Annotated in this window: 53 protein-coding genes and 1 tRNA gene (1 of these 54 cut by a window edge); 13 read left to right on the plus strand and 41 right to left on the minus strand. The window is 34.8% G+C overall.

Annotation, left to right across the window (positions count from 1 at the left end; genetic code table 11):
• Nucleotides 1-27 precede the first annotated feature (27 nt).
• From RT250_RS03130 to flxA, 25 genes are all read right to left on the minus strand, one after another.
• The gene (locus RT250_RS03130) at nt 28-393 is read right to left on the minus strand and encodes an ApeI family dehydratase (RefSeq protein WP_313112033.1); all 366 of its coding nucleotides are present in this window, start codon (nt 391-393) and stop codon (nt 28-30) included.
• A 1-nt stretch (nt 394) separates the two neighbouring features.
• A complete protein-coding gene (lolB2, locus tag RT250_RS03135) occupies nt 395-1,036 on the minus strand; it encodes a flexirubin biosynthesis protein LolB2 (RefSeq protein WP_313112035.1) in 642 nt (213 codons plus the stop codon).
• Nucleotides 1,014-1,643 (minus strand): flexirubin biosynthesis/transport protein LolA2, encoded by a 630-nt coding sequence (gene lolA2, locus RT250_RS03140; RefSeq protein ID WP_313112036.1) that lies wholly within the window; start codon nt 1,641-1,643, stop codon nt 1,014-1,016. The genes lolB2 and lolA2 overlap by 23 nt, the downstream gene beginning before the upstream one ends.
• On the minus strand, nt 1,636-2,412 hold the full coding sequence (locus tag RT250_RS03145) for a polysaccharide deacetylase family protein (protein ID WP_313112038.1): 777 nt from the start codon (nt 2,410-2,412) through the stop codon (nt 1,636-1,638). Before RT250_RS03145 ends, lolA2 begins: the two co-directional genes overlap by 8 nt.
• Nucleotides 2,406-3,470 carry a beta-ketoacyl synthase N-terminal-like domain-containing protein gene (locus tag RT250_RS03150; RefSeq protein ID WP_313112040.1) on the minus strand — a complete coding sequence of 355 codons (1,065 nt, stop codon included), beginning with the start codon at nt 3,468-3,470 and terminating at the stop codon, nt 2,406-2,408. The genes RT250_RS03145 and RT250_RS03150 overlap by 7 nt, the downstream gene beginning before the upstream one ends.
• Nucleotides 3,470-4,672, minus strand: a complete 1,203-nt coding sequence (locus RT250_RS03155) for a beta-ketoacyl-[acyl-carrier-protein] synthase family protein (RefSeq protein WP_313112042.1) — start codon at nt 4,670-4,672, stop codon at nt 3,470-3,472. Before RT250_RS03155 ends, RT250_RS03150 begins: the two co-directional genes overlap by 1 nt.
• Before the next feature lie 66 nt (nt 4,673-4,738).
• Nucleotides 4,739-4,996: a phosphopantetheine-binding protein gene (locus RT250_RS03160; RefSeq protein ID WP_139855597.1), complete on the minus strand. Its 258-nt coding sequence runs from the start codon at nt 4,994-4,996 to the stop codon at nt 4,739-4,741.
• Entirely contained in the window at nt 4,993-5,610 is a 618-nt protein-coding gene (locus RT250_RS03165; RefSeq protein ID WP_313112044.1) for a 3-oxoacyl-ACP synthase, read from the minus strand. Before RT250_RS03165 ends, RT250_RS03160 begins: the two co-directional genes overlap by 4 nt.
• A gap of 52 nt (nt 5,611-5,662) precedes the next feature.
• Nucleotides 5,663-6,736 carry a methyltransferase gene (locus RT250_RS03170; protein ID WP_313112047.1) on the minus strand — a complete coding sequence of 358 codons (1,074 nt, stop codon included), beginning with the start codon at nt 6,734-6,736 and terminating at the stop codon, nt 5,663-5,665.
• Between the two features lie 9 nt (nt 6,737-6,745).
• Nucleotides 6,746-7,894 carry a beta-ketoacyl synthase N-terminal-like domain-containing protein gene (locus RT250_RS03175; RefSeq protein ID WP_313112049.1) on the minus strand — a complete coding sequence of 383 codons (1,149 nt, stop codon included), beginning with the start codon at nt 7,892-7,894 and terminating at the stop codon, nt 6,746-6,748.
• Between the two features lie 2 nt (nt 7,895-7,896).
• On the minus strand, nt 7,897-8,325 hold the full coding sequence (locus tag RT250_RS03180) for an acyl-CoA thioesterase (RefSeq protein ID WP_313112051.1): 429 nt from the start codon (nt 8,323-8,325) through the stop codon (nt 7,897-7,899).
• The gene (locus tag RT250_RS03185) at nt 8,315-9,583 is read right to left on the minus strand and encodes an ABC transporter permease (RefSeq protein WP_313112052.1); all 1,269 of its coding nucleotides are present in this window, start codon (nt 9,581-9,583) and stop codon (nt 8,315-8,317) included. The genes RT250_RS03180 and RT250_RS03185 overlap by 11 nt, the downstream gene beginning before the upstream one ends.
• Nucleotides 9,576-10,319 (minus strand): ABC transporter ATP-binding protein, encoded by a 744-nt coding sequence (locus RT250_RS03190; RefSeq protein WP_313112053.1) that lies wholly within the window; start codon nt 10,317-10,319, stop codon nt 9,576-9,578. Before RT250_RS03190 ends, RT250_RS03185 begins: the two co-directional genes overlap by 8 nt.
• Before the next feature lie 39 nt (nt 10,320-10,358).
• Entirely contained in the window at nt 10,359-11,378 is a 1,020-nt protein-coding gene (gene darH / locus RT250_RS03195) for a BtrH-related acyltransferase DarH (protein ID WP_313112055.1), read from the minus strand.
• Nucleotides 11,379-11,518: 140 nt separating this feature from the next.
• Nucleotides 11,519-11,917 (minus strand): flexirubin biosynthesis protein DarG, encoded by a 399-nt coding sequence (gene DarG, locus RT250_RS03200; protein ID WP_313112058.1) that lies wholly within the window; start codon nt 11,915-11,917, stop codon nt 11,519-11,521.
• Nucleotides 11,918-11,919: 2 nt separating this feature from the next.
• A complete protein-coding gene (locus RT250_RS03205) occupies nt 11,920-12,378 on the minus strand; it encodes a hotdog family protein (RefSeq protein WP_313112062.1) in 459 nt (152 codons plus the stop codon).
• The gene (locus RT250_RS03210; protein WP_313112064.1) at nt 12,378-12,815 is read right to left on the minus strand and encodes a hotdog family protein; all 438 of its coding nucleotides are present in this window, start codon (nt 12,813-12,815) and stop codon (nt 12,378-12,380) included. Before RT250_RS03210 ends, RT250_RS03205 begins: the two co-directional genes overlap by 1 nt.
• Complete coding sequence (gene darB, locus RT250_RS03215; RefSeq protein ID WP_313112066.1) at nt 12,816-13,949, minus strand: dialkylresorcinol biosynthesis protein DarB; 1,134 nt, start codon at nt 13,947-13,949, stop codon at nt 12,816-12,818.
• On the minus strand, nt 13,949-14,866 hold the full coding sequence (locus tag RT250_RS03220; RefSeq protein WP_313112068.1) for a dialkylrecorsinol condensing enzyme DarA: 918 nt from the start codon (nt 14,864-14,866) through the stop codon (nt 13,949-13,951). Before RT250_RS03220 ends, darB begins: the two co-directional genes overlap by 1 nt.
• Before the next feature lie 138 nt (nt 14,867-15,004).
• Entirely contained in the window at nt 15,005-15,886 is an 882-nt protein-coding gene (locus RT250_RS03225; protein WP_313112070.1) for a lysophospholipid acyltransferase family protein, read from the minus strand.
• A 16-nt stretch (nt 15,887-15,902) separates the two neighbouring features.
• Nucleotides 15,903-16,145 (minus strand): acyl carrier protein, encoded by a 243-nt coding sequence (locus RT250_RS03230; RefSeq protein ID WP_313112183.1) that lies wholly within the window; start codon nt 16,143-16,145, stop codon nt 15,903-15,905.
• Nucleotides 16,146-16,147: 2 nt separating this feature from the next.
• Nucleotides 16,148-17,368 (minus strand): beta-ketoacyl-[acyl-carrier-protein] synthase family protein, encoded by a 1,221-nt coding sequence (locus tag RT250_RS03235; RefSeq protein WP_313112072.1) that lies wholly within the window; start codon nt 17,366-17,368, stop codon nt 16,148-16,150.
• 12 nt (nt 17,369-17,380) lie between these two features.
• Nucleotides 17,381-18,133, minus strand: coding sequence for a flexirubin biosynthesis SDR family reductase FlxB (gene flxB / locus RT250_RS03240; protein WP_313112074.1), 753 nt, complete (start codon nt 18,131-18,133; stop codon nt 17,381-17,383).
• A gap of 611 nt (nt 18,134-18,744) precedes the next feature.
• Complete coding sequence (locus tag RT250_RS03245) at nt 18,745-19,878, minus strand: WG repeat-containing protein (protein WP_313112076.1); 1,134 nt, start codon at nt 19,876-19,878, stop codon at nt 18,745-18,747.
• A gap of 61 nt (nt 19,879-19,939) precedes the next feature.
• Entirely contained in the window at nt 19,940-21,466 is a 1,527-nt protein-coding gene (gene flxA / locus RT250_RS03250) for a flexirubin biosynthesis tyrosine ammonia-lyase FlxA (RefSeq protein WP_313112078.1), read from the minus strand.
• A gap of 101 nt (nt 21,467-21,567) precedes the next feature.
• Here flxA and RT250_RS03255 point away from each other — a divergent pair, with 101 nt between their 5' ends.
• Nucleotides 21,568-22,842 (plus strand): NAD(P)/FAD-dependent oxidoreductase, encoded by a 1,275-nt coding sequence (locus RT250_RS03255; RefSeq protein ID WP_313112080.1) that lies wholly within the window; start codon nt 21,568-21,570, stop codon nt 22,840-22,842.
• Between the two features lie 6 nt (nt 22,843-22,848).
• Here the strand turns inward: RT250_RS03255 and RT250_RS03260 are convergent, their stop codons facing one another.
• The 8 genes from RT250_RS03260 to RT250_RS03295 form a co-directional block, all read right to left on the minus strand.
• Nucleotides 22,849-23,448 carry a hypothetical protein gene (locus RT250_RS03260; protein WP_313112082.1) on the minus strand — a complete coding sequence of 200 codons (600 nt, stop codon included), beginning with the start codon at nt 23,446-23,448 and terminating at the stop codon, nt 22,849-22,851.
• A gap of 196 nt (nt 23,449-23,644) precedes the next feature.
• A complete protein-coding gene (locus RT250_RS03265; protein ID WP_313112085.1) occupies nt 23,645-25,960 on the minus strand; it encodes a GEVED domain-containing protein in 2,316 nt (771 codons plus the stop codon).
• Between the two features lie 1,067 nt (nt 25,961-27,027).
• The gene (locus RT250_RS03270) at nt 27,028-29,886 is read right to left on the minus strand and encodes a type I restriction endonuclease subunit R (RefSeq protein ID WP_313112087.1); all 2,859 of its coding nucleotides are present in this window, start codon (nt 29,884-29,886) and stop codon (nt 27,028-27,030) included.
• Nucleotides 29,886-31,088 carry a PDDEXK-like family protein gene (locus tag RT250_RS03275; RefSeq protein WP_313112089.1) on the minus strand — a complete coding sequence of 401 codons (1,203 nt, stop codon included), beginning with the start codon at nt 31,086-31,088 and terminating at the stop codon, nt 29,886-29,888. Before RT250_RS03275 ends, RT250_RS03270 begins: the two co-directional genes overlap by 1 nt.
• A 1-nt stretch (nt 31,089) precedes the next feature.
• On the minus strand, nt 31,090-32,310 hold the full coding sequence (locus RT250_RS03280) for a restriction endonuclease subunit S (RefSeq protein WP_313112091.1): 1,221 nt from the start codon (nt 32,308-32,310) through the stop codon (nt 31,090-31,092).
• Nucleotide 32,311: 1 nt separating this feature from the next.
• Nucleotides 32,312-33,925, minus strand: coding sequence for a type I restriction-modification system subunit M (locus RT250_RS03285; RefSeq protein WP_313112093.1), 1,614 nt, complete (start codon nt 33,923-33,925; stop codon nt 32,312-32,314).
• A 254-nt stretch (nt 33,926-34,179) separates the two neighbouring features.
• Nucleotides 34,180-34,869: a nucleotidyl transferase AbiEii/AbiGii toxin family protein gene (locus RT250_RS03290; RefSeq protein WP_313112095.1), complete on the minus strand. Its 690-nt coding sequence runs from the start codon at nt 34,867-34,869 to the stop codon at nt 34,180-34,182.
• Between the two features lies 1 nt (nt 34,870).
• Nucleotides 34,871-35,383 carry an ATP-binding protein gene (locus RT250_RS03295; RefSeq protein WP_185097942.1) on the minus strand — a complete coding sequence of 171 codons (513 nt, stop codon included), beginning with the start codon at nt 35,381-35,383 and terminating at the stop codon, nt 34,871-34,873.
• A 233-nt stretch (nt 35,384-35,616) separates the two neighbouring features.
• Here RT250_RS03295 and RT250_RS03300 point away from each other — a divergent pair, with 233 nt between their 5' ends.
• The gene (locus RT250_RS03300; protein ID WP_313112098.1) at nt 35,617-35,781 is read left to right on the plus strand and encodes a hypothetical protein; all 165 of its coding nucleotides are present in this window, start codon (nt 35,617-35,619) and stop codon (nt 35,779-35,781) included.
• A gap of 65 nt (nt 35,782-35,846) precedes the next feature.
• On the opposite strand, the gene RT250_RS03305 is transcribed toward RT250_RS03300, so the two are convergent.
• Nucleotides 35,847-35,919, minus strand: a tRNA-Gln gene (locus tag RT250_RS03305).
• Between the two features lie 196 nt (nt 35,920-36,115).
• Between RT250_RS03305 and RT250_RS03310 the strand changes: the two genes are divergently transcribed.
• Nucleotides 36,116-39,439 (plus strand): protein O-mannosyl-transferase family, encoded by a 3,324-nt coding sequence (locus RT250_RS03310; RefSeq protein ID WP_313112100.1) that lies wholly within the window; start codon nt 36,116-36,118, stop codon nt 39,437-39,439.
• A 123-nt stretch (nt 39,440-39,562) separates the two neighbouring features.
• Nucleotides 39,563-40,213, plus strand: coding sequence for a polysaccharide deacetylase family protein (locus RT250_RS03315; RefSeq protein ID WP_313112102.1), 651 nt, complete (start codon nt 39,563-39,565; stop codon nt 40,211-40,213).
• Nucleotides 40,214-40,237: 24 nt separating this feature from the next.
• Here RT250_RS03315 and RT250_RS03320 read toward each other — a convergent pair whose 3' ends face one another.
• Nucleotides 40,238-40,534: a thioredoxin family protein gene (locus tag RT250_RS03320; protein ID WP_313112104.1), complete on the minus strand. Its 297-nt coding sequence runs from the start codon at nt 40,532-40,534 to the stop codon at nt 40,238-40,240.
• Nucleotides 40,535-40,673: 139 nt separating this feature from the next.
• The gene (locus RT250_RS03325; protein WP_313112106.1) at nt 40,674-41,927 is read right to left on the minus strand and encodes a metallophosphoesterase; all 1,254 of its coding nucleotides are present in this window, start codon (nt 41,925-41,927) and stop codon (nt 40,674-40,676) included.
• 210 nt (nt 41,928-42,137) lie between these two features.
• Between RT250_RS03325 and RT250_RS03330 the strand changes: the two genes are divergently transcribed.
• Nucleotides 42,138-44,087: a tetratricopeptide repeat-containing sensor histidine kinase gene (locus tag RT250_RS03330; RefSeq protein WP_313112108.1), complete on the plus strand. Its 1,950-nt coding sequence runs from the start codon at nt 42,138-42,140 to the stop codon at nt 44,085-44,087.
• A 19-nt stretch (nt 44,088-44,106) separates the two neighbouring features.
• A complete protein-coding gene (locus tag RT250_RS03335) occupies nt 44,107-44,790 on the plus strand; it encodes a LytR/AlgR family response regulator transcription factor (protein ID WP_313112110.1) in 684 nt (227 codons plus the stop codon).
• Between the two features lie 432 nt (nt 44,791-45,222).
• Here the strand turns inward: RT250_RS03335 and RT250_RS03340 are convergent, their stop codons facing one another.
• Nucleotides 45,223-46,608: a T9SS type A sorting domain-containing protein gene (locus RT250_RS03340; protein ID WP_313112112.1), complete on the minus strand. Its 1,386-nt coding sequence runs from the start codon at nt 46,606-46,608 to the stop codon at nt 45,223-45,225.
• Between the two features lie 181 nt (nt 46,609-46,789).
• Here RT250_RS03340 and pyrH point away from each other — a divergent pair, with 181 nt between their 5' ends.
• The 3 genes from pyrH (at nt 46,790) to RT250_RS03355 (ending at nt 49,566) form a co-directional block, all read left to right on the plus strand.
• Nucleotides 46,790-47,497 (plus strand): UMP kinase, encoded by a 708-nt coding sequence (pyrH, locus tag RT250_RS03345; protein ID WP_313112113.1) that lies wholly within the window; start codon nt 46,790-46,792, stop codon nt 47,495-47,497.
• Nucleotides 47,498-47,639: 142 nt separating this feature from the next.
• Nucleotides 47,640-48,194 carry a ribosome recycling factor gene (gene frr / locus RT250_RS03350; RefSeq protein WP_313112114.1) on the plus strand — a complete coding sequence of 185 codons (555 nt, stop codon included), beginning with the start codon at nt 47,640-47,642 and terminating at the stop codon, nt 48,192-48,194.
• A gap of 88 nt (nt 48,195-48,282) precedes the next feature.
• A complete protein-coding gene (locus tag RT250_RS03355; RefSeq protein WP_313112116.1) occupies nt 48,283-49,566 on the plus strand; it encodes a DUF5686 family C-terminal domain-containing protein in 1,284 nt (427 codons plus the stop codon).
• 30 nt (nt 49,567-49,596) lie between these two features.
• On the opposite strand, the gene RT250_RS03360 is transcribed toward RT250_RS03355, so the two are convergent.
• The gene (locus RT250_RS03360) at nt 49,597-49,929 is read right to left on the minus strand and encodes a hypothetical protein (protein WP_313112118.1); all 333 of its coding nucleotides are present in this window, start codon (nt 49,927-49,929) and stop codon (nt 49,597-49,599) included.
• 181 nt (nt 49,930-50,110) lie between these two features.
• Between RT250_RS03360 and RT250_RS03365 the strand changes: the two genes are divergently transcribed.
• The 4 genes from RT250_RS03365 (at nt 50,111) to RT250_RS03380 (ending at nt 56,212) form a co-directional block, all read left to right on the plus strand.
• Nucleotides 50,111-52,516 carry an efflux RND transporter permease subunit gene (locus RT250_RS03365; protein WP_313112120.1) on the plus strand — a complete coding sequence of 802 codons (2,406 nt, stop codon included), beginning with the start codon at nt 50,111-50,113 and terminating at the stop codon, nt 52,514-52,516.
• A gap of 107 nt (nt 52,517-52,623) precedes the next feature.
• A complete protein-coding gene (gene asnS / locus RT250_RS03370) occupies nt 52,624-54,066 on the plus strand; it encodes an asparagine--tRNA ligase (RefSeq protein WP_313112122.1) in 1,443 nt (480 codons plus the stop codon).
• Nucleotides 54,067-54,155: 89 nt separating this feature from the next.
• Nucleotides 54,156-55,607, plus strand: coding sequence for an RNA polymerase factor sigma-54 (rpoN, locus tag RT250_RS03375; RefSeq protein ID WP_313112123.1), 1,452 nt, complete (start codon nt 54,156-54,158; stop codon nt 55,605-55,607).
• On the plus strand, nt 55,607-56,212 hold the full coding sequence (locus RT250_RS03380; protein WP_313112125.1) for a hypothetical protein: 606 nt from the start codon (nt 55,607-55,609) through the stop codon (nt 56,210-56,212). Before rpoN ends, RT250_RS03380 begins: the two co-directional genes overlap by 1 nt.
• Here the strand turns inward: RT250_RS03380 and RT250_RS03385 are convergent.
• The 3 genes from RT250_RS03385 to RT250_RS03395 form a co-directional block, all read right to left on the minus strand.
• Nucleotides 56,207-56,899 (minus strand): porin family protein, encoded by a 693-nt coding sequence (locus RT250_RS03385; RefSeq protein WP_313112127.1) that lies wholly within the window; start codon nt 56,897-56,899, stop codon nt 56,207-56,209. The two genes, RT250_RS03380 and RT250_RS03385, sit on opposite strands and share 6 nt — an antisense overlap.
• Nucleotides 56,900-56,989: 90 nt before the next feature.
• Nucleotides 56,990-57,460 (minus strand): ExbD/TolR family protein, encoded by a 471-nt coding sequence (locus tag RT250_RS03390; RefSeq protein WP_139856151.1) that lies wholly within the window; start codon nt 57,458-57,460, stop codon nt 56,990-56,992.
• Nucleotides 57,461-57,470: 10 nt separating this feature from the next.
• On the minus strand, nt 57,471-57,671 hold the end of the coding sequence (locus RT250_RS03395; RefSeq protein ID WP_313112131.1) for an ExbD/TolR family protein. It continues 429 nt past the right edge of the window; only the last 201 of its 630 coding nucleotides appear in the window; its start codon lies beyond the right edge, outside the window; the stop codon is at nt 57,471-57,473.

The following is a 57,671-nucleotide window of genomic DNA, read 5'->3' on the forward strand; positions in this document are numbered from 1 at the left end:
TAATCCCTTGTTAGGCTTCGATAAATATTAAATAATTTTAAACGTAGCACTTAACTTAAGAGCTATAGTGTCTTCGAAAGACGTAGTATTTTTAACCTTTACCTCTCCATTTTCTTCAGTAATATCTATAGCAAGCTTCAATTCTGAATTCTTTTCGGGATTGATAATTGCCATAAACTTTATATTGGAAGAAACCGCCAAAAACAATTCCTTGTCTACTGTTTTTTCAGTGAGCTCCTTTATAATCTGAATCATACAAACTCCTGGCATAACTGGATTGCCAGGAAAGTGTCCTTTAAAAATATCGTGATTTTTGTTTAAGTGAACTTTTGCTAAGATGCCTTTTTCGGTCTCCTCGACAGCAATTACTTTGTATAAACCTTCTATGAGCATATTATTCTTTTTTGAATTTTTCCAAGTCTATCGTTAACTTGAAGTTGTTGTGTTTAATGCTTATAATATCTGCAATTTCTTGTTCAGTTGAAGAAAAATTAACCTCAACCTTTTCTTTTCTTTTAGTTGTATTTATAATTTTTTGAAGCTTTCCAGTTTCTTTTTCAAAAAAGTAATAATTGAAACGTTCCTCGGACTGTGCTTTATAAACATAATGCGATTCAGAACTAAAAGCTTCCAAAACACCAGATTTTTCGGTTATCAATAATTTGAAATCGTCTCTCAAAATATTAATTATAAATTCTTTATCTAAATCTTCAACAATAAAATTCTTGGTAAACTTATCTCCATCAAACTGAAAGTCTAATAATTTACTTCCAAATTCAGTTGTAAAAACTACTCTGTGATTTATTGGGCCGATTTTTTTTACAATTAATATTCCGCCGAAATTTTTATTGTAAACCTTGATTTTCGCTTTATAAACATAGTCTATTTCTGGATTGGAAAAATATTGATTTTCGACCACTTTATTTAACTTGGCAACCTCATTCAAATCTATTGGTCGCAATCCTTCTGTGGTTTTTAACGAGCAGGAAGTTAAAGAGAAAACAAGGGATAGACTAATTACTAAAAACCGAATCATTAATCTTACTGTTTAAAACTCGATTGCTAAATATAATTCTTGTAAAGTCTTTTGAAGGCTCAATCATTTTTACCTCGTGAACCTGTGTGTCGTCTTTATTGAAAAGCAATTCGAAAGAAGCTATATAATTAGCTATTTTTTCGTCCTTAGGTACAAAAACTGCTTTGAAATATTTTGACGTTTTATAAAATGAAACTGTAAAATCGGCGTCGTCAAACATATTGCCTTTTACGCTATTTACGATAAGTTCATTTAACTTCTTAAAGAGATTGCTATTTCCAATATCAACTTTACTTTTAGTACCTCCATCATTAATAAGCAGCTTATCTTCTTTAAAAATTACGCTGTATTGATAAGGATTTGTATACTCCCATTTTACCAAATTTGGAGCTTTAAACACCATTTTCCCTGAAGTTTTTACATCGTTCGCTAAAAAGTCTAGGTGCTTGAATTGCACAAAATCAGCTTTAATTGAATTGGTGCTTTTTGCAGTAGTGATAACTTTTTGTTTGAAAGCAGAAATTTCAGAGGCACTCATCCCAATTTCTTGTGCTGCCACGCCACTACCGATTAAAACAAAAACTAGTAAAAAAAGATAATTACGCATATGGTTCTATTTCTAGCAAACGGTCTACCGAAACCGACTGCAATTCGTGCGGAGTCAAAGTTAACAATAACTGTTCCAATACGGCAACGGATTTTGAACTGCTATCGTGAAGTAATACAATATCACCTTTTCTAAGGTTAGGAATAATTCGGTTTAATATCTTTTCTTCCGAAAGATTCGTAGTATCCAAACTGCGTTTACTCCAACCAATAGAGTGATGACCAGTTTTTTTCAGTGCTTTCTTGATATTCGGATTTGTTACACCAAATGGAGGACGAAATAATTTAATTTTCTTTCCTGTGATTTCTTTCAGAACGGAATCAGATTTTTTTAAATCGGCTATAATTTTTTCAGAAGAAAAAAAGCCAAATGAATTGGAGTGCGAAAATGAATGATTTCCTATAGTATGTCCATCTGCTATTATTTCACGGACTAAGGCTGGATGCTTTTCAGCGTTTTTTCCAATTATGAAAAAAGTAGCTTTTGCGTTATGTGCCTTTAAAAGCGAAAGAACTTTTGGTGTATATTCTGGGTTTGGTCCATCGTCGAAAGTGATGGAAATATAGTTTTTTGTAGTTTTATAATTGTGGTTTAATGACTCTAAATGATAATTCCATTTTATTTGAAAAGACCCAATAGCGGTAATTACTATCCAAATAATTACAAATAATACGTAAAGCCAAACCGGAACATCACCAAAAAAACCTGTTAGCAGCAATCCAAAAAAGATCACTAAAGCTAAGGCGTTTATGGTGTAGAATTTCAACATTTTTTCAGGAGTACAAGACTGTGGTTTTCACCGCGATATTGATTGTAACACAAAACAATATTAGTTTCTGTTGATTCAATATTGTTCAAATTCACTATAGCTGGAATTTGTTGTGTTTTAACAATTTTTGAAGCCAACCAAACTCCAAATGCCGACACCGTATTATTTTCTCCAACTAGGTGTTTATAGTAAACCTGTTTAGTGTTTTTAAAGATTTTTTTTGATAGTTGATTGTAATATCCATCAAAATCTACATCACCATTATTACCGAGCACCACAAGGTCTAAGTCTTCTATTTTTAGGTTATTTTCTTCTAAAAAGTTTTTTATTGTTTCAGAAACTTTGTCATTTTTAAGAGTATTGTATGTTTCAACAGCAAGTAACTCAGCATAACTGCTTTCTTTCTTATCGTTAGAAACCACGAAAAAATTAGCACCTTCACTAAACACAGCACCTTCAGTATCCGATTTTAAAACTTCTGAAGTTGTTACTGGCTCAGGTTTAATGTGATTGATAACTCGATGAACATTGGTAGTGTGTGCACCTAATTCTTCTACTCCACCTACTAATATATTATTTACTTCGTCATTTTCTAGTTGCATTTTGGCATCTATCAAAGCCGATTCAAACGAAATAGCAGAATGAACATAAGTGAAATTATAAGCTTTACATTCCATTCCTAATGCTATTTGCCCGGCAACTGTATTATGTGTGCTTTGTATAAAGGAAGTTGGAGTTAAATATTGCTCGTTGTTATCAATAATAGCACTGACAAATTTTTCAGAATCGATCATACACCCCATTCCTGTCCCTGTAATTATAGCATCTACAGTTTCAATCCCTGCTTCTTTCATTGCAAGTTTGGAAGCTACCACACCCATTTTAATTCCTTTTGCCATTCGTCTAGCAGCTGCAGGAGGTATGTGTTCTTTATAGTTCGGGTCGAAAGCTGGGATTACAGTTTCGTTATACTCAATAATATCATCTAAAAAAGATGCACTCTCAAAGGTTTTTTGAGGTGAAATAGAAGCAATACTATTAATATATACCTTTTTCATTAAGCTTCTTTAGAAAAGATAACAGTTGAACAATTACCGCCAAACCCCAAAGAATTTGAAAGTACGGCATTTAATTCTTTCTTCTTTAATTCGGTTTGTGGAATTAAATTGAATTCTTTCATCGGAGTTTTAAAATTCAGGTTGGGAAAAATTACCTTTTCTTGTAAGGCTAAAACTGAATATACAGCTTCAATCGCTCCAGCTGCGGCCAAAGTATGACCGGTATATGACTTTGTTGAACTAAATTCTGGCATTTCATCCTTAAAAACGCGAAGTATAGCCCTCCCTTCCGAAAGATCGTTATTTCCTGTTGCAGTTCCGTGAGCGTTTATATAATCTATATCAGACGGATTTAAATTGGCGACTTTTAATGCTTTTTCCATCGCTAGTGTTGCCCCATCACCATTATCAGAAGATGCTGTTTGGTGAAATGCATCATTGGCATTTCCATATCCTTTAACATAAGCGAGCACCTTTTTATTTTCTGCTTTTACTACTTTATCACTTTCTAAAACTAGATAAGCAGCTGCTTCCCCAAGGTTTAATCCTTTTCTATTTTCGTCGAAAGGAGTGTTAAAGGTATCGCTTAAAATCATTAAGGTTTTAAATCCGTTGATGGTAAATTTTGAAAGACAATCAGCTCCGCCTACTATTACTCTATCTAATTTTCCAGATTTTATAAGTCGGGCTCCCAACATAATTGCATTAGCAGCAGAAGAACAAGCGGTACTTATGGTTGTTACAAAACTTTCTTCAATCCCTAATTGCTCTGCAATTTTTTGAGTAGAGTCACCAGCGTGATGACTTTCAATATATTTCTGAGGTTCTTTTTCGGTGAGATATTCGTAATAGTATTTTTCGGTCATATCCATCCCGCCTACACTGGTACCCGAAACAATGCCTGTTTTATATTTTTTAATTTCGGTTATTCCTGCTCGAGCAATGGCTTCTTTTGCTGCAATAGCACCTAACATCGCAGTACGCGAGTAGTTATTTTCAGGTGGAAGACCGAGTTGAGCGATTAATGCATCGTTTGTGAATTTAATTTCACCAACCATAATTTCTTCGCGTTGTATGGTTTTAATATTATCAACACGTGTAATCCCTTTTTTTTGATTTATAAGCGCATCAAAGTTTTCCGCTACATTGTTTCCAATGGCCGAAATTATCCCCATTCCGGTTATCGCTACGCCTTTACTCATTTAAACAAGAGACTTTATAATAATTTGAAAATGGTTTTGACTACCCTCAGTCTATAAATTTAAAAATTACTTTGTGCGGTTTGCTTCTATATAATCTGCCATTACTTGTACAGATTCAAATATCTTGCGTCCTTCTTTCGGGTCACTCAAACGGATACCGTAATCTTTGTCCAACATTACGATAAGCTCCAAAGCATCAATAGAATCTAAGCCAAGACCATCGCCAAAAAGTGCGTCATCGTCTGCAATTTCTTCAACTGAAACATCTTCAAGGTTTAGTTGCTCAATTATTTTTGCCTTTAATTCTTCTTTTAATTCGCTCATAATAAATTATATAATCTGTTTATTTCTTCAGTGTTATGTTCTATTTCGCCTTTGCTATCAACTAAATATAAAAAAGCTTCATAGCTATTTTCATCAAAATCTATCCAGCCGCATAATACCTTTTCTGCTTTGTTATTTTTCAATAAATTATTGGCATACAGATATAAATGCTCGGCATTGAAGCGGTCAAAGATAAAAAAACTATTCTCAGAATAAAGCTTGTATTTTATACTTATCTCCCCAAGACATATATTCGGTAAAGTGTAAACAAAAACTGCCGGACTAGGGAAGTATTCCTCTATATTTTCAATTGATTTTTGGTGTTTTCTATCTGTATCTAAACTCGATGCATTGTTTGAGAATATCAGGGCAATATTGTTTTCCTCTTCACTTAAGTTTTCTTGCTTTAACAATACATCAGCCGCTAGAAATGCCAGCTTACTGAGGTTATCCATTTTGAAAAACTTAGAATAACTTGTCTTTAAATTTTTATATGCACTTCTTATAAAGTTTGGAAAATCAGCATTATCTTCTTTAAAAATCACATTACCGTTTACTAAAACAGTTTGGTTTTTAATATGTGAATAGCTTTTTATGTAAAGTTTATTCGTCAATTTTATAATTCTTTAAAATCTCAAGTTCTTGTATATGCTCAAATTCACTGTTTTATAATAATTTCTTTTTACAAATAAGCATAGTATGATACTCCCCGATTTTACAATCTTCGTGTAATTGCAAGCCGGCTTTTTCAATTAATTTAATAAATACACTCGCAGGGTACATTTTACTATTTCCATTTGCAAGTACTGTAAAATAAAGTGAAGTTGCCTCTAATATAAACTGCGAAGCTTTAAATGCTTGTCTATCTGTAAAGGTTTCTACAATTATCAACTCGGCATTGTCACTCATCGAATCTGCGCAAGTTTTCAAGATTTTCAAAATTTCATCTTCTGAAAAACAATCCAAAAACTGACACATCCAAATAAGATCTGCACCTGTTGGTATCTGTGGGTTTTCGGAAAGCCAATTTATGGGGTGACCTGTAATCCTGTCCTTAAAGCCTCGTTTTTCAGCATTGACTAAAGCCATCTCTAATTGTCCAGGTAAATCTACAATAGTAATATTTACGTCTTTATTAAATTCGGCACATTTCATTGAAAACTTTCCGGTATTACCTCCAACATCAAATAGCGTTTTTATGTTTTTCTGAAATATCTTTTGAAGCGCTTCATCAAAAATATTATCTGAATAATGATGATCGAAATCAAACCAAGCTTTTTGTTCTTCTGGTTGTAATTTTGAAAGCCCTTCGTAGATAGTTGGCCATTCACCTAATTCCTTAAGCCCTTCAGGTTTTCCTGTTTTTATAGCATCGTTTAAATGAAAAAGACCTTTGTAGCAAACTTCATTAGTAAAATTGAGGTTTACGCTTGTTGTAGTGTCGTAGTTTAAAAAGTAACCAACCTTAGACAACTCATACTTTCCTGCTTTACATCTATTAACGATATTTGATGTTTCTGCAATTTCCAGAAGTACCCCGACACCATAAGGACTTAGCGAAAGTTTATCAGAAATTTCTTCGGCAGTTGGTCCTCCACCTTTTCTATTCTCAAAGATATAATCTAGGATTCCTAATTTCCGAAGCGAAACTGAAGCCTGAAATACAAAGGGAGCAAAGGCTATGCGATGCGCTTCTTCCAAAGCTTCAAATGCGTTAATATTCTTTTTATTTGCTTGCATTATGGTTGGTTAATTGGTTGTTTTTTGAAAAACTATTGCTGTATTACAACCTCCAAAACCTGATGCAGTTTTTAGGAAAACATTCAAGGTTTTCGGTGTATTGGACGTTATTATGTTTATATTTTGTGACACTCCAAGTTCGGTAAATCCTTTAGAAGAAAAAAGTAAATTTTTCTTTACAGAATGCATCCCCACGATAGTTTCTAATAATCCAGAAGCACCTAAAGTGTGTCCGAAATATCCTTTTAAACTATTTAAAGGTACGTTTTCTAATCCTAATCTATTGAATGCAATTGCTTCCATTTCATCGTTAAATGCGGTAGCAGTTCCGTGAGCCGACACATAATCGATATCTGCTGCCTTTACCCTTGCCTCTAACATTGCTGCTTTAACACTTCTATATAAACCTTCACCAGTTCGTGACGGACCTGAAATATGATTTGCATCATTACAAGTAGCGTCGCCTAAGATTTCAACAGTCTCACTATTTAAGTGATCTTTTGAAGAGGTAACTAGAATACTTGCTGCCACTTCGCCCAGGTTAATTCCTATTCTGTTTTTATCGTAAGGCTTACAAGGTTCGGATGAAAGGGCTTGAAAAGAATTAAATCCAGATAATATAAATTTAGTAACTAGATCTCCACTTGTAATAAAAACGTGGTCGTATTTTTTTTCAGCAATAAAACGCTTTGCTGCCGAAATTGCTAAAATTCCAGAAACACAAGCATTAGAAACGATTATTGCCTCATTTTTAAACCCGAAGAAATCCTTCAGCGTTTTTCCTAACTCACTTAAATATGAGCGACTTTCGTCGAAATTACTTTCACTTTCAAGTACGTCAATATTTCCTTTAGTGGTTGAAATTATAAGCCCAACCCTATCATTTAAAGTTATTGAAGATGCATCTATAACTTTTTTTAACGACAGAATTAACATCTGTTCAAGCTTTGTATATTTTGAAGCGTCTGATATTTTGTTGAATTCTTCCCTTACTACTTCCGAAGAAAGTAAGGAAGCGCAAAATGGTTGAGGTAAGAGAGAATTGTTGTTATATCTATCTAATCCTGAAACGTCATTAGACATTTTTTCAATAACAGTTTCAGAATCAAATCCAAGACTTGAAAATATATTATTATATGAAAGATATGTTTTATTCATTTTTAAACTCCCATTTTCTCTCTCCACTTAGCAAAAAACTCTGGCATTGTAAGTGAGAGCTTTCCGTCTTCATTTAAAAAAACTTGAATAGTTTCACCCACACATACTTCTTTCCCTTCAGGGTTATAAATTTTGTATTTAAAGATCATTTTTGCTGCACGTGAGGGTATAAATGTGGTTTTGATAGTTGCCACATCTCCATATCGCAATGGTAATTTATGCTCACAAGTAGATTTAACAATTGGCGAGGTATATCCATTGGCCTTTTGCTCTAAATACGAAATACCGTGTTCGCGGCCAAAGGCTTCTCTACCATCTTCAAAGTATTGTATATAATTCCCGTGCCAAACAATTCCTAATGGATCGGTTTCGGTGAAACGCACTCGTATTTCAGAAGTAAAACTTATTTCATTTTTTTTATCAGACGGCATTTTTACTACGATTATAAATTATTGCTATTAAAATTGTTAGCAGGAAAAACAGCAATAATAATGAAATTTCAGGCAGAATTTTAACAAAACTCACATTTCTTAAAAATACATCATAAAATGCTTCCAAGCCCCAATTCATAGGAGATATTTTTGAAATCAACTGCATAAATTTTGGCATCACAAATACTGGAACCCAAACACCTCCTAGTGCTGCTAGTATTACTACCATTGTTGCTCCAAATGGCGCTGCTTGCTCCTGCGTTTTTGCTATCGTCCCTAAAAGCAACCCTAAGCCAATGGCAGCCAATCCTGAAAATAAAGCTACAACATAAAGCAAGGGTAGTTTACCCGATACATCCACTCCAGGAAGTCCGATAGCCGGAAAAAGATATATTCCCACCAATAACATTAATGTAAATTGAATAAGGCAAACCCCTAGATAAACTATCGTTTTTCCTCCTAAAACCGTGGCATAGTTCACAGGTTGAGTTCGTAATCGAACAAAAGTTCCTTGATTCTTTTCTTTAACTAGATTTATTGAAAGCGGAACAATAATAAAAAAGATTGCAAACAATGTCCAAGCTGGAACGTTGTGTTGGGCCGAGTTTGGAATAATCTCTTCATTGTTTTTGGTAGGTAAAATTTCCTTAAAAGCAATAAAATTATCTGTATCAAATATCGACTCGTCTTGGTCTACCGCTAATTCAGATTGAAAAGCTTTGTAAATACTTTGGGTTTCAATTTTTGAAATCATTTTATCGATTCCATTTTTAACTGAAGATTTAAAACTTACTTGTGTAGCTGGATCAAAGTAAAGTCGAACTTCCTTAACGGGAATAGTTTCTTTTTCAAAAAGCAAACTATCTTCCTCCAACCCAAATTTGGATAAAATCCCTTCAACATTTTGATTTACTTTCTTCTGAAGAGACGTAGAGAGACTTTCAGGAATTACGATAGCTAGCTGATATTTTCCTGCGAAAACAGCTTCTTTCGCTTCGTCTTCCGATTTTTTTTGAAGAATTTCAAAAGAATTAGATTCGGAAAGGTTCTCAATAATACTCTTAGAAACTTCCCCTTTATCATTATCCACTAACAGCACAGGGATTTTAATGTCGCTAATAGTTTTAAACGTACTATCCTGAACCAAAGTAATAACAATCAGCAATAACATTGGCATCACGAAAAGAATTGCTATTCCGCCTAAATCGCGAAAAAGCAATAATGTTTCTTTATATGTTGAGGCCCAGAGTTTATGCATAATCGCGAAGGGCATTACCCGTTCTTGCCAAAAACACATCTTCGAGGTTATTGGCAGTGGCTTGGTTATTTATTAATTCGGAAGGGATACCTTCAACAATAATTTTTCCATTATCGATTATAGCAACACGCGTACAAAAAACCTCAGCTTCGTTTAAATGATGCGAGGTGTAAACAATAGTTGTTCCCTGCTCGTTTAAATATTTTAGATGATCTATAATTACGTTTTTTGATTGTACATCTACCCCAACCGTAGGTTCATCGAGAAATAATACTTTTGGTTGATGAAGAATTCCCGCTATTAAGTTTACACGGCGTTTCATTCCTCCAGAAAAAGTTGCTGTTTTTTTATTAGCAAATTTTGAAAGCCCCATTATCTCCAAATGTTGCTTGATAGATTTTTTTAAGGCTTCTCCTTTTATACTGTACATACTCCCGAAATACTCCAAGTTTTCATATGCCGTAAGTGTTGGGTACAGTGCATATTCCTGCGGAACTATTCCTATTAGTTGTTTTAGTTGATTTTTATGCTTTTTAAAATTCAAACCATCAATAGTAAACGTACCTGAAGTTGGTTTTAACAGTGAAGTTAGCATTGAAATTAGCGTGGTTTTACCTGCTCCGTTTGGGCCGAGTAAACCGTAAATTTCACCCTCCTCAACTTTCAAATCAAGGTCCTTAACTGAAAAGAATTCGGCGCCCTTGTATTTTTTTGAAAGTTGATTAATTCGTATCATTGGCTGTACTAAATCCCTCTAAGGGATCTTAAAACTTAATTAGATTGCCTTTTTCAATTTCTTAAAAAACACTTTTTCTAAGTCGGCTATATGGTCTAACTGATTTGCTACTTGGTTATAATTTTCGGATTGGCCTGCTTCATTTCGCGATCTATTTTTATAAATCCTCGAAGCTTCGACGGCAAAATCACGCCATAAATCACCTATTTCAGTCATTTCTTTTGCAAGTTCTATTAGTTTTTCATTTCCTAACAACTTACCTGATTCTTGAAGAAATGCTGCATAAATATATCGAAATCCACCGCCCCCAGTTCCTATTTCTTCCTGCATTCGCACTACTTGCCCTAAATAATGATTCGCAGTTTTAATTCCTTTTTTCTTAGGCCATTTACGAATTAAATTTGCAATAGTTTTAACCCCTTTTACTCCAACGAATGGAACTGGCGCAAGCATGGTTTTACAAGTATCTTTAATACCTGCCACAATAGCTTTTTCAAGTTCTAGTTTTTCAGGAAAAGAAATAGGGTAATACATATGCCCTTTAGGTGCAAAGGCCCCTTTAGCAAAACGCACTTTTTCCAATTCTTTTTCAGAAAGCGAAGTGACTTCTTCCATTACTGGATCGCTAATTAAATAACGGTCATCTTGTTTTCCATACACAACCATATTGTGAGCGTTGAAATGAAAACGGTATTCATCGGGAAAATATAAAAGATTGTAAACGCCCACTTGTAAACCAACAGGATTGTTGCGTTCTAAATTTTCATCTAACCTAGTTTGCGCTTCCTTAGGGTTTCTGAACTTTTCACGCTTCATTTTTATACCTGTGCGCTTGGCGAATTTTTTAAAAATATGACCGGGCATAGCGCGATATGTAATTACAGGCGCATGATTTACTTTGAGAAATGGTATATAACAGAATAGTAATCCACTGCCGATACCAAAAACCATAGGCTCGCTAACACTAAAGCCATTGTGCTTCATCAAATTTGAAACTACTCCGTTCTCACAATGAGCAGCTTGATGGTGGGTAAAGTTTATTATGGTTTCTTCTTTCAATATTAATATTTTTAAACACAAATCTAAATAAGTAACAACTATCGTAGTTATAGAGTTGCGGCAATTTGTATTCGATTAAATTTTAGTTTAATTTGATGAATAATGAAATTTAAAAATGCTCATTTAAAGAGTTAAATGGTTTACTTTACATTTTTTAACTCTTCCATTGAAACTTCAAAAACCTCAGCGTATTTCTGCAAAGTATTTGTTTTTAATTTTTTAAAAACCGAAGGTTTAAAATGTCTTTTCACCCTCCATTGCCATAAACCAACATAGCTTGCTAAAATCCCAACATCCATTTTATGGAGTTCCATATAATATTCAATCGGACTAGTTTTTCCTGCCAAAACACGTTTCTTGGCATCCTCAATTCTTTCGTTAATTTCATCAATTGCATTATTTAATGCCACTGTCTTAGGCTCCCATCCGGTGCTATTTGCTGTGGTATATTCACCATTTTCGTCAACCGCATAACAGAGTTCGCGAAAATTTGCAGATTCTAAATTACTCTTATCTTGTGGTACTTCTTCCTTTTTCATTATCAGACCTCATGTATTAAAAAATTCATAGTAGAAGATACAATTAATTTTTCATCGATATAGGTTTCAGTGTCTAAACTGCACATTGTCATTTCGCCTGTGTCATACCGTGAAAGGAGTTTTGCCTTTGTTTTTATAGTTTCACCTACTTTCGGCAACTGAAGTATTTCCACTTTTCTTACAGCACTTATATAACCAACTAGCTTGTTGCCCGTTCCTTTCAAGTCGTCTTTATCAAAAAATGTTTGTCCAACAACTCCAGAGGCTGCTTGTGCAGCATTTTCAATAAGTCCAGTTTCCGATAGACTTCCGTTTTTTATAAAAACACAATCTTCAGCTATATAAAATTCCGTTGCCACAGAATCACTGTTTATCTCCACAACGGAATCTACCATTAGCATCGGTTTACGATGTGGTAGAAAATTTGAAATATCAATATCTAAAATATCGGTAGACTTCATTAGTTAGCTAATACAGTTTTCATTTCACTACATGCAATTACTTTTCCATCGCATTCAGTTTCAACATTAACAAGTGTAACCCCCATAATATCGTGGAGTATATTTACGGTTGTTTTTAATTCTGCTCCCACTTCTGGAAGTTTAAAAATTTCAGCTTTTTTTATGGCTCCAATATAACCTATTGGGGCTTGCTCATTTTTTAAATGATATTGATAACCCGTATAAAGTGCAACCGATTGAGCCATATGCTCTATTAAACCAGGCGCCGTAAACATTTTGTTTTGAGTGAAAATATTTTCTTCGGAAATGGTAAAGCCAGACACTACTTTATTCTCTTTAAAGTGAAGTAATTTGTCTACCATTACAAACGGCGCTTTCTGCGGAATCAATTTTCCGATGAAATTTTTGTCCGTTATTTCTTCCGTAAAATTAATCATTTATACTACGGTTAGGTATGCGTAAGAATATGCAAAACGCGCACTTTCAGGAACCTGAAGGAAAATTCTATCTCCTTTTTTAAGTTTTCCAGAATTAATTAACTCCTCCAACATTAGGTAAATTGAACCTGCTCCTACATTCCCTACCTTTTGCAGATTTAAAAACCATTTTTCCCAAGGCATATGAAGGCCTTGATTTTCAATTTCTTTATATAAGTTTTCTTTAAAGTAATATGAAGAAATATGCGGTAGGTAATAGTCGATATCATCTTCTGTGATGTTGTGCTTTTCCATAGCCAACTTCATGCTTGCCACACCTTTTTGAAGGATGTTTTCACCGAGCAATTTTACATCTTGCTTCATAGCAAAAAGTGATCTTTTCCCCCATTCGTCTGAAGGATATTCGCTCCACGGCTTTAGGTGTCCGTTTTCTAACTTATCTCCACCTGCATACATACATGTTTCAAGCTCGAAGGCATAGCTATAGCCTTCCATCCATTCAATTTTTAGGGGTGTTTTTCCGTTTGGTTCACTTTCTAAAAGCACAGCTCCAGCACCATCAGAAAGCATCCAACGCAAAAATTCTTTGTTGAAAGCAAGAATAGGCTGTTCTTCTATAGATTCTAAATGAGCTACCTCATCTTCAAAAATATCAGATTTCATCCAAGAAGAAGTTCTCTCGGACCCTGTACAAACTGCGTTTTTTACTTGATTAGACTTTACGGCCATATAGCCGTACTTTAAGGCATTCATTCCCGCGCAACAAGCACCCGAAGGAGAGTTTACTTCAAGGTTTCCGTTTTTTAAAAATCCGTGTACCATAGCTGCGTGGCCTGGTAGGATTTGATCTGGACTTGAAGTACCGCAAGAAAGAAGTTCGATATCGTTTTTGCTAAAAGTATCGTCGCATAACGCCTCGACTGCTTCTGCTACTAACTGTGCATTGTTATGAGTTACATTTCCATCTTTATCGATGGCGTAGTAACGCGTTTTAATTTGGTTGTTTCTAAGAATAATTCGGCGTGCTTTTGAGGTTTTGCCGTTAATAACACCAAGTTTCTCTTCCATTTCCTCATTTTCTATGGGGTCATTAGGTAAAAACTTCGAAATTCTAGTAATGTAAACGTTCTTCATTAATCCTTCTTTAATTCAACTGATGAATAATAAGCTATATCTTTTTGTATTTTACGATACATGGGGAGATAGGTAAGTAAAAATACAATAAATACTATTGGAGCTATAAGCCAAATTGCAAATAACAAATAATATTTAAAATAAACGAGCCATTTCTTTCTTTCTTCGCCTTCTTTCTTAATTAATTGATTAGCCCATTTTGTAAAAACCATATTTCCTCTAATATCTGTGGCTATAAGCGATGCTTCAATCTTTACAGCTCCTATACTCAATAGGTTTTTCTGTAAATCTGAATAATCATTTTTTAATAAAGCAGCTTTAATTGGGTCTCCAAATCGGGAGGAAGTTTCAATATCTCTATCAGAAACTCCAGGTTTCGGAAAGATACCAAACATTCTCGTTTTTTTCCCACCCATTAACCAATGTACGATTGTTATAACACTTATGTGATTTATGCTTTTATCTACCAAAGCTATATTTCCAACTAGTTTAGCATTGTTTTCTAGTAGCAACTTCTTAACTTTTTCCTGAGCCATAATCCACATATTTCTACTTGCGGAAACTGTAACTACTGGAGTTTTATTAAGTAAGGATTTAGCTTCTTCCGATTTTAAAAATGAATTTATAGGAATTGAGGGCGTTAAATACCAAGTTGTATATCCTAAAATCACTAAGTCGTATTTCTTTAGAAGCACATTAGGTGAAACTGCTTCTAAGGCTGTTGGAATTTGAAGAAAAGTTTCAGGAAAAGCACCATAAAATTCTTCTTGAGTCCAAGGGAATGGGAACTTTTTCTTCGGAACTATTTCGTGATAAGAAATATTTACTTCTTCACCAGAAAGCGTTGTTGCAATATTTTTTAAGATATTGGTTAACTGTCCAGTTTGAGAATAATATACTATTAATACTTCTTTCATAAGCTGTTTATTTATACCTACAAGATCTTGAACACCTTGCAGGTTACCTTGAAAACTTTAACCCTTCCTACAGTCAAACATTTTTTTAAGCAAAGGTTCACCTAGCCTTATTATTTTGCCATGCGGGAAATATAAAAGCTAGTCTTCTGTTTCCCAAAAATCAAAATAATTAAACCACTGCAAAGGATACACTCCCAACATCCACTCTACACTTTCTGTATATTTTTTTAACAATCCTTGAGCATCTCGGCTTTTCACTTCGGCTTTTCGAGCGTATAGGTGGTAATGCTTGTTAGTTTCTTTCATAACATAAACAAACAATACAGGTACTTTTAATCTACTTGCTAAAAGAAATGGTCCTGCGGGAAAATTAGCTTCTTTCCCTAATAACGATTCTGATAACACCTTTTGATCTTTCATATATCTATCGCCAGTAAAGCAGACTAATTCTCCATTACTCAATGCGTTATTAATCTCAAATATATGTGACATATCGTCCTTCACCAAAATAAATTTAATCTTAGAACGCACAGTAACTTTCTCCATATACTCCTTGATATTTCGATGTTCAGCATCTGTGGTTACAAGACTAATTTGAGATCTAGTATCAATTTCTTCGAAAAAGAATTCAGCAATTTCGAAATTCCCAACGTGTGCACTAATAAGTATTCCTCCTTGTTGCTTGTCGAGCAAGTCGGTTATGTTTTTGACACCATCACATTCATGAGTAAATTTATTTTTTAAGCCTGAAGAGATTGCGGCTTTATCGATAATAGTTTTTCCGAAAACGTAATAACTTTTATAAATACTCAACAAGCTTTTAAATCTTGAATATTTGAGTCTTTTTCGAAAATAATAATAAATAGATCGCGTGCTTTTTCCCGCGAAGAAAACATAGTAAAGCGCTACAAAGTTAAGCAAACCATAAGCAGCTTTAACACCAAGTTTTCTTATAAAAAAAATGAAAATTTTATACCCTAAAACGGTGCCTTTGCTTTTGCCTTCCCACTCGCCCGCCATACTAAAATAGGGTGTTTTATCGGATTTTTGTTTCGATTAAATCGTAAAAATCCTGAAGAGTCATAATGTTTTGAAAATCTTCACCAGTTAATTTAACTCCAAAGTTAGCTTCGATAGCAACCACTAAATCCACGAAATCTAAGCTATCCAACTCAAGCGTTTCCTTTAGGTTCGCATTTGGTTCTATATCGTCTTTATCCACCTCAAATTCATCTACCAAAAAGTAGTTGATCTTTTCTACTATAACTTCTTTGTTCATTTCTAAAGTTTGCATTTTTTAATAATTAATGCGGAATTGGTACCACCAAAGCCAAATGAATTCGACAAAAATACATCAATTTTTTTGTTTAACGTTTTGTTAACAAGGTTTAATTTTGAAGCAGCCTCATCTACACTTTCTAAATTGATGTTTGGTGCAACAAAAGAGTGCTCCATCATCAGCATAGAATATATTATTTCGCTAGCTCCCGCCATCCAACATTCGTGTCCTGTCATTGATTTTGTTGAACTAACGCAAGGGCCATTTTCACCAAATACATCGGTGATTGCAAGAGCTTCATTAGTATCTCCCACAGGAGTTGAAGTTGCATGGGCATTTACATAATCTACTTCTGTTGCTTTAATATTCGCTTGCTGTAAGGCCATTTTCATTGCTCGAGAAGGTCCATCGACGTTAGGAGTAGAAATATGATCGCCATTGGATGAAAACCCGTACCCAATAATTTCACCTAAGATTGGTGCGCCACGCTTTACCGCACTTTCGTAACTTTCTATTACTAAGGTAGCGGCTCCACCACTAGGCACCAAGCCATCGCGGTCTTTATCGAAAGGACGACTAGCTTTAGATGGGTCCAATTGAGTAGAAAAAACTCCTAAGCCATCAAAACTACCCATAGCAAATTCGTTTATTTCTTGAGCTCCTCCTGAAATTATGCAGTCTTGTAATCCGTTTTTAATTAAAAAATATGCCATCCCTACAGAATGCGACCCACTTGCACAAGCTGCACTAATTGTAAAATTAATCCCTCTCAATTTAAAAATTGTTGAAAGATTCATCGTTACAGAAGAGTTCATTGCTTTAAAAATAGCACCTGACCCTACAAGAGTAGTATCTTTCTTTTCTCGAATTTTGTCTACCGATTCAATTACCGATTTTGCTGTACTATCATTTCCATAAAGAATTCCTACTTCATTTTTTTCTAGAAATTGCTCGTCTATTTTTGCGTTTTTTAGGGCTTCTAACGTAGCTGCATACGCATATGCTCCTTCTTCACCTAAACTAACACGTTCGCGGCGAGAAAGTTGTTTCTTTAAATCTGGCTCTTCTACCCATCCTGTTAAACAAGAGCGATAGCCAAAATCTTTGCGTTTGCCGTCGCAGATAATGCCAGATTTTCCGTTGTATAACGATTCTTTTACTTCCTCTAGATTCTTCCCTATACAGGAATAAATACCCATACCGGTTATAACTACTCTTCTCACTTTTCGTTCAATTTAGGAATAAATACCTCCATTTATATTAATAACTTCCCCGGTAATATATGAAGCTTTATTGGATGCCAAAAAACTTACTAAATGTGCTACCTCTTCTGCCTCTCCAAAACGATTTGCCGGAACCATTTTTTTAAGTTCTTTCTGGTCAAGTTCAGCAGTCATATCACTATTTATAAATCCTGGTGCTACTGCATTTACAGTAATATTGCGTTTAGCAACTTCTTGTGCTAAGGCTTTTGTTGCTCCAATAACCGCCCCTTTTGCAGCAGAATAATTTACTTGGCCCGGTGTTCCCTTTAATCCAGAAACAGAAACCATATTTATTACTCTTCCGTATTTATTAACCAAAAGTTTCTGAATAAGAGCATTGGTAACATTGTAAAAACCATTTAAACTAGTGTTTATCACACTATTCCAATCGTCTTGGTTCATCCACATAAACAAGCCGTCTTTAGTAATACCTGCATTGTTTACAATTACCTCAATAACAGCCTCTTTATTTTCTGAGTGCCATGCTTCTAGTGCATTATTTACAGCTTCGGCATTGGTTACGTCGAATTGCATAATTTCACCCTTTCCTCCTATAGCTTCAACATCACTCAAAGTTTTTTGGGCTGCTTCTTTATTGCCGTTATAGTTTATTAGAAGACCGTAGTTTAAATCTTTTGCTAATTGTATACAGATGGCACGACCTATCCCACGTGACCCTCCAGTTATTAATGCGTATTTCGGTTTGTTTATTTTCTCTTTCATATAAATCTATCATACGGAATAACCCCTCCGCCTTCGGCACCTCCCCTTGAAAAAGGGGAGGAACTTTTTAATATGTTTAATTCTTAGCCTTTTACTAAAAAATTACAACTAATAATGAATTAGCAAAGACACTTAAATTATTTTATTTAATCAACCCCAACTATTCCTTGAAAAAAGGGGAGGAATTTTATAATATGTTTAATTCTTAGCCTTTTACTAAAAAATTACGACTGATAATGAATTAGTAAAGACACTTAAATTATTCTATTTAATCAACCCCAACTATTCCTTGAAAAAAGGGGAGGAACTTTTTAATATGTTTAATTCTTAGCCTTTTACTAAAAAATTACGACTGATAATGAATTAGCAAAGACACTTAAATTATTCTATTTAATCAACCCCAACTATTCCTTGAAAAAAAGGGGAGGAACTTTTTAATATGTTTAATTCTTAGCCTTTTACTAAAAAATTACAACTAATAATGAATTAGCAAAGACACTTAAATTATTCTATGTTATCAGCCCCACGTATTTCTTGAAAATAAGAAGAGCTTTTTATAATATATTTAAATCTTAGCCTCTGTTATCGCCAAATTTTCTTCAGCAGAAATTTTATTTAGAAACATCTACAAAATTTTCTGCATTTTGGAACCATTTGCCGACTACTTGGCCATCTTTATTTATGAACCCCCATTCTTTTTTATACTTCACACGTGCAAGTCCGCTTTGGAAACCTTTTTTAGCCCCTTTTTGTAAAAATCCAAACATACCCATTGAAATATCATATTCCATAGGAATTACGAGTTTTCCTGATTTATCTATAAAACCCCATAATTTTTTCTCTTTTACGGGTGCTAAACCATCATCTGAAAATATCTCGGCGTCTCTGTATTTTATATCTATTACTTGTTCACCTTTTTCATTAACGTATCCCCATTCCTTACCCATATTAACTGGAGCAAGGCCTGCATTAAACGCACGAACCTTATCGTAAGTTGGCTGAATAACCCATTCTCCTTTAGCGTTTACGAATCCCATTTTACCTCCGCTTCTGGCATAAGTTAGAGATGAATCATCTGTGAAATCCCACATTTTTTCAACGCCATTAATCGGTGTAAAGGTTCCGTCGTTGATTACGCCAAAACTATCGCCTTTTTTAGCCCAAATTCCGTTTTTACTATAATCGCCAATTTCATCGTATTCGGCAGCTATAAACACCTTTCCTTTATTGCTTATCAACCCCCATTTTTCTCCTTCTTTAAACTTTGCGTAGCCATCGTTAAAACTTTTAATTTCATCGTATTTTGTTTCAACTATCATTTTCCCACTGGTATCTATCATACCTACTTTATCACCACTTCTAATAATTGCTACGCCCTGATCGAAGTCGTAATACTTTTCGGTAGCTGGTGTGTTAAGGGTTTCGCCTTTAGTATTTATATACTTCCACTCTTTGTCTTCTTCTACTAAAAAGTACCCAGAATTATAAGGCTTAATACGGTCGAAAGTAGGTTGAATTACCCATTCTCCTGAGGCGTTTATAACTCCCCATTTTTTATCTTTCATTACTGCAGCGTACTTGCCCGAAAAGCTACCCGCTTTGTCATATTGTGGTTGAATTACAAACTCACCAGATTTATTGATATACCCAAAGTTTCCGCCGTCTCGAACTAATGCGAGTTCTTGTGCATTTATAGCACTAATCGTCATAAAAAATATGCTCAGAATTGTAAATATCGATTTCATAATATTTTTATTTTAAGTTAGTTAAAGTTAAAATAAACAATTTTGAGGAAACTGAATAATTTTATTTGGAAGTATTCATCAAGTAGTCTTTCACCTTATTTACATAAGGATACATTACCACATCCTCTTTAAATACAGGTACCATCGACCGAATTTGCTGATACATTTTTTTGGTTTCAGAAGACACCTGATCCTGCACTTCTAGATATTCGATAGCTTGAACAATAGTAATTAACTCTATTGCAACTACTTCGAATGCATTTTCTATCACTTTTTTAGTGATAAGCGCAGCATTTGTACCCATACTTACAATATCTTGATTGTCGTTATTATTTGGAATACTATGCACATACATTGGATTACTAAGCATTTGACTTTCTGCTGTTGTAGAAGTTGCAGTAAACTGTACCCCTTGCATTCCGAAGTTTAAACCTAATTTCCCCAAATTAACAAATGGAGGAAGAATATCATTAAGTTTAGAGTTTAATAAATAATTAAGTTGGCGTTCCGAAAGCATTGTCATTTTAGCCACAACAATTTTCAGTTTATCCATTTCTAATGAAATATAATCGCCGTGGAAATTTCCGCCGTGGTATACATTTCTATTTTTAACATCTACAATAGGATTGTCGTTTGCCGAGTTTACTTCTTCAATTAAAATATTTTCAACAGAATCAAGTGTGTCTAGAACTGGACCTAATATCTGCGGAACACATCGCAAGGAGTAATATTCTTGTACTTTTTCAACAAAAACATCTTCTTCTTTAGTGCCGTTATATAAATGGTGTTCACGTTTTCTGGTAAGTGAACTATCCTTTAAATGCGTTCGCATCATTTCGGCAACTTTACGTTGGCCGCTATGTCTTTTTGTTTCATTTAACTCTAAAGAAAGGTGATCGTCATAGGCTTTTACAATTTCGTTGATGGCAGAAGATGCTACAATCATCCAATCCATTATTTTTCTAGTATAAAGCACATTAACAACACCAATACCCGTCATAACGGAAGTTCCATTCATTAACGCTAAACCTTCACGTAACTCAACTTTTATAGGTTCGAGGTTTTCTAGTTTGAAAACTTCTGCGGTATTTCTTCGTTCGCCTTTATAAAAAACTTCACCTTCACCAATTAGCACCAATGCCAAATGCGCCAACTGTACCAAGTCACCACTCGCCCCTACACCTCCGTGTTCGTATATTAGCGGAATAATATTTTTGTTAAGCAATTCGCTCATCAAATTAACTACAGACGGATGAACCCCACTATTACCAAGGCTTAAAGTATTTAGTCTAGCCAACATTGCAGCGCGTACGTGTTGAGCAGGAATAGGATTTCCTGTTCCAGAAGCGTGGCTACGAATAAGATTGTATTGCAATTGAATTCGTTCGTCGTCTTTAATCTTGTATTGTGCCATCGGACCAAAGCCAGTATTGACACCATAAATAATTTTATTTTCAGAAAATTCTTTCAGAAAATTAAAACTTCCTTGAACTCTTTCTATTATATCTTTGTGAAGTTGGACAGCTTCGCTTTTGAAGATCGTTTTTTCAAAATCTGCTATTTCCAGTTTTCCTTGTAGTATTGGCATTTATTATTGAATCAAAGTGTGTAAAAATGTGTACTGCGAAAATAAATTGGTAACTTTCCACTGCAAATTTATATTTTTTTAACAATCTATTTCTTAATTATATGAATGATATTGATGTTGATGTGTTAATTATTGGAGCTGGTCCTTCAGGGTGCGTGGCTGCTGCCTATTTAAACAACCATGGAATAAGCTGCAAAGTAGTTGAAAAAAATATCTTTCCACGTTTTGTAATAGGCGAAAGTCTATTGCCGCGTTGTATGGATCATTTTGAAGAGACTGGGCTATTAGATTGTTTGATGGCACAGGGATTTGAAATAAAATCTGGAGCTCGATTTTTAAAAAATAACATAGTTTGTAATTTCGATTTTAGCAAAAAACACACTCCTGGTTGGGATTACACTTGGCAAGTCCCTCGCGCTGATTTTGATAACACACTCGCTAAAGAAATAGTGAAGAAAGGCGTAGATGTTTCGTTTGGGCATGAAGTTGTCGATGTGCAATTTAATACTCCGGATGATGCTAATCCGTCTCAAGGAGTTGGCAGATCTACCACAACTGTAAAAGATGAAAATGGTAAAGAGTATAAAATAAATGCCAAGTTTATAATTGATAGTAGTGGCTACGGTAGAGTTTTACCGCGATTACTAGATTTAGACCAACCTTCTTCTCTCGATGCTAATTCAGCCATATTCACTCACGTTAAAGAATCTAAACGACCTAAAGGCGTAGAAGGAACTATTATAACCTTTGATGTTGTAAGAGATGATGTTTGGCTTTGGGTGATTCCTTTTTCGAACGGCGTTACTAGTATTGGCTTTGTAGGACCAACCTCGTTTATAGAATCCTACAAAGGCACAAATTCTGAAAAAATGAAGGAGATGCTGAAAATTTCAGACTACTACTACGATAGATTAAAAGACGAGGAATTTTTATTTGAACCTTATACTATTAAAAATTACTCGAAGGCTGTAAAACAACTATACGGAAAAGGCTATGCTCTTACAGGTAATAGCGCCGAATTTTTAGACCCTGTGTTCTCCTCGGGAGTAACATTCGCTACTGAATCTGGATTGAAATCGGCCAAACTAATAACCAAAGAATTAAAAGGGGAACAAGTAGATTGGGAAAAAGAATACACAGGATATATAATGAGAGGTGTAGATGTATTTAGAACCTATGTAAAAGAATGGTACACAGGGAATCTTCAGAAAATATTCTTTCATCGACCAGAAAACCCTGTTATTAAAGAACAAATTTGTGCTGTACTTGCAGGTTACGTATGGGATGAAACCAATCCTTTTGTAAAAAACCACAACCGCTTGGTTAAAACGGTTGCTAAGGTTATCGACATGGAAAATGAGCGAGTAAGCGAGTAAGCAAGATTATTTTGCTTTCTTTTTTAAATTGTAAGCTACTTCCTTAGCTAGTTTGGCATAAGCTTCAGAAATTCTAAATCCAGAATCGAAGTCGTAACCCATAGCGCCTCCCCCTTCTACTTTAGTGTAATTGGCAGACCATAGTACTTCTGAGAGGTTACTGGTTTTATAAACCGAAACTGTAGCTTGCAGCTTAGCGTTTTTTCTAACTATCCCAACGTTGTATCCTGCCCAAATCATTGTGGAATGAATTTTCATGGTATATTCGGCATCTACATCTTTGGCTACGCTTATCTCACCATCAAAACGCTTATTAAAAGATTCGATAAACTTTGGCTCATATCTTTCTTTCCTATCTGCGAACCAAGATTTTTTAAATTCCTCTCCAGCTCCAGCCTCCTTATTTTCACGTTTTTCCATTTTGTCCTTTAAAAACGCTTCCTCTGAATCGTATTTTGGAATCTGAACTCCTGTGTAATCAAACTCTAAATTATACACTGCAATACCCTTAAGGTTCTTGAAATTCCCTTCTATCACCTTTACTTTCTGTGAAAACATAACTATAGTACTCAGTAAGATTGAAAGGATTAAAACTAATTTTTTCATAATTAATATGCGTTAGTTAGATATATCCTTTAAAAATAATCAACATCTGTAAATAAATTATTTAAATCGTTGAAATAATATCGAGACGTATTCACAGTATAGGCTGAGCAAATTTTAGTTTGCTATATATCTACTTCAAATAAAAAAGCTGCCTCCCATAAGGAGGCAGCTTTAATTGAATTTAACTAAAAATTAATTACTGCTTTATTACTTTGAAGTTTTCTGTTATTCCGTCTTCAAAAGTAACACGGAATATGAAAGTTCCAGTTGATAATGCAGAAACATCAACCTTACCGTTAGATACGTTTACGTTGCTCATTACTTCTTGACCCAATAAGTTGTAAACTGAAATTGACTCAATGCTTAAGTTTGAAGCAATGTTAAGTTCATTTTGCATTGGGTTAGGGAAATACGAGAAGTTAACTGCTGAAAAATCATTCACACCTGCAGTACCGTCAACTGTTAGGGTATAATCTTCAGTTTCTCCGTATCCTTGAGACTCATCACAAGACATATCCCAAGTAGCTGTCGTTTGCCCTACTGCTGCTACACGAACTCTCATTCTGTAGTCTCCATCAGCAAGATCGGCTGGTATTGCTAATTCACCTGTTAAAGCTTCATCACTTCCTGTTCCGATATAGAAAAACTCAGACTCTTCAAAAGTTTCGCTATTGTCAAAATCAATCCAAACAGATACAGACTCACTTGACCATCCATCTCCTACGCTTACAGAGATTGGATAAGTTCCACCAGCTGCAACAGTTCCAGACATAGCAGTATAATCGCCATATCCATCAGGGCTACAAGTAGTAGTATTGTCTATTTCTTGGAAAGTTACATTAGTAATCATATCGTTATCTGTACAATCTAAAACAGGGATACAGTAACCTCCACCACCAGTTCCAGCTCCTACAGTGAATTTATAATCTTCAAATTCTCCATAGCTGAATCCAGTTTCACAAGGATCAACATCTCCAGTTGTACTTAACCAGTGACTTACAATTCTCATTCTAGTATCACCTTCTAAAGCGTCAGCAGGAACAGTAAACGACCCAACATGGCTATTCTCATAGCTAGTAGAGTTATAAACTACTTCAGTAGTAGTGTCAAAAACACCATCTTGGTTCCAGTCTACCCAAACTCTAAAGCCAGCAGTTCCACCTTCAACGTCAACAGTAAATTCAACATCACCACCTTGCTCCTGAGCTACAGTATGTGTATCATAGAAATCTCCATATCCATCTGCTGAGAAACCAGATGCCATGTTAGATACATTTTCAGAACCTCCAGTAGTACTAAAGTTTTCTATAAAACGGCTAGAGTTAGTACCTTCAGGAATACAGTAAGTAATTGTTCCTCCTCCAGTATCACAATTTAAGTCGCTAAATGTAGCTTCTTCACCACCTGGAAGAACTCCGTCTAAAATTTCATTTCCGTCTGTTAAGATGGTGTATGCTGGAGTATTATCTCCAAATGTACCAATAGAATTAATATAGAATTCTAGAGGACCTTCAGCAGTAGTTGTTTGCTCGTCGTAGTAACCTTGACCGTAGCCACCACCAGACAACAATACAGCACCACCTGCCTCTCTTAGTTCCCATTCAACTTCATCACCGAAACTAGTGCCTTGAACGATAACAGTCCATTCACAACCGCCGCCGCCGCCAGCTTCTTCACCGTGAATTTGGAAAGGTACTCCTTGTGGAGTGTTAGTACCAGAGTCTAACCAAGGACCCCATCCTGCTGAACCTTTTTGTAAAGCGTCTCCTGTTGAATCTTCACCTAAAATAACAATAGGTGGCTGCCAAGGTCCAGACCCTCCAGTACCATCGAATGAATATTCTAACCAATATGTCCCTGCACTTAAAGTAAGTCCTGTAATTGCAGCATTTACTTTTTGTATCATTCTATCTCTACCACCTTGGTCATCCTCTGCAACTCTATATGCATTTATATCTTCTACTGAAGAGAATACATTGGTCGTTTGGTCACCCCAAACAATAGAAGAAGCTGCATCGCTAGGATCTCCATCCCAAATTGTCACATACATTGCATTGATAGAAGTGGACGTAGCACCTGTTTGATAGGCGTATCCCGTAATTTCTGTGATTTCAGTTTCCGCAAGAAGTTCAAAATCATCTGCAAAACCAAAACCAGCTGTATTTGAAGCATTCCCTCCTAAAGTGTTCATTGCAAGAGTAACAGACTCAAGAACACTTAAATCTGGAGTTCCAGCTACGTTAATATGAGGTCCGTTATCGTAAACAACCGTCGCTTGAGTACGTGGATAAAAAGCTGTTGAAGTGTTTGGGAAATTAAACGTATTTGGATCGACTCCATTTACGGTTATTTCACCTACACCATTAGTACGTTCGTTAAAATTAGTCCAACTTGAATTAGCTTTAGAGCTACTCAAATCTGTTTGGGCTTCGCTAGTCGGAACCGCGCCGAAAAACAACATCGTGGACATAAGCCAAGATCCGCATAAATACTTTGGTATTTTTTTCATCATAATTAAAAAGATTTGGGGTTAAAAATTAAGTTATTATCAGAAGTAAGCAAGGCTTACCATTTTTTATCGCTATAACACATTAAAGCAATCAAAACTCAACTAACATAGTTATTACACTTTATAACTAAATAGTATTCGATACTTTTTGTTTGGAAACTTTTGGAAATTTTATCTACTGCCGTTGCACGTTTTTCAGATTTATTTATTCTGTGAACTACAACCTTAACAATTGACTAGTAAAACTCCCTTAATGCATCAGCACAAAATTGAAATAATGCGCAATTATATTAAGGTTTTAAGGAATTAATAATAGCTAAAATTTTTTGCTTTGAAGAAAGAGCAGGGGATGTAAGAATAGCAGTGAATACGTAATTTACTTTCATAATTCCAGGTTAATTAATGTTAATTCCTTTCAAACTTAGGAATAAATTATAATAAAAACCAATTCTTTTAAAATCTTTTTTAAAAAATAAAATACACTTAACTAATTGCTCTCAGGCCCAGTAAAAACAGGTGTTTTCGGTAACTCACTGGTAGTCAATAGCATCCGATTTAATAATGTTTTTCTACCTAAAAACAACAAATTAATTTTCATTATTTTATAATAATAAATACACACATATTACATTGTTAATTATTTAACATAAATAAGTATAATTCATTTATTTATTTCTTAAATACCTGATATTTTAACCTTTGACAAACCGTTAAATAGTCTAAAGCAAGTTTTATTCGGAAAAGGTTTTATAGAGGAGTTGAATAAGACTAAAAACATACAAAACAGGATGATTTTAATGATGTTTAATTATTTAGAGTGTTTATTGGAACTTGAATGAATGGTAATTGTGAAAGTTTTAAAGGAATTCTAGTGAGGTCATTGGCGCACTTAAGACTTTATTTGTAGAATATTTATAAAAATTAACACAGATTAAATATTTAAATTGACACCAAAAGACAGTTTTAATATTGACAATTTAAGGCCAATAACAGTAGCTTGAATTAGCAAATAAAATCGCTTAACCCCTTATTAATAAAGGACTTGGTAAGAAGGTAAGGTGGTTTTTGTTTTAACCATCCATCCCATTAATGAATGTCTCCACAAACTCCACTACCTTGTTTAAAAGCCTATCGCCAATAGATTTCCTTTTTAGAACTGAAGGCTTATCTCCTTCAATTAAATCTAATAGTTCATCCCGCAATGGCTCGCGTTCCGCATAAAGGTAGTCTTCAATAAGTTTTTGGGTTTTTTCGGAAGATAGATGCTCTTCTTTTACAAATGCTTCAAAGGCTTTTTGTTGCTCTTCTGTCCAGAACTTATCAAACTCTTGTGGAATCGTGTCTGAATCTTCAATTACTGGTAAATTCTCTTGGATAAACTTTTCAATCAATTCGCGCTTACTTCTTAGATTTGCTTCACCTGTTAAAAGATCCACGACTTCTTTTTTCTTTGCTTCTTGTTCTTCTTTATTGGCGCCTTTCATATCTGCCAACAACTTCAATATGTAAGAAACGTTAATGTCGTCGCGGTGTATTAATTCCAATTCAAAATCTACATCTTCAAGAATAGAAACTTTTTCTATGCTGTGATCTTGTTTCACTTTTTGCCATAAATCTAAATACTTACTTCGGAAGTCATTAAACAGCTGCTCCTCCATTTCTAAGTCTTCCCAATCGAAATTCGCAAATGTCGTCATGGTGTTCTTTAAGCGCATTAACTCCCTAAACGCTTTAATAAACTCCAATTCATCTTCTTCACTTACAAGATCGTTTACACTATTAACTGTTGGAGTGATTTCAAGTAGCTTTTTATAAGCTTCATTAAACTTCTCGGCATAATCCTCATAGGGTTCCATTATAATCACCTCAATAGCTTCTTTATTGCTAAAGAGTGTGATGGCTTGGTCGGTAACTTGCTTTAAGTTTCGGAAAACAACGATGTTACCTTGAGATTTTAACTCGTTAATAATTCTATTGGTACGAGAGTAAGCTTGTATTAACCCGTGATACCTTAGGTTTTTATCTACGTATAAAGTATTTAATGTTGGGCTGTCAAATCCAGTAAGGAACATATTTACTACCAGTAGAATATCAATTTTACGCTCTTTTACTTTTTTTGAAATATCGTTGTAATAATTGTAAAAAGACTGGCTGTTTTTAGTTGTGAAATTGGAACCAAACATTTGGTTATAATGCCCAATATAACTTTCGAGCTTATCTCTTTTATGCAGGTTTAAACCATACATTCCTTCAGGTTCTGCAGCCATTGCCATTTCGTCTGGAATATAGCCATTGGCGTCGGCATCTTCCTCGTTGGCTACATAACTAAAGATGGTTGCAATCTTTAAATTATGCTTTTCTTCTTCTTTCTTTCGCTGAAAAATATCGTAGTAGTTTACCAGCATATCTGTACTACTAACACAAAACAGCGCTGTAAATTCTCGCGCGTGCGTTTTGCGATCGTGATTTGCAATAATGTAATCTACTATCTTCTCTAGGCGTTTTGGAGATTCCATTAACTCTTTACGGTCAATATCTTCTACCTCAATATCAATTTCGGTTGCAGATTCTTTTTGTTTGTAGCGACCTACATATTCTACTGAAAATTTAAGTACGTTTTCATCTTTAATCGCATCTGTAATAACGTATTTATGTAAGCACTCGCCAAATAACTCTTTAGTAGTACGCTTTCCTAATTCGTTTTTAACCGCATTATCTGCAAATATTGGCGTGCCTGTAAAACCAAACATTTGATGATCGTTAAAGAAAGCTTTTATGCGGTTATGAGTTTCGCCAAACTGACTGCGATGGCATTCATCAAAAATAAACACAATACGTTCATCCTTCAGCTTGTCCATTTTAGCTAAATACTTCTTTTTACTAATGGCTGTATTTAGTTTCTGAATAGTGGTGACAATCAATCGCGTATCGTCACTAAATTGTTTTACTAAAGCTTTGGTATCATCGGTGCCATCTACACTACCTTTAGAGAAGCTATTAAACTCTTTAATAGTTTGATAATCTAGGTCTTTTCTATCTACCACAAACACCACTTTTTTCACCTGTGGTAGTTTCATAATTATCTGACTTGCCTTAAAAGAAGTCAATGTTTTTCCCGAGCCTGTAGTATGCCAGATATAGCCATTATGATTACTATTCTGAACTTTATCAATAATACTTTCCACCGCGTAATACTGATATGGCCTTAGTACCATAAGTATTTTATGGGTTTCGTTTAGCACGATGTACTTACAGATCATCTTAGAAACGTGGCAGGGCTCTAAAAACTCACTGGTAAAACCGTTAAGAATATTGGTTAATCTGTTGTTTTCCTTATCGGCCCAATAAAAGGTCTGTTTATAAGTAAGTGCTTGCAACCTATTATTACTAAAATACTTAGTGTTTACGCCGTTGCTAATTACAAATATCTGAATGTATTGAAACAATCCTCTATTGCTTGCATAAGAATGTCTGATATACCTATGAATTTGATTATGAGCCTCCTTCATTTCAAGGCCTCTACGCTTTAGTTCTATCTGAACTAAAGGCAAACCATTTATTAATAGCGTAACGTCGTATCTATTCTTGTAATCGCCTTCCATAGTAACCTGTTGGGTTACTTGGTATTCGTTTTGGCACCAATGCTCGGTGTTTAGAAACTCGAAATAAAGGTTATCGCCATTATCGCGGATAATATGTTGCTTTTCGCGAAGGGTTTTTGCCTTTTCAAATACCGAACCTTTGCTTAGAATATTGAGTACACGATCAAACTCTTTATTTGTAAAAGTAGTTTTGTTATGTTTTTCTAATTGGGTTTTTAGATTGGCCAATAATGCAGCTTCATCAGGAATACTAACTTTCGTGTACCCAATAGTTGATAGCTGTGCTACTAATTGATTTTCTAATATTTGTTCTGGTTGGGTGCCCATTAATTTACATCTAAGTTAGAAAAAGGAATTTCGCATAACGTAGCTAATTCGGACAGTTTATCTGTAATTTCATTTATTAAAGCTGCTCTCTCAAATTCATTGAACAGTCTAGATCTTTGATCTGGAGTTCTAAGACGTAATACAACTTTGTAATAAGGCCAATACTCTGTCTCATTATAACCACTTTGAACTAACTGAACTTCTTTTAAAGAATTCTTTATTTTTAATCTATCAAAATTTCTTTTATGACAATGAACACCATAAATAGAATTACCCCACGGTATTTTTGAAGCTCCCTCCAATTTAATAATTACATCTTTAGGCCAATTCTTATTTCTAATTGTAATACCAGACCAAGCTTTATTTAAATCTTCACTCATAGTGACTGAAAAATCTTCTGAAAGTATTTTACGTAACTTTTCAACTACTTCAGAAATAAATTTCTCAGTATATTCAAGCTCAATAGTAGGAATAGTACTTGCAATTACTCCTGCAGCTTTATAATTGGCGATAATTGTATTTTTCACTTCTTGCTCCATAGAATGATCTGATAGTTGATTGGTCAATTTTTTTATAAGAATGGAATACTGTTTAATGGTTTCTCGTAGAATTGGAAATTGTGTCGCTTCTTTTTCACATTGTTCAAGCCACTCTAAAACATCAACCTTATAACTTATAATAAAGAAATCTTGGTCTACTATTTTTTTCCTGTAACTCTTCTTACTAGGCGAATCTCCCTCTAAGTTTAGATAATAAACCTTGTTGTATTCGGCATTATGATTGCAATACCGAGCAATTTGCACATCTTGATCTGCGGCGTGAATTTTATTTTCTATACAAACTGACTTGCCTTCTTTATCTTCAATATATATATCTACACGACCACCCAATACAGTTTTATCATTACGGGCACCTAAGGACTTCTCCAAAACAACTTTTGCCGTATCTAGATTTATATGTTCTTCAACATCTAGTTGTTTTAAAAAACACTTTAAAAACACAGGCCCCATACAATGTGAACCTTTGGGATTAAGCAACTCTCCAAGAAATGCAGAATGCGTCTCATTTTCACGATATTCCATATTTAAGATAGAAAACACATTAAATGTTTCTCCTTTTAAAATTGCAATTTCTTCTTGGTGCTTAATGATACGCGCTGTGTCGCTTAATAATATTTTATATGCAGTTATTGGTATTTCCATATCACACAAACATTTTTTGCAACAACCCCTTTTTATAGGTTTTGGTTTGTTCTATCTGCTGACCAACCAAATTTATTTTATCATCAATGGCGGAAAGGAAATCGGCGATTTTGGTTTGTTCTTCTAATGATGGATAAGGTAATTTTATTTCTGAAAAATATTTATAACTAACCATTTTACCATCTCTAATGCCTTCGAGCTTACTCACTAATTGACCTATGTAGGATGGAGTTTTAAGATAGTACTTATAGAAATCTCTCTCCATTTCTTTAATAGGGCGAAGAATTATATACGCAGGACTACAAATACCGCGATAGTTTGAATATTCGATACCTCCTTGAAAGGATCTTAAACTAATAATGAAATCACCAATTTGAACGACTTTATATGAACTAACGCTCTTTTCAGTAACACCAATATTATAATTTATCTGGTCTCTAGGAATGGCACCTTGATCTTGGGTTATGGCTAATATTGGTAAATCTGAATTGTGGTCTTTATCAGAAACACTTTTAAACAACAAATTTCCTTTTTTAAATTCCCATTCTGGGAATGCATTTCCCTCATCATCCTTAAACCTAATCTCCTGCTTAAAAATCTGCTGCATCAGGCCTTTTTTATACTCCTCCAACAGGCTTTTCTTTTTTTCTAAACTTTGCAGGCGGCTGTCTATTGCGGTTAGGAACGTGGCTATTTTTTGTTGTTCGGGGAAGGAGGGGAAATTAAACTTTAATTCTGAAAAATCCGTTTTATTAATCAAGGGAACAGCCTGAACACCTGATAAATGCTTAATCCTTTTACCATTCTTCTCTAATAATGAATAAATAAAATCATCAGAAAAATCAGATTTTGAAACCAATGAATTAATTTGTTGGTTTGTTATTACATCTTCTTTAACCTGCCCAACTTTACCTATTGTTGAGCCTATTGAAACGAATAAAACACTACCCTTTTTTACTTTTCTTCCTTTTGAAAATCCTAAATGCGTTAAAGTTGTTTTTGTTGTTTCCACATATCTGTTTAATTGAATGTCTGCTGGCGAAACAAATAACTTATCTCCATTATAAAATTCAGTTACAGTAGTGCTTGGCGTGCTACCTGTAATAATTTCAGCAACATTCTTAAGTTTTTTCTTTTCCCAATCCCCTTCAAACTCTGAAAATCGTAATTGTGGCACATTTCGGCTTCGCTCAATGGAGCCTAATTTATTTTCGTTCTGCATCTTAAAAAGGGGTTTTAATGTTCAATTCGGCACAGAATGAAGCGATCAAGGCGTCAGTTTCTTTTAAATCAGCATCCAAAGTCTGTATTTCTTCGGCTACAGCTTTAATATCCACAGGTTCTTCTTCTTCAAAGGTATCTACATAGCGCGGAATATTTAGGTTGTAGTCGTTTTCGGCTACTTCCTCTAAAGTGGCTACATAGCTGTATTTGTCTTCGGTCGTACGATTGCGATAGGTGTTGACTATTTTTTCTATATCGCTGTCACGCAACATATTTTGGGTTTTCACCTTCTCGTAATGTTCGCTGGCATCGATAAACAGTATATCGTCTGGATTTTCCTTACACTTTTTAAATACCAGAATACAAGTAGGAATACTGGTGCCGTAGAATATGTTTGCTGGCAAGCCAATTACCGCATCCAAATAGTTTTTCTCTTTTATCAGGTATTCCCGAATAAGTCCTTCGGCTCCACCCCTAAATAATGCGCCGTGCGGCAACACTACTGCCATTTGTCCGTTTTCGGCAAGCTGATATATCATATGCTGTACAAAGGCGAAATCGGCCTTGCTTTTTGGCGCAAGTTTGCCGTATTGGCTAAACCTGTCGTCACTCATAAAAAGCTGGTTGGCACTCCACTTAGCAGAAAAAGGAGGATTAGCTACAATGGCTTCAAAGCGGTGATCTAGATGCTGTGGATGCTCTAAGGTGTCTTCTTGTTTAATATCAAAATCACGGTAATGCACACGGTGCAAGATCATATTCATTCGCGCCAAGTTGTAAGTAGTACGGTTTAGTTCTTGTCCGTAAAAATTGGTTACTTCTTCCACTTCTTTCGCAACCCGCAAGAGTAACGAACCACTACCACAGGTTGGGTCATAGACAGATCTAAGCTTGGTTTTTCCTGTTGTAACCAACTTTGCTAAAACCATACTCACTTCTTGGGGCGTGTAAAATTCGCCTGCTTTTTTTCCTGCACCACTGGCAAATTTGCCAATAAGATACTCGTACGCATCGCCAAGAACATCAAGTTCGGTTTGCTCTAGCTTAAAATCTATTTTATCTAAATGCGCGAGTACTTTTGCAATAATCTCGTTTCTGGCTTCGGGCGTTTTTCCTAGCTTGGTAGAGTTAAGATCCATATCCTCAAAGAGGTTGTCGAAATCTTCTTCACTCTCAGTACCCATCGTACTATTTTGTACGTTGTTTAGGATTTTCTGCAAATCCTCAAGTATAAAGTTATGCTTGGTGTTGTAGCTATGAACTTCTTCGGCTGCTAAATCTAGTGCAACTTCCTCATTGTGGTTTCCACGTTTGGCCACTGCGCTAAACAATTCTGAAGGTTTTAAAAAGTAGCCTAGTTTTTCCAAAGCTTCTTCTCGAATGGCTGCAATATATTCCTTGCCATTTTCAGAATCTTCGTCTATATCAGTGAACGCTAAACCGTCTGGTTTTAAAATATTGTTCGCATAAATCTCCATGCGTTCGGATAAATACTTGTAGAAAATAAACCCTAAAATATAGTCTCTAAATTCATCGGCATTCATTTTACCTCTAAGGGTGTTGGCAATATTCCAAAGTTGTTGTTCGAGTTGTTTTTTATGATCTTCAGACATTAGGTAGCTACTTTTTTGAAAAAAAACTAAAAATATGATTTTAATCTGACTTGACAAAAGCTTTAATAATGGCTATATCTATCGATTGCTTTTTTACTGTTAAGCACGTTTGATAGCATGACTACACCTTGCTCTGTAAAGGCAAATGGAAAAATAAAAGTAGTTTTTAACACTTTAATATTGATACGGTTTTCCGTAAGTAAATTTTAATTTCAAGTTTATTCTTGAAAACCTAAAATTCTTATGTAAATGAATTAAGGTTTCAAGCAAAAATCGATTTTTTCCATTATCATTTGAAACCTTTCTTCTTGGGTCTCATAAAAAAGATTTGCAAGCATAGCCTCTTGATGCTTTGGACTATTTTTTATAGATTTTAACTGTTCCAAAAGAAATGTTTTTACTTCTCCTTTTTCGTCACACACTATCTCGTGCCAATCTGTACGATTGTCTAAAATATAGGTTATATCTTCAAAATCGTGACTAAATCGAGGATCGGAACCACCACGATCTAAATGTGCTGTAAATTTACTTGCTAAAAAATAACTCAATGGCATTATTTGAATGGTTAAACCATCAATATCTACTTGTTGTAAATTATCAAAGCCACCTTCAAACCAAGGATTAGCTGGTGCCCAACCTACAGGTTTTGTTGCCATAACATCAACCAAAACATCATCAAATTTAAAGCGACATATAACATCTAAATCGGCAGTTTGTTTAAAACCTCTTTTAGATAGTTCTCCCCTTATTTCTTCTAAATGAGCTACGGAAGCTACTTTTATACTAATATCAATATCCTTTGTAGGACGTACATCATCTGCTGCTGGGTCATTAATGTATAGACTTACTGTTGCTCCTCCTACATAAATTACTTGACTATTTAGGTCTCCTAGAGCTTTAGCAACCTTTTGGATAACTTTTCTATTTATGATAGTATTTTTCATACTAATTAAGTCTCTCTTTTAATTCATCCATAGCCATTTTCTGTTCTCTTACATTACCTAAACGTATAGCGTCTAATAAAGCTAATAATTCATAAAGTTTTACATCCTTTAAACAAGCCTTTGGAACATTTGGATGTAATGGTTCAACAGAAAAACCTCTTTGACTCCCTTCGCTATATGGCCAAACAAAATTTTGGTTACTTTGAATCTTATTTATCAAAGGCATAGCACTATGAGCCGTAACGATACCTCTTACCATTGCTCCAGGCTTTTGAGGATACACATACTTGAGGCCAAAAAACACAAATTCTTGAACTGCTGACATTAGTACTCTTTTCTTATTACTTGCGATTAAACCTGCCATCACACTTCTGTTTAATGACTCGCTTACTTCACTTTGACTTATATAAAGTTCATTAGCTATATCTTTCATATACCATTGTTCCTTTCCTTTGGCTATAATTTTCAATAATATAACTATGTCGTGAGGGCGCATTCCGCTATGTTTTTTCATTACTTGTACATTTGTAATTCGCGATTCGCGATATGCGAATTTACTAAATTTTTATTTGGTTTCAATTACAAGATAGTTATTGTGCTTTTCTCTGTGAATTAAACCTACTTCTACAAATTTGGTGATGTAGCCTTATGAAGTTTTATGTGAAATGTTTTATTTGCAATATAAATCATAAAAAGAGAAGAATAAAACCTAAAAACACTCCAAAACCACAATCCCAACCTCATCATGTGCATTCAAAATATACAACACCCCATCAACTTCCTGATAAAACCACTTTCTCCAACGGTGACCTATACACCATGTTGACCGACAAAAAAGCAAAAGGAAAGAAAGGAGCTTTAGTAGCTATGGTTAAAGGAACAAAAGGGATCATTCTCAAAAGTTGTGTGTGAATTGAAATATTCAATAAATAGCCTAAAATAAAAAAATCCCAATCTTAAAAAGATCGGGACTTTTGTTGGCCCACTAGGGCTCGAACCTAGACTCTTCTGGACCAAAACCAGACGTGTTGCCAGTTACACCATGGGCCATTTCCATAATGAGGATGCAAATTTAATACATATTTTGGCTTGTACAAACTTTTTTGAAAAAAATTTCACCTTCTTTTTTTAATTTCAATTTTTACCCCTAAAAAAATAACATAGCAACTTGAACGTTACACCTTTTACCTATGTAAGCTATATATATTATTAGTAAATTCGTGCCATCAAAACTTTAAATGTACTTATGGGTTCTTTCAACTTTAAAAAATGGAACAATATCACAGGTTGGATTGTTTTTGCTATAGCGCTTACTACTTATTGGCTAACGGTAGAACCTACAGCAAGCTTTTGGGATGCCGGCGAATACATCACCACTTCAAGTAACCTTGAGGTAGGCCACCCTCCAGGAGCGCCTCTGTATCAATTATTGGGAGCATTCTTCTCAATATTTGCACCAGACGCATCCTATATAGCACTAACTATAAACCTAATGTCGGTGTTTTCAAGTGCCTTTGCAATACTATTTATGTTTTGGTCGCTTACCATTTTGTTAACCAACCTAATTTCTAAAAAACAAAAAATTGGAAAAACTAGCGCCTTAGCAATCTTAGGAAGTGCTGCTGTTGGGGCATTAGCCTTTACATTTACAGATAGTTTCTGGTTTAGCGCAGTAGAAGCCGAAGTATATGCAAGTGCGGCTTTTCTAATGTCGGTTTTATTTTACACCGCCCTGCGTTGGGAACGCGAAATGCTTGAACCAAGAGGGAACCGTTGGGTAATTCTTATTGCCTTTATTATCGGACTTTCATTTGGGGTACACTTTATGGCGCTACTTACCATTCCAGCTATAGGCTTCTTATACTTCTTTAAGCATTATAAAACGGTTACAATCAAGAATTTTATAATTGCAAATATAGTTAGCGTTGCTATCCTACTCTTTATCTTCAAGTTATTATTACCAATGTCGATGAAGTTCTTTAGTGCTTCCGAAGTGTTTTTTGTAAACACCGTAGGCCTTCCTTTTAACTCGGGAACCATTATAGCTGCTTTACTTTTCGTAGTAGTATTTATCTACACTTTGCGATTAACACGTAAAAAAGGTTTTGTACAACTTAATACAATTCTGCTTTGTGTGCTTTTTATCTTTATTGGATTTAGCAGCTGGTTAATGCTTCCTATCCGTGCTAATGCAGGAACAGTAATTAACGAGAACAACCCCAATAACGCTCGTGAGCTCTTAGCGTATTACAATAGAGAGCAGTACCCAGAAACACATTTGTTTTATGGACCACATTTCACCGAAAGTTATGTAGGTCTAGATGAAAACAATCCGTATAAAGACGATAAGCCAAATTACGAAAAAGATGAAGCTACCGGAAAATACGTTATTGTAAACAACTACAAGAACGCAAGTCAAAACACAGATGACGCTCAAAAAGGGTTTTTACCACGTATGTGGAGCACCGAACACAGCGCCAACTATATGGAGTTTACTGGCGGATTAGATTTTTCGGTTAAAGCAGAATACCTTAACGAGCCTAGATTAATTGAAGAAGTAAATAAGTTTAAACAAGCCCATGCTCAAGGTTTGGTGGACACCAAGGACTTCGACAAATTCCTAAAGAATTTTGGACAGTACCTAGACATTAAGAGACCTACCTTTCTTCAAAATATGAGGTTTATGTTCGAATATCAATTTGGATATATGTATTGGCGTTACTTTATGTGGAATTTCACAGGAAGACAAGACGATATTCAAGGTCAGTACACCGACCTACACGGGAATTGGCTTAGTGGCATTAAGTTTATAGACGAACTTCGATTAGGAAGTCAAGACAATTTGCCAAGCGATATAAAAAACAATAAAGCACGAAATACCTACTTTTTCCTTCCCCTTATTTTGGGAATTATAGGCTTAGTTTTTCATTTTAAAAACGACCAAAAGAGCTTTTGGGTATTATTAGTTTTCTTCCTGTTTACCGGACTTGCCTTAAAAGTTTATCTCAACGAGCGACCGTTTGAACCTCGCGAAAGAGATTATGCATTAGTAGGTAGTTTTTATGTGTTTGCAATGTGGATTGGTTATGGTGCCTATGCCCTTTTCGATCTTGCAAAAGAATATATAAAACCTAAAATTGCACTTCCGGTAGTAATGACTGCTACTGCTTTGGCAGCGCCTATATTATTGGCATCACAAAACTGGGACGATCACGATCGCAGCAATCGCTACACTGCCCAAGCAATGGGGAAAATGTACTTAGATTCCTGCGATGAGAATGGAATTGTATTTACTATTGGAGATAACGACACTTTTGCCTTGTGGTATATTCAAAATGTGGAGGGTTATCGCCAAGATGTGCGCGTTGTAAACACTAGTCTATTCCAAACAGATTGGTATATAGACGATATGAAGAAAAAAGCGTTTACAAGCGATCCTATTCCGTCTCAACTAACGCACGATAAATATCGCTTTGGTACTCGCGATTTCCTTATTCACCAAAGAACAAGCCAAGATACTATCGATATCAAAACTTGGATGAATTTTGTTGCTAGCGACAACCCTGCTACACAAATGCAATTACAAAATGGTCAAGAGGTGCATACTTTTCCTTCAAAAGTTATTCGCATACCTGTAGATAAGGAAGCAGTACTTAAAAATGGAATTGTTGACGCTAAAGACGCCGATAAAATTGTTCCTTATATCGATATTGATGTAAAAAGTGATGTTATTTACAAAAACCGCATGATGATGTTGGACATAATCGCAAACAACAATTGGGAGCGTCCAATCTATTTTAGTGGTGGAAGCTTTGGTGACGACGATTATATCTGGATGAAAGAATACCTGCAACTGGAAGGTGTAGTGTATAAATTGGTACCAATTAAAACACCAATGAACAACCGCAACCCTTACGAAATGGGTCGTATAGACAGCGATAAGATGTACGATATCGTTATGTCTTGGGATTGGGGTAATAGCGGTAGCCCGGATATCTATCACGACACGGAAACTCGTAGAAATGGTATTACCTACCGAAGTAATCTAGCGCGTCTTGCCGAAACCTTAATTAATGAAGGGAAAGAAGAAAAAGCCGAAAAAGTATTAGACCTTGGGATGGAAAAAATGCCGGTGAAGTACTTTGAATACTACTCGCTACTTGAACCTTTTGTAATAGGATATTACGAATTAGGGAAGAAAGAAAAAGCGCGACAAGTATACAATGATGTTACAAAGATTTACCAAGAACATCTTATTTACTACAACGGCCTTAAGTTTAATAGACAACGCAATATTGCTTCCGATATCATAAGTGATATGGAGCGATATAGGAGTTTAATTCAGTTTGTGATTCTTTACGACGATGAAGAGTTTGCTAGGTCTGAAGCAAAGAAATTTAACGATTACTTAAAGATGTTCCGCCATTTCTATACGCCAGATGAAGCAATTGACTTAGATAGAGAAATGGAAGCTAAAGAAACTCTTGAAATGGAATTAGATTCTAGCTTACTAGAAAATATGCAGCTGCAGCCTACCAAAGCTATTGAAGAAGAGTTACCAATAAATTAATTTTAAAGACTTGATTTGTTGAGAAGAAACCAGCATCAATCACAGATTTTAAAATTAAGAATAGCATTTATAACATTGTTTAAGCTTATTCAACTTTAAAAATTGAAATTTAAAATCGTAAAAATGCCCAGATTTATTCAGCGGTTATACCCTGAACGGATTTGGGCATTTTCGCGTGCTAAAAATTCAGTTTATCTCACTTTTGACGACGGCCCTATTCCTGAAGTTACACCTTGGGTGTTAAACGAATTAAAAAAACACCAAGCCAAAGCAACCTTCTTTTGTATTGGCAACAACATTCAAAAGCATCCTGAGATTTTTAAAAGTGTAATTTCTGAAGGTCATACAGTAGGGAATCACACCTATAACCATTTAAACGGATGGAAGACAAAAACTTCCAATTATATTGAAAATACCGAGAAAGCTTCTAAGCAAATGCTCGAAACCATTAAGCAAATTAACACTAAAGATCAGAAGTCATTTGGTTCAGAGTTGTTTAGACCGCCTTATGGAAGAATAACTTCAAAACAAGCTAATATACTTCAGAAAAAAGGCTATAAAATTGTAATGTGGGATATTATAAGTTTTGATTATGACGCTTCTATTCTAAAAGAAAAGTGTCTTCAGAATGTGCTACAAAACATTAAACCTGGAAGTATTGTTGTGTTTCACGACAGTTTAAAAGCAGAGAAAAACCTCAAGTATACACTACCTAAAACTTTGCGTTATATCTCTGAAAAAGGCTGGCAGTGTGCCTCACTTGGAAATATATAGTTACTAAAAACGAATCTTTGGCACCTAAATATATTCTTTAATAAGACCGATAAGAGTATCGGCATCTTGTTCCCCTCCTTGTCGCCATTTCATCTCTGCATCTTTATAAATCATAAATGTAGGAAGGTTTTTAACGCGTAATGCATCAGAAAGCTCCTTGTTTTTTTCCACATCTATTTTTATAACGCGTGCATTATTTCCTAGAGCAGTGGCTACTTCACGCAAAACTGGATGCATCTTCTTAGAAGTTTCATCCCATTCTGCATAAAAGTTTAATAGCACTGGAGTGCGGCTTTCAATTAATTCTCCGAATTTCGACATTCATCTAATGTATTAGTTGAACAATGTATTACAAATATAATAAAATAACTTCCTAATGCTGTAAACCACCAGCAATCTATGTAAAGGAATAATCTAACGTAATTTTATGTAACCAAATTACAAGGTAAAAATTAATTGGTTAGGCTTCTCTTAAATTTTCACTGCTTTTAGTTTGAGTTTGACTTTTTTTAAGTTTAATCACAGTTATTTCCGGCCACATCCCTACTCTTCCTGGATAACCTAGAAATCCAAAACCTCGATTTACGTTTATATATCTTCCGAACTCTTGATAAATTCCTGCCCAATTTTCATACCTGTACTTTATTGGGCTCCATTTAAACAGTCCTGGAATATCAATACCAAACTGCATCCCGTGGGTATGACCGCTGAGAGTAAGGTGAAAGTTTCGTGGGTCTTTTTTTACTTCAGATTGCCAATGTGAGGGATCGTGACTTAAAAGAATTTTAAAATCTTCCTTAGTAATCCCTTCACAAGCTTTGTCGAGATCCCCTGCCTTTTTAAACCCGTTTTCTCCCCAATTTTCAACTCCCACTAAAGCTAATTTCTGACCGTTTTTTGTAATAAATCGGTTTTCATTCAAAAGCAAATCCCAGCCCATTTCACGTTGGGTTGCTTTTAGTTTGTTAAGGTTTTCTACTTTTGCTGAAGCACTACTCCACTTTACATAATCGCCATAATCGTGATTTCCTAAAACGGAGAACACACCGTGTGGGGCTTTTAATGTGCTAAACAACCCTTTCCAAGCGTCCATTTCTTCAGCGAGATTGTTTACCAAATCCCCTGTAAAAACAATTATATCACTTTGCTGTTCATTGATAAGATTAACGGCGTATTCAACCTTGTTTCTATTGCTAAAACTACCAATGTGAACATCGCTAATTTGTGTAAGTGTAAACCCATCAAACTCATTAGGTAAGTCTTCAAATTCTAATGCGTATTTTAAAACTTTATAATTGTACCTTCCTTGAATCATTCCATAAATTAAAGAGGCAAATGGTATAGCAGCAATCCCCAAGGCAAGAGTACTTACAAATTTTCTTCGCGAAGCCATAAATGGTGTTTCGCTGCTTCCTGCCACTTTCATGTAAGTGCCCACAAAAAACCTCCCTATATCCTCAGCAAACATAAAAATAACGAGCAGTAATTTAGGAATAAATAATGCTAAGAAAGCTCCAAATACATACATAGTGCTTACCGCCATGTTTTTTCCAGCTCCCATTGCAGAAAGCTCATAAATTAAAGCTGCTAAAACTGCTAGTGAAACCAAAACATAAATACCGTAAATAAAGGGATTTCTAGTAAGTGTTTTCACAGCCTGAAAGGCATAAATATCAACAAGAATATAAACTGAAATAAATATAAACCAACGCATAGTGTAGATAGAATTTTTAAAAGTAACAAGATTGAAAAACCTTTATCGCAAACTTCACTTTATTTTAACGATTATCAAGAACAACATGTTTATTAAACCATATAATATTATAAGCAATAAAATTGTCTGGTATCCAATTCTCCTATATAATCTCATCGCTGTAAAGCTGTTAAATATTATTTTAGTATTTTAGAATCAGAATACTAAATATTGAGAACCTCACTTCTTTTAGTTTTTATTATCGGCTTTTCTGGATTTTCACAAAAAAACCCAGAAACTAATGCTGCGGATATAGATTCTCTAATAAAGGTTACTGAAAGCATACCCTCAGCAGATGAAAAAATAACAGCATTAAATACTTTTATTAGCAATTTACGTTACGGAGCGGGAAGTGAAAAGCTCATAAAAAAAGCGGAAGAAGTTTCTATGTTAAGCAATACTCCCAAGCTTCTCGCTACCACATATTATTTTTACGGAAACTACTATTACTACAATTCGAAGTTAGATTCATCACTTTACTATATTAAAAAATCAAAAGCCTTAATTGAGGAAGAGGATTTACCATTCTTAAAATCTTCATTGTACAATACTGAGGGTGGTGTTTACAGAATAAAAGGAGATATGCCACAGGCACTAGCACTAACCTTAAAAGCACAGGAGTTTTTAGATAAAGTAGATACCAACCAACTAAATGATTTAGAACTTGGAAAATTAAAAAAAGAGCGATTATCCTTAGACAATAGTATTGCTAATTTCTATAATCAAATGGAAGAGTACGACAAGGCTTCCTTTTATTACGACAAGGGTTATAAAGATGCCTTAAACAACAAATCGTACATAGCTGCTGGAGTTTTTATTACAAATAAGGGTGATTTATTTTTAAAAACTAACAAAAACGAACAAGCATTAGAAGCTTTTCTCAAAGGAAAAAAATTAAAAGAAAAAGGTGACGCACCTCCTGTAATGTTGATAAACTCAGATTTAAACATAGGAATTGCGCACACAAACTTAAACAATTTTGAAGATGCCTTGCCCTATTTAAATGCTTCCATTGCTTTTTATGAAAGCAATAATATGTCTGGCCGATTAGCAGAAACACTAGCTTATAGAGGCGACTTGTTTTTAAAGCAGGGAGAATATTCGCAAGCCATTGCCGATTGCGAAAAAGCCAAAGCAATGACCTCTATGTCTGATGGAATTCAAGTATTTTCAGAAGCCTGCAATTGCTTATACACAGCCTATAAAAACACAACCAACCTAAACAAATCGCTTGAAAACTTTGAATTATTTGTAAATGCTAGAGAAACTATTTTCAATGAAAAAAACATTAGAAAACAAACGCAACAGGAAATGCAATTTGAATTCAATAAAACTTCTGCCCTTAAAAATGCTGAAATATCGGCACGTAAAAAAGAAAGTCAATTGTACGGTGTTCTTTCAGGCATAGGTTTTCTATTTGCAGGGTTTTTAGGGTTTTTCTTTTATAAAAACCGAAAGAAAAATCGCTCTTTAGCCAAACAGAAAAAACTACTAGAAGCTACTATTGACGAGAAAAATGTGCTGTTAAAAGAGACGCATCACCGTGTAAAAAATAGTTTCCAAATAGTTTCATCGCTCCTATATCTTCAGTCTGAAAGTATGGTAGATAAAAAAGCACAAGTTGCTCTTCGTGAAGCTCAAAACAGAGTGAAGTCGATGGTTCTAATACATCAAAGACTTTATAACAAAGACCAATTAGTAGGGATTAACAGTAAAGAATATTTAGAAGCTTTAACCAAGGATATCTTTGAAACACATCAATTTAAAAGTGAAGTTTTACCTTACAAATTAAATATAGAACCTATAGTATTGAGTATTGAAACTATAACTCCCATAGGTTTAATTTTGAACGAATTAATTATTAATGTTTTAAAACACGCTTATAAAATCATTAAACCCGAGAGCATCCTAATTATCGATTTCAGAAAAGTTGATGACGAGCTTGTGCTAAAAGTTATTGATAATGGTCAGGGTTTTGAAGGCGAAATTAAAGAAACCTCCTTCGGAATTAAGTTGATGAAAGCATTATCAAAAAAATTAAAAGCTACATTAAATTATAATTCAACTTTAAATAAAGGCACAGAAGTAATTTTAAAAATTAAAAAGTTTGACATACTTTGATTAAAATAAGCTGAATATTTTGAGAAAATTAAATATATACATAGTTGAAGACGATCCAATAATCGCCATAACCTTAGAGTCAATTTTGCAAAAAAATGGATATAGCGTATGCGGGCAAGCCGACAATGTTGAAGAAGCACTAACTGAAATTAAAAGTAATAAACCAGATCTTGTTTTAGTAGATATTCAGCTTGATGGGGAAAAAGACGGTGTTGATTTAGCAGAAAACCTAGACATGCTTAATAAACCGTATTTGTACTTAACGTCACAAACAGATCCGCATACCATTAAAAGAGTTAAGCAAACGCGCCCATTGGGTTATATTGTAAAACCATTTACTGAAAATGGATTGCGAAGTAATATTGAAATTGCTTGGAATAATTACATATATGATGAAGAATTTCTTTCTTTTTCAGCAAATAATGAACTTTATAAAATAAAACAATCACAAATTCTCTACCTAAAAGCATATGACAATTACTGCTATGTTATAACTACTTCACGTAAGTATTTAGTCCCTAAAACGCTCAAGTATTTATCCTCTCAACTCAACCAAGAAAAATTTATTAAAACACATCGTTCCTATATAATCAATTTATTAAAAGTTGATGCCTTGTGTAAAAATGTTGTAATAATAAACAACATAGAAATTCCTATCAGCAACTCTCGAAAATCTGAGCTAAAACAACTAATTCAAAGTTGAATTTACATTCACTAAAAATTACACCCCACTCACTAAAGAATCTAAATTAATTGTTTTTTACCGTTTATATTCGATTTGTAATTATTCTTAAACGCACTTTTAAATAAAGAATTTGTTGCGTGTAATGAATTAAACTAAAAAGGAATAATATTTAGCTATGGTTAAAATCATAAATATATTGGTTTAGTTAATGGTATTTTAAATCATAGCTTCAATTGAGTTATTCAATTGATATTGAAGATAGCCACGGTGGGGCGTGGCTATTTTTATAAAAAATAATACTGAAGTAAATTAAAAGTAATTGTGGGGATAATTAATTTATAATTAGAAAACTAACTAACCGTGTTTTCATATTTCGGTATTAAAGAAAAGTCGCTTTTGAGGAGGAGCGACTTTTTCTATTTTGTATGAATTTTAAGGAATATATCAATACTACAACTTACTTACTTTAAAAGTTTCCGTTTTATTAAATGAGTCGATTTTTACCAAATAAATTCCTGTGCTATATCCTGAAAAATCTAAGGTGGCAGTAACTGACTTTGGAAAATAGTTAGAAATTTCTCTTCCTGCTAAATCGTAAACAGAGATACTATTAATTATCTCTACACTTTCAAGGTTAATATAATCTGCTGTAGGATTAGGAAATATGACAATTTCGTTCACTTTAGGTTCATTCACAGAAAGATTGGTGTTTATTCCAAAAATAGTTTCATATGTATTTCCTCCAAAAGTAACTGTCACAGTATAAACGCCATCTTCCCAAGTACTATCCGTAGGCCAAATCCAATAGGTGTAAGCCGCAAAATAATTAGGCCAGTCCGAGACAAATTCGTAATCCCATAGTATATTTCCGTTAGGTTTTTTTACTTGAATATTTGTTACATCTCCGGTTTGAATATCTCGATAGAATAGCTTAAAATAAATCGTTTCACCGGGTAAGAAATCGAGTTCTTCATACGTATCTTCAATTTCTCCACATTCATCATCTACTATTTCCGAATAATGAGTAGAAAGCGTAAGTATCTCGGGAACCATATAAGCAGGCTGCTCAATCCACCAACTATCAGAATTTAAGTCATTACATGGTCCAGCGTATGGGTCTATAAGCTCTCCTGCAGCATCGTGAACTTCAAAATGCAAATGTGGAATTGTGCTGCTTCCCGAGCTTCCGGCCAATCCTAAATATTCACCACTTGCCACGGCATCACCCACATTCTTAGTTGTTGTACTTCCATCTTTAAAATGCCAATACCAAGACTGCGATCCATCAGCGTGTTCTAAAATAACGCCGTTCCAATTTGGATTCCCATTGTTTACACAGTTCTTATCAAAATATCCATCCTTCTTCTGAATGATAATTCCAGGTGCAGCGGCTACTATTTCCATAACATCTTCCTCCATTTTTTTCCATGGATATGGCCACACTACATAGTCTGTTCCGGCGTGATTTCCGGTTGCCCAATCGTAAGTTCTTTCTCCGCAGTTATAATCTAATAATTGACCTCCAGGGGCAATATTGTGATCTACCTGATTGAATAATGAATAGTACCCATAATCACTAAATCCTGACTTTGCCTTAAATGGAAGTTCAAAAAGCGGATGAGTAGTAGTTCTATTCTGAAATAATTCTGGATTAACTGCAAGAATTGCTTGTTTATTAGCCTCAATTTCCTGCAAAATATTTTGTCTATGACTATCGGGAATACACTCTATTTCTGAAATAGTAATGGGATTAAAATAAGCCTGAGACGGGGTGGTGTTTTGAGCAAATACAATAGACGACACGCTCAATAGAAAATAAAATACTGATGTTTTCATAATGCGATATTTTTAAGATTAGTATACTAGTTTACCTACCTATCGAAAAAAAACCAGGAAGTCATCATTTAAAAGCAGTTAACTTGTAAAAGGGATTATATTTTTTTTCAAAAACTACTTTTAATAATTAGTTATCGTGCATCAATATTTTTCTTTATTTTTGCCGCAGTAAACCCACACTATGGACTACAAGAGAATATTATTAAAACTTTCAGGGGAAGCCTTGATGGGCGAACAACAATACGGGATAGACCCAGTTCGTCTTAAAGAATACGCTCAAGAAATTAAACAAATAACCGATAGAGGCGTACAAGTAGCTATAGTTATTGGCGGCGGAAACATCTTTAGAGGCTTGGCAGGCGCTAGCAGCGGAATGGATCGAGTTCAAGGTGATCATATGGGAATGTTAGCCACCGTAATTAACGGCTTAGCCTTACAGAGTGCACTTGAAAATGAAGATATCCCAACCCGATTACAAAGTGCTATTAACATCAATGAGGTTGCAGAGCCTTTTATTCGTCGTAAAGCAATTAGACATTTGGAAAAAGGTCGTGTTGTAATCTTTGGAGGAGGTACTGGAAATCCGTATTTCACTACCGATTCGGCTGCTGTTTTAAGAGCAATAGAAATTCAAGCTGACGTAATCTTAAAAGGAACTCGCGTAGATGGTATATATACTAGCGATCCAGAAAAAGATAAACTGGCAGAGAAATTTGAATTTATCAGTTTTGAAGACGTGCTTCAAAAAGGATTAAAAGTAATGGACACTACTGCATTTACCTTAAGTCAAGAAAACGAATTGCCAATTATTGTTTTCGATATGAATACCAAAGGCAACTTATTGAAAGTAATTTCTGGTGAAAATATTGGAACAAAAGTAAATTTATAACGCAAACACCACTTTAAGCATTTTTTGGGTTATAAAATAATATTGAGTATTGAGTTTAAAATTCTTAATTTTGAACTATTCAATTTTCAAAAACAGAAACTATAAATAAAAAATACGTTCGTGTATCGAACCAAGTCGAGATATGGAAGACGAAATAGACTTTATAATTGATGGTACTAAGGAAGCAATGGCGAATGCGCTAAAGCATCTTGAAAAACAACTCGTTAACATACGCGCTGGAAAAGCTTCTCCTTCTATGGTGGGAAGTGTAATGGTAGATTACTACGGTAGTCCTACTCCATTAAGCCAAGTTGCAAATGTTAGCACCCCAGATGGAATGACAATTTCTATTCAACCCTGGGAAAAAGGCTTAATTCCAGAAATTGAACGTGGTATTCATTTAGCAAATTTAGGCTTTAACCCAATGAACAACGGGGAGAGTGTTATTATAAATGTACCACCATTAACTGAAGAACGCAGACGAGACCTAGCAAAGCAAGCAAAAGCAGTTGCCGAAGAAGCTAAAATCGGCGTGCGTAACGACAGAAAAAATGCTAACAACGATTTAAAAAACTTAGATATCTCTGAGGATCTTAAAAAGAGTTTGGAAGAAGATATTCAAGAAATGACAGATACTCACATCAAAAAAATCGATGAAATTCTAGCGAAAAAGGAAAAAGAAATCATGACAGTTTAATTTCCTTTCGTTAAACTATATACAATAAAGCGGCACCTGTGCCGCTTTTTTTTATTTTTACGACACTAATCAACAGTTTATTACACATATGCGTAAGATTTTATTTTTATTCTCCTTTGTAATAGGAGCCACTGCAATTGCGCAAATAAATAATGAAAATACTAACGATTCTATTACGGGAATAAAGAAAACTCTTTTAGAATTTTCTAAAGAAAAAGGTTATCCGCTTACTACTGGATATTTTCCTATTGGTTTTTTTGATATCGATTTAAAAACACTCGTAAAGTACAATAATCACGAAGGATTACGCCTAGGTGTAGGAGGACTTACCAACGACAAGCTTTTTGAAAAGTATAGATTTGGTGGTTATGTTGCTTATGGATTTAAAGACAAGCAGTTTAAATATAGCCTTGGTGGAAGTGCTAGAGTAAACAAAGAGAAAAAAACCTGGATAAGCCTTTACTATACCGATGACATTAAAGAAATCGGTACTTATGATTTCTTAACCGATGCAAGGTTCTACTCACTATTTGAACCAAGACTTTTAAATGTAATTGAGTTCTACGACTATAAAGAATGGCAAGCCAATATACAAAGTGAAATCTCTCCAAGTATTTTGACCGAATTCCGCGTAGCACACTCAGACGTTAATAATTTTGAAGACTACCATTTTATAGATGAAGGGAAGACATATAACCAATATAAATTGGCAGAAGCAATTCTATCTTTCCGAATTAAATTAAAGACCGATACTATAGTAAACGACGACGGAAATAGAGTGCCAACCGATAAACTTCCTAAGATAAGCACACAGATTACAAAAGGATTTAAAGATGTGGCTGGCAGTGATTTTAATTATGCCAAATTTGGACTTAAGCTCGATTACGAAATAAAACGAAAAAACCTCTCTTCCACCAGTTTTATACTACAAAGTGAAATTGCAACGGGAGATTTGCCTTTAACCCATTTATTTCACGCTTTTCCAAATCAACCTATTAAAGAAACACTTATGAAGCGTTTTTCTGTAGCAGGTGTACAGAGTTTTGAAACAATGTATTTTGGTGAGTTTTACTCCGATAAATTAGCAATGCTTCAAATGAAGCATACCTTTAGGAGGTTTAGATTAGCTGAAAAATGGAATCCAGAACTAGTGTTAATCTCTCGCCATGCTATTGGAGATATGAAGGATACAGACCGTCATTTCGGTATTCCTTTTAATACTTTAGACCATCCGTATAACGAAGCAGGATTAGAACTAAATAAAATTGTACTTGGATTCGGACTTAGCTTTGCCTATAGATATGGCTATTATAGCTTGCCAAATTTTGAAGATAACGTGTCTTTTAAATTTACTTTCAATTTGAAAGTTTAGTTATAAATATCGCTAGCTGAAAACAGATCTTTAACATAGTTTTCTACCTATCACGTGGAGAGCTTTCCTAAATTGAGGGTCGTAAGTAGAAGAGGTTTTATAAGTCCATTCTCCACCATTCTTCAATAACACTTTTAATATTTTGGGTTCGTTATTAGAAAACATTCGAGCTGTATAAGACAGTTGCATGTATAGTTTTCTCCACCATATTTTATTTGGGTCATAGTGAAAAATCTCTTTTATTTCAGAATACTTAAAAGATCTGTATGTCCAATTGTCAATCGCCTTGATTTCAAAATGCTTATCAAATATTTTAATCGATGGAAACCCGCTCTTGTCAAATATTAAAACTTCTTTTTGCATTTTAAATCAATGGTTATTAGAAAAATACATATAGTCTACTACTATATTCCCTTAAAACCTTAAATTTAGACAAATTCTAAAACAATTCTTCTAACGCATTTTATTACTCCAAAATACCCTTAAAAATCAATCGCCTACTTATAGGGAATCCTTACCTTTGCGAAATCTTTAAAAAATTGCTTTGAACAAACTTTTTAGCATCGGATTTTGGAGTTGGGTAGCCCGTTTTATACTGCGCAACCGCACTTGGATTTTAATTGTAATTGCTGCAATTACAGTACTTCTTGCGCTTCAGTGGAAAAACATGCGCTTTACCTACACCGAAGCCAATTTACTACCAGATGACCACCCAATAAATCTTGAGTACAATGAATTCCTTTCGCATTTTGGCGAAGAAGGAAACCTTATCGTAATGGGCGTAAAAGATTCGTCTATTTTCACACCTGAAAAATTTAAAGCATGGAATAAACTTTCTGAGGACATCGGGAAGTTTAATGAGGTAGAACTTACACTTTCAGTAGGTAACCTTCAAAAACTTCAAAAGAGAACCGACACCACAGGTTTTGAACTCGTACCCTTTATAAAAGACTCAATCTTTACCAATGAAAGTTTAACAGGGTACGAAGACGAGCTGTTCAACAAGCTTCCTTTTTATGACGGTTTAATTTATAGCCCTGACAAACAGTCTATCCGCTCGGCTATCTATATGAAAAAGGACATCGTAAATACCGCAGCGAGAAAAGATTTTGTGGTTGACGATTTAATTCCACTTATTAAAAAGTTTGAAGAAGATACTGGTGTAAAGGTTTATACTTCTGGTATGCCCTACATTCGTACCCTCAACTCACAAAGTATTATTGACGAAATCGGGCTATTTATTGGAGCCGCCCTATTTATAACTTCCCTGATTTTCTTCTTCTTTTTCCGATCTTGGCGCGCTACGTTTATTTCAATGTTTACTGTAATTATTGGGGTAATGTGGGCCTTTGGATTTTTAGGGTTACTGCAGTATGAAATTACCGTTCTTACAGCGCTAATACCTCCATTAATTATCGTAATTGGAATTCCAAACTGTATTTTCCTAATCAATAAATATCAGCAGGAAATAAAACTTCACGGTAATCAAGCAAAATCGTTACAACGCGTTATTGCTAAGGTGGGGAATGCAACTTTAATGACAAACCTTACAACTGCTTCAGGTTTCGCTACTTTTATTTTGGTAAATAGTGAATTGCTTAGAGAATTTGGTATTGTAGCTTCTATCAATATAGTGGCAATTTTTTTATTGAGTTTATTCATTATTCCAATTATTTACAGTTATATGGCGGTGCCTAAATACAAGCACCTAAAACACTTGAACAAAACGTGGATAAACAGTTTTGTGAATTGGATTGAGCGCATGGTAAAAGAACAACGCATTACCATTTCCATTACGGCACTGCTACTTCTTTGCGCAAGTATTATTGGAATTTATAACATCAAGATTTCTGGTAGTTTAATTGAAGATATGCCTAAAAACACTGGCTTCTTTGACGATATCCGCTTCTTCGAAAAAGAATACGAAGGTATTATGCCATTAGAAATAATGGTAGACACCAAAAAGAAGAAGGGGGTAATGAACCTTGCTACCTTAAAACGAATTGACAGGTTGCAAGAACACATAAAGGAGATTCCAGAATTTGCTAAACCAATTTCGGTAGTAGAACTAGTGAAATACTCAAAGCAAGCCTACTACAACGGAAATCCTGACTACTATCAACTTCCTAATAGTCAGGAGAGAAGCTTTATTCTTTCGCACGCAAAAAGCAGTAATACCGATACAAACATGCTTAGCAGCTATGTAGATAGCACAGGGCAGTTTGCACGTATCACTACCTTTATGAAAGATACGGAACCCGATAGATTCGACCGTATAGAAGAAGATTTAAATACTGAAATTGCTAAAATTTTCCCTGAAGAAAGATATAACGTTACCGTTACTGGAAAAGCGTTGGTATTTCAAAAGGGAACTCACTTTTTGGTAAACAACCTGATCCTTTCCCTTTCACTGGCAATTTTCTTAATTGCATTATTTATGGCCTGGATGTTCCGAAGCTTTAAAATGATTATTGTTTCGTTAATCCCTAACCTACTCCCGCTAATTATTACCGCAGGTGTCATGGGGTTTGTTGGAGTTCCTATAAAACCATCTACTATATTGGTGTTTAGTATTGCCTTCGGAATTTCGGTAGACGACACTATTCACTTCTTAGCAAAGTATAGGCAAGAGCTAATTGCAAATAATTGGAAAATCAAGAAATCGGTATATGGCGCACTTCGCGAAACTACTGTAAGTATGTTTTACACATCTATAGTACTGTTTTTTGGGTTCTCAGTGTTTACAATATCTAGTTTTGGAGGCACAGTGGCATTAGGAGCATTAGTTTCAATTACGCTTCTTTTTGCTATGTTATCCAACTTATTATTACTACCTACGCTATTGCTTTCACTTGAAAAGAGCATTGCAAATAAGCAAACAATGAAAAAGCCTGCTATTGAAATTTTACCTGATGGAGAGGAGGAAGAAAGTGATGTAAAATTAAAATAGCAAACTCAATTACACATTAAACAAAACCTTATCAATTTTGGAATTTGGTGCTTTTACTTTTATGGAATTTTATTTAAAAGTATCTTTGTTCCACTTAAAATATGACCATGCGATACAAAACTATTGATGAATTGCTGAATAGCGAAAAAACCCACATAGAGGTAACCGTAAAAGGTTGGGTTCGCTCATTTAGAAGTAACAGATTTATAGCGCTAAATGACGGATCGACAATCAATACGCTACAATGTGTAGTGGATTTTGAAAATTTTGAAGATGAAGTACTAAAAAAGGTGACTGTTGGTGCAGCAATTAAAGTTGTTGGAACACTTGTAGAAAGTCAAGGGAAAGGCCAGAAAGTAGAAGTTCAAGTATCAAAACTTACTGTTTTAGGTGAAGCAAAACCTGAAGATGTAAAACTTACCATTCTTTCACCAAAAAGACATTCATTAGAAACTTTACGCGAGCAAGCACATTTACGTATTAGAACCAATACTTTCGGTGCTGTAATGCGTACACGTTCAAAACTTGCATTTGCAGTGCACGAATATTTTCAGAAAAACGGATTTAACTATATGCACTCACCTATTATTACAGGTAGTGATGCTGAAGGTGCAGGTGAGATGTTCCGCGTATCGGCTTTAGACCCTAAAAACCCACCGCTTGATGAAAATGGAAATATAGATTATAAGCAGGATTTCTTCGAAAAAGAAACAAACCTTACTGTTAGTGGCCAGTTAGAAGCTGAAACTTACGCCATGGCACTAGGTAAAGTTTATACTTTTGGACCGACATTCCGTGCAGAAAATTCAAATACTAGCCGCCACTTAGCCGAGTTTTGGATGATAGAGCCAGAGGTTGCATTCAACGATTTGGATGCGAACATGGATTTAGCTGAAGATTTTATTAAATATGTAGTAAAATACGCCTTAGATAATTGTGCTGACGATCTTGAATTTTTAGAAAATAGATTGCTAGAAGAGGAAAAGAGCAAACCGCAAAACGAACGCAGCGAAATGAAACTTCGCGAAAAACTTCACTTTATTTTAGACAACAATTTTAAACGTGTAAGTTATACCGAAGCGATAGATATTCTCAAAAACTCTAAACCAAACAAGAAAAAGAAATTCAAATATCAAATTGAAGAGTGGGGTGCAGATTTACAGAGTGAGCACGAGCGTTTCTTAGTTGAAAAACACTTTAAATGCCCAGTAATTCTTTTTGATTATCCTGCAAAAATTAAAGCTTTCTATATGCGTTTGAACGACGATGGAAAAACGGTTCGCGCGATGGATGTACTTTTCCCAGGAATTGGAGAGATTGTCGGCGGGTCTCAGCGAGAAGAACGCTATGACGTTCTGAAAGAAAAAATGGCCGCAATGGACATAGACGAAAAAGAACTGTTTTGGTACTTAGATCTACGTAAATTTGGAACTGCTGTTCACAGTGGTTTCGGGCTTGGATTTGAACGTTTGGTGCAGTTTACAACAGGAATGGGAAACATACGCGATGTAATTCCTTACCCACGAACTCCTGGTAACGCAGAATTCTAATGATAATAACATAAGATTGTATTAAAACTAGCTACTTAATTATTTTAGTAGCTAGTTTTTTTTAACTTTATGATGTAGTATTTATAACCATGTTAAAGCAACAATTAAATTTTAAACTATCCCAAAAATTATCTCCTCAACAAATACAGTTGATGAAGATGATTCAATTACCTACGCAAGCATTCGAACAACGAATTGCACAGGAATTGGAAGAAAACCCAGCTCTTGAAGGTGGCAAAGAGGAAAGCGATGAGTTTGATGACGAATTCAGCAACGACGAATACGATGAAGGTAACGAAGTAATCGAAACAGATATAAATGTTGACGATTATCTTAGTGATGACGAAGTACCAAGCTATAAGCTTTCTGCAAACAATTATAGCGCAGACGATGAGGAGAAACAAATGCCTTATGCGGCAGGAACCTCATTTACGCAGCACCTAATGACGCAGTTAAACACCTACAGATTGAATGAAGAAGAAAAGCAAATAGCAATTTTCTTAGTAGGTAGCGTTGATGAGAGTGGTTACATCCGTCGTGAATTACAGGACATTGTAGACGACCTTGCTTTTACTCAGAATATATATACTACCGAAGATAAAGTAGAAAAAGTACTAAAAGTAGTTCAAGAATTAGATCCAGCAGGAGTTGCCGCTCGTGACTTACAGGAGTGCTTGTTGATTCAGTTAGAGCGAAAAGAGCAAACCCCTCCTATTGCCTTGGCAATTGATATTATTGACGACTCATTCGATCAATTCAGTAAAAAGCATTATAAGAAATTAATTCAGAAATTAAATATTACTGAAGACCAACTCCGTGAAGCAATTCACGAAATTGAGGCGTTAAACCCAAAACCAGGAGGAACTTATTCTGGTAACAATCGAATAGTTGAACACGTAGTTCCCGATTTTACTATAAGAATTGTGGATGGAGAATTAGATTTAACCTTAAACGGCAGAAACGCACCCGAGCTTCACGTTAGTCACGATTATAAAAATATGCTCAAGGGCTACAAGGAGTCTACAGAAAAATCGAAGGCACAGAAAGATGCTGTCATGTTCATTAAGCAAAAGCTAGATGCCGCAAAATGGTTTATTGACGCTATTAAACAACGTCAGCAAACTCTTTACATCACTATGAATACAATTATGCATCATCAAGAAGAGTATTTTTTAAGCGGCGACGAACGAAAACTAAAGCCGATGATCTTAAAAGATATTGCCGATAAAATTAATATGGACGTATCTACTGTGTCGCGAGTTGCTAATAGCAAGTATGTTGACACTCCTTACGGAACGAAGTTGATTAAGGAATTTTTTAGCGAATCGATGAAGAATGATCAAGGTGAAGATGTTTCTACAAGAGAGATTAAAAAAATACTTGAAATAACTATTTCCGAAGAAGATAAGCGCAAACCACTTACAGACGACAAGCTTGCCAAAATTTTATTGGAAAAAGGCTATCCAATTGCACGTCGTACTATTGCTAAATATCGCGAGCAACTGGACCTGCCAGTAGCTAGACTTCGAAAAGAAATCTGATGAATTTATTTCTTAAAAGCGCCTCGTATATCTTCCACCCTCTTTTAATGCCGTTATTGGGGGTTATATTGTATTACAACGTCACCCCTAGGTATGTAGATGCAGAAATTGTTCGAGCCGAGCTTTTAGCTTTAACCATTATTACTGTTTTGATTCCCTTAGTAGTATTTTTCTTATTGAAAAACCTAGGAGCAGTTGAAACTATATATTTAAAAAACGTAAAAGAGCGAAAGTTCCCCTTGATGATTCAGTGCATTCTCTTGTTACTAATCATTAAAATGGTTTTTGACATTTACGACGATCCGGAATTGTATTATTTTATAGTGGGTATCCTATTTTCTACTTTTAGTGCTCTGATAATGGTGTTTTTTAGAGTAAAAATAAGCTTGCACCAAATGGGGGTAGCCGGTATCCTTATGTTTCTAGTAGGAATTAGCGCACATTTTAAAGTCAACTTATTGGTCTCAATCAGTTTTTTTCTATTTGCAAATGGCTGGGTGGCATCCTCACGCATAAATGCTAATGCTCACGATTATCGCGAATTAATACTTGGACTATTTATTGGAGCCTTGCCTCAACTTATACTTTTCAACTTTTGGTTATAATATAAAAAATATAATACCCAATTTAAGAGAGCGAAATTCAAAAGGATCACCTTCAACAGTCTTAGCATTATCGAAAAATGGATTTAGACCGTAAGCTGCAAAGAGATTGAAATTACTAAAACCAGCACTCAGGGTAGCCGTTAATCTCAACGGGTTAAATTCGGGTATCTTAGTTTGGTTAACGTTATTTCCAGGCTGTTTAAACGTAGATTTATACCAAAAGGCATATCCTACTCTAAAACCGGGATAAACTCGCCAAAAAGCATATTTTTCTGGTGTAGATGTTCGCCATCGAAATTCAATAGGCACCTCAATAATACTAGTATTAAAACGATTTCGCGAATAATCTACATCCTTATCTAAAACCTGAAAAATGGTTTCATCTTGAAGGGTTTCACCGATAAATAAATTTTGACCGTATTGGTCTAATGCGATACCAAGTCCAATGGCAATTGCAATATTGCGTTGTTTATTGATAGGCATATCTCTTAAAAACCCAAAATGGATTCCACCTGTCAATCCTCTTGTAGATATCCCTGAAGGAAGATTTAATGGCACATTATAAGTAACCCCCAAGTAGAATTGATCCTCTCTATAAAGTGAATCTACCGCAGGCCGTGGTAATGTATCTTGCGCTAAGGCAGCAAATCCAATAAGAATAAAAAGGAATGTGAGTACTTTATACATATCGATAAAGATAAACGTATTTTCAGAATCTTGGAAACAAAAAAACGCCTCATTATCATGAGACGTTTTAATTTATAAAAGTTGTTATGCTTAGTCTAACTCATTACCTGGGGTAGTGATATAGATAATTTTAAGCATATTAAGATCACGCAATTCCTGCTTAATGTCTGTTACCATACCTGTATTAGTTTCCTCATCTACTTTAAGAGCAACCATTACTTTATCCTGAAGTTCAGGACGTAGTTTTTGGCGTGCTTCAGTAAGTGCGAATTTAATGTTAGATATATCAGTATACTTATCGCCTATTTGAATTTTCGCTTCAGTACCAAAACTCTCTTGGTAACGAGCCGAAGGTTTTCCAGCATAAATATACACCGATCTATCTTTCTTTAATTTCTCAACTTGGTCTGCTTTAGGTAATTTATTTTGAACCAATAAATTATCATCACGCAGCACAGTTACTACCATAAAGAAGAATAGAAGCATAAATACAATATCCGGTAAAGACGCTGTACTTACAGGCGGTAATTCATTACTTTTTTTCTTTCTAAACTTTGACATAGTTGTAATATTATGATCCAGATTTTTTAGGTTCAGCTTCTGACAGCTTTTGAGGGAATAGCTTTTGAATTGTTTGCAATTTTTCTTGCAACTGTTCTTTTGCTACTTCACCTTTAATCTTTCCTTCGTCTAGATCTTTGGTCATTTCGGTAAACTTCCAGCCATAAAGCCTTTGTGATTCCCGATCTCTTAAATAGTTGTATGCTGCCAC

Origin of the sequence: Aequorivita sediminis (assembly GCF_032080575.2) — a bacterium.
In the GTDB taxonomy this organism is placed as follows: domain Bacteria; phylum Bacteroidota; class Bacteroidia; order Flavobacteriales; family Flavobacteriaceae; genus Aequorivita; species Aequorivita sediminis.

Bases quoted from the DNA above. Each gene is read 5' to 3' on its own strand.
- RT250_RS03130 (WP_313112033.1), bottom strand. From the start codon at position 393: ATGCTCATAGAAGGTTTATACAAAGTAATTGCTGTCGAGGAGACCGAA.
- lolB2 (WP_313112035.1), bottom strand. From the start codon at position 1,036: ATGATTCGGTTTTTAGTAATTAGTCTATCCCTTGTTTTCTCTTTAACT.
- lolA2 (WP_313112036.1), bottom strand. From the start codon at position 1,643: ATGCGTAATTATCTTTTTTTACTAGTTTTTGTTTTAATCGGTAGTGGC.
- RT250_RS03145 (WP_313112038.1), bottom strand. From the start codon at position 2,412: ATGTTGAAATTCTACACCATAAACGCCTTAGCTTTAGTGATCTTTTTT.
- RT250_RS03150 (WP_313112040.1), bottom strand. From the start codon at position 3,470: ATGAAAAAGGTATATATTAATAGTATTGCTTCTATTTCACCTCAAAAA.
- RT250_RS03155 (WP_313112042.1), bottom strand. From the start codon at position 4,672: ATGAGTAAAGGCGTAGCGATAACCGGAATGGGGATAATTTCGGCCATT.
- RT250_RS03160 (WP_139855597.1), bottom strand. From the start codon at position 4,996: ATGAGCGAATTAAAAGAAGAATTAAAGGCAAAAATAATTGAGCAACTA.
- RT250_RS03170 (WP_313112047.1), bottom strand. From the start codon at position 6,736: ATGCAAGCAAATAAAAAGAATATTAACGCATTTGAAGCTTTGGAAGAA.
- RT250_RS03175 (WP_313112049.1), bottom strand. From the start codon at position 7,894: ATGAATAAAACATATCTTTCATATAATAATATATTTTCAAGTCTTGGA.
- RT250_RS03180 (WP_313112051.1), bottom strand. From the start codon at position 8,325: ATGCCGTCTGATAAAAAAAATGAAATAAGTTTTACTTCTGAAATACGA.
- RT250_RS03185 (WP_313112052.1), bottom strand. From the start codon at position 9,583: ATGCATAAACTCTGGGCCTCAACATATAAAGAAACATTATTGCTTTTT.
- RT250_RS03190 (WP_313112053.1), bottom strand. From the start codon at position 10,319: ATGATACGAATTAATCAACTTTCAAAAAAATACAAGGGCGCCGAATTC.
- DarG (WP_313112058.1), bottom strand. From the start codon at position 11,917: ATGAAAAAGGAAGAAGTACCACAAGATAAGAGTAATTTAGAATCTGCA.
- RT250_RS03205 (WP_313112062.1), bottom strand. From the start codon at position 12,378: ATGAAGTCTACCGATATTTTAGATATTGATATTTCAAATTTTCTACCA.
- RT250_RS03210 (WP_313112064.1), bottom strand. From the start codon at position 12,815: ATGATTAATTTTACGGAAGAAATAACGGACAAAAATTTCATCGGAAAA.
- darB (WP_313112066.1), bottom strand. From the start codon at position 13,949: ATGAAGAACGTTTACATTACTAGAATTTCGAAGTTTTTACCTAATGAC.
- RT250_RS03220 (WP_313112068.1), bottom strand. From the start codon at position 14,866: ATGAAAGAAGTATTAATAGTATATTATTCTCAAACTGGACAGTTAACC.
- RT250_RS03225 (WP_313112070.1), bottom strand. From the start codon at position 15,886: ATGGCGGGCGAGTGGGAAGGCAAAAGCAAAGGCACCGTTTTAGGGTAT.
- RT250_RS03230 (WP_313112183.1), bottom strand. From the start codon at position 16,145: ATGAACAAAGAAGTTATAGTAGAAAAGATCAACTACTTTTTGGTAGAT.
- flxB (WP_313112074.1), bottom strand. From the start codon at position 18,133: ATGAAAGAGAAAATAAACAAACCGAAATACGCATTAATAACTGGAGGG.
- RT250_RS03245 (WP_313112076.1), bottom strand. From the start codon at position 19,878: ATGAAATCGATATTTACAATTCTGAGCATATTTTTTATGACGATTAGT.
- flxA (WP_313112078.1), bottom strand. From the start codon at position 21,466: ATGCCAATACTACAAGGAAAACTGGAAATAGCAGATTTTGAAAAAACG.
- RT250_RS03255 (WP_313112080.1), top strand. From the start codon at position 21,568: ATGAATGATATTGATGTTGATGTGTTAATTATTGGAGCTGGTCCTTCA.
- RT250_RS03260 (WP_313112082.1), bottom strand. From the start codon at position 23,448: ATGAAAAAATTAGTTTTAATCCTTTCAATCTTACTGAGTACTATAGTT.
- RT250_RS03265 (WP_313112085.1), bottom strand. From the start codon at position 25,960: ATGATGAAAAAAATACCAAAGTATTTATGCGGATCTTGGCTTATGTCC.
- RT250_RS03270 (WP_313112087.1), bottom strand. From the start codon at position 29,886: ATGGGCACCCAACCAGAACAAATATTAGAAAATCAATTAGTAGCACAG.
- RT250_RS03275 (WP_313112089.1), bottom strand. From the start codon at position 31,088: ATGGAAATACCAATAACTGCATATAAAATATTATTAAGCGACACAGCG.
- RT250_RS03280 (WP_313112091.1), bottom strand. From the start codon at position 32,310: ATGCAGAACGAAAATAAATTAGGCTCCATTGAGCGAAGCCGAAATGTG.
- RT250_RS03285 (WP_313112093.1), bottom strand. From the start codon at position 33,925: ATGTCTGAAGATCATAAAAAACAACTCGAACAACAACTTTGGAATATT.
- RT250_RS03290 (WP_313112095.1), bottom strand. From the start codon at position 34,869: ATGAAAAATACTATCATAAATAGAAAAGTTATCCAAAAGGTTGCTAAA.
- RT250_RS03295 (WP_185097942.1), bottom strand. From the start codon at position 35,383: ATGAAAAAACATAGCGGAATGCGCCCTCACGACATAGTTATATTATTG.
- RT250_RS03310 (WP_313112100.1), top strand. From the start codon at position 36,116: ATGGGTTCTTTCAACTTTAAAAAATGGAACAATATCACAGGTTGGATT.
- RT250_RS03315 (WP_313112102.1), top strand. From the start codon at position 39,563: ATGCCCAGATTTATTCAGCGGTTATACCCTGAACGGATTTGGGCATTT.
- RT250_RS03320 (WP_313112104.1), bottom strand. From the start codon at position 40,534: ATGTCGAAATTCGGAGAATTAATTGAAAGCCGCACTCCAGTGCTATTA.
- RT250_RS03325 (WP_313112106.1), bottom strand. From the start codon at position 41,927: ATGCGTTGGTTTATATTTATTTCAGTTTATATTCTTGTTGATATTTAT.
- RT250_RS03340 (WP_313112112.1), bottom strand. From the start codon at position 46,608: ATGAAAACATCAGTATTTTATTTTCTATTGAGCGTGTCGTCTATTGTA.
- pyrH (WP_313112113.1), top strand. From the start codon at position 46,790: ATGGACTACAAGAGAATATTATTAAAACTTTCAGGGGAAGCCTTGATG.
- frr (WP_313112114.1), top strand. From the start codon at position 47,640: ATGGAAGACGAAATAGACTTTATAATTGATGGTACTAAGGAAGCAATG.
- RT250_RS03355 (WP_313112116.1), top strand. From the start codon at position 48,283: ATGCGTAAGATTTTATTTTTATTCTCCTTTGTAATAGGAGCCACTGCA.
- RT250_RS03360 (WP_313112118.1), bottom strand. From the start codon at position 49,929: ATGCAAAAAGAAGTTTTAATATTTGACAAGAGCGGGTTTCCATCGATT.
- asnS (WP_313112122.1), top strand. From the start codon at position 52,624: ATGCGATACAAAACTATTGATGAATTGCTGAATAGCGAAAAAACCCAC.
- rpoN (WP_313112123.1), top strand. From the start codon at position 54,156: ATGTTAAAGCAACAATTAAATTTTAAACTATCCCAAAAATTATCTCCT.
- RT250_RS03380 (WP_313112125.1), top strand. From the start codon at position 55,607: ATGAATTTATTTCTTAAAAGCGCCTCGTATATCTTCCACCCTCTTTTA.
- RT250_RS03385 (WP_313112127.1), bottom strand. From the start codon at position 56,899: ATGTATAAAGTACTCACATTCCTTTTTATTCTTATTGGATTTGCTGCC.
- RT250_RS03390 (WP_139856151.1), bottom strand. From the start codon at position 57,460: ATGTCAAAGTTTAGAAAGAAAAAAAGTAATGAATTACCGCCTGTAAGT.